Genomic DNA, 57,671 nt, shown 5'->3' on the forward strand with positions numbered 1-57,671 from the left:
TGAGCGCATTGCCGATCGATGCCTGCAGCCTGTCGGGAGATGCCGGTTTGACGACGAAATCGAAAGCACCATGACGCATGGCCGAAACGACGGTCTCGATGCCACCCTGGGCGGTTTGTACGATGACCGGAACTTGGATGCCGCGCTCACGCATCGCCTTCAGCACGCCGATGCCGTCGAGGCCCGGCATGACGAGGTCGAGGATGACCACCGACACGTCGCGCGCGTTGGGCCCGTCGAGCGCGTCGAGACCGGCCTCGCCGCCATCCGTGATAATCGCGCTGTGGCCGAATTTCGTCACGGCCGCCTCGAGCAGCCTGCGCTGCACGGGATCATCATCGACTATGAGTATGGAACCTGTCATGACTGGTTCAACGATGCTCGCCCAATATGCCCACCCAAGGGAATCCGCCCTATGGATCATCTTGGCACAGGGTTCTAAATAAGGTTTCAAAAAACCCGGTGAACGAATTCCTTAGGATTTGACCGGCTTTCTCATACCCATTTGAATCTTTGAGTCTGGCCGCTTGGGTCCTGCAATCTGGAAAGTATCGGCAATGCGCATGGTTTTTGGTCGGCAGCTTGCGGCGGCAGCGTCCGGTCAGGGCGCGGCGGAGCTTGGCGACCTGCCGGAATGGGATCTCGCCGATCTCTATTCGGGGATGGACGCCCCCGAGCTGAAGCGGGACATCGCCAAGGCGGCGGCCGATGCCATCAGCTTCGAGAGCCGCTGGAAAGGCACGCTCGCAGCCGAGGCGGAGCGTGCCGACAGCGGCAGGCTGGGCGAGGCACTTGCCGAATATGAGGCGCTGGAGGAACTGATCGGCCGGATCGTCTCCTATGCCGGACTGATCTATGCCGGCAACACCGCGGATCCGCAGCGCGCCAAGCTCTATGGCGACATTCAGGAGAAGATGACCGACGCCAGCGCGCATCTTCTGTTTTTCGCGCTCGAACTGAATCTCATCGACGACGCCGCGATCGAAACCGCGCTTGCTGCCGATCCCGCATTCGCTCACTACCGGCCGTGGGTGCTCGATCTGCGCATGGACAAACCCTACCAGCTGGAAGATCGCGTCGAGCAGCTTTTCCATGAGAAGTCGATTACCGGACGCGGCGCCTGGAACCGCTTGTTCGACGAAACGATGACCGATCTGCGCTTCGACATCGATGGCGAGGAGCTGACCCTGGAGCCGGCGCTGAACCGCCTCCAGCACGCCGATGGCGAGGTGCGCCGCCGGGCCTCTGAAGCGCTGGCCGCAACCTTCCGCAAGAATCTGCGCACGTTCACGCTGGTCACCAACACGCTGGCCAAGGACAAGGAGATTTCCGACCGCTGGCGCGGCTTCGAGGACATCGCCGATTCTCGCCATCTCGCCAACCGCGTCGAGCGCAGCGTGGTGGATGCGCTGGCCTCAGCCGTTCGCGACGCCTATCCGCGTCTGTCGCACCGCTACTACCAGATGAAGGCGCGCTGGCTCGGCATGGAAGTGATGAACCACTGGGACCGCAACGCGCCGTTGCCGGAGACCCCGCAAGCGATCATCGGCTGGGACGAGGCCAAGAACACGGTGCTTTCCGCCTATCAGCGCTTTTCACCTGACATGGCGGAGATCGCGCGGGTTTTCTTCGACCGCAACTGGATCGACGCGCCGGTAAGGCCTGGCAAGTCGCCGGGCGCCTTCGCGCATCCGACCGTGCCGTCGGCGCATCCCTATGTTCTGCTCAACTACATGGGCAAGCCGCGCGACGTGATGACGCTGGCGCATGAGCTTGGTCACGGCGTGCATCAGGTGCTGGCTGCAGGCCAGGGCGCGCTGATGGCCTCGACGCCGCTGACGCTGGCCGAGACCGCATCCGTCTTCGGCGAGATGCTGACCTTCCGTTCGCTGCTGGACCAGACCACGGACAAACGCGAGCGCAAGGCCATGCTTGCCCAGAAGGTCGAGGACATGATCAACACGGTCGTGCGCCAGATCGCTTTCTACGAATTCGAACGCAAGGTGCATGCCGAGCGCAAGAACGGCGAACTGACATCCGACAGGCTCGGCCAGTTCTGGCTGGAAGTGCAGGCGGAAAGCCTCGGGCCGGCGATCAAGCTGCGCGACGGTTACGAGGTCTTCTGGACCTATATTCCACACTTCATCCATTCGCCCTTCTACGTCTACGCCTATGCTTTCGGCGACTGCCTGGTGAATTCGCTCTATGCGGTCTATCAGAATGCCGAGCGTGGCTTTCAGGAGAAATATTTTGCCATGCTGCGCGCCGGCGGCACCAAGCATCATTCCGAGCTCCTGGCACCCTTCGGCCTTGACGCCACAGACCCTGCCTTTTGGCAGATCGGACTTGGCGTGATCGGCGGGCTGATCGACGAGCTCGAAGCTTTGGACAATTGACGCACAGCGCTGAACATCCGGGGCTGACAGAACAGTTTAGCCGCGATGCATATTGAGACCATTCTATTCTTGCCCCTAAATATCTGTTCTTAAATAACTCTCCGTGGAATTTTTCCGTTAGCTTTCCGGAAGCTGTATGATAGCGTCCCGCCTCAAGCTCAGTCGGGCGCGGGGCTCAGGCCAGGAAAAAATCTTCGGTCCGGTCACGGCGCTTCGGCAAATGCGACAGCGGCCGTTGGCCATGGCAGGAAAAGCCGGTCGCCGACAGCTCGATCTAAGCCGGCTGTTCCGCGAACAGCGGAGCCACCATTGAATGGTCCTTGTGCCAAGGTCACCACTCCAGGCCACGGCAGATGGATCGGACTGGAGAGAAAGACAATGGGCACTTTTTTCTACATGCTCCTGGCGTTCCTGGTAGGTGTGTTGGTTGGCTGGTTTATCTGGGGACGCCTGCGTGGCGAGCTCGACGGCCTGCGCGGTGACATGGACCGCGCGCGCAGCGAGCGCGACAGACTGCGCGCCGACGCCGACCGCCTGACCGGTGAGCTGGAAGTCTGCCGCGGCGCCCGCGCCGACCTGGAGCGCCAGTTGGGCGAGGCACAAGGCACCAAGACCGGTGCGACAAAGGCAGCAATCCCGGCACCGTCGGCATTGATGGCGACATCCGCGCCGGCCAAGACCGCGCCGGCCAAGACCGCGCCGGCCAAGTCGACGCCGGCAAAGACCGCGTCCAAGAACGGGCCAGCAAAGACCGCGCCAGCCACGACCACGTCCAAGAAACCGGCGGCCGCGAAGGCCGCAGCCGCGCCGAAGGCCAGTGCGTCGAAAGCGAGCGCGTCGCAGGCAAGTGCGCCAAAACTTCCCGCATCGAAAACGGGTGCTGCACCGAAGAGCGCTGCGCCAGCGGCAAAGAAAGCCGCGACAACAAAGGCGGCGGCTGGCAAAGCCAGCAATTTGCGCCGCCTGATCGGCATCGGCCCGGCCAACGAGCGACTGCTCAACGGGCTCGGAGTCACAACCTATGCGCAAATCGCCGCCTGGACGGCCGCCGACGTCAAGCGAATCGAGGAGACGTTGAACTTCGACGGCCGCATCGAGCGTGAGCGCTGGATCGAGCAGGCGAAACTGCTTGCCGCCGGCGATGAGGAGGAATTCGCGCGTCGCTTCCCGACCGGGGGAACCGCGAGCAACACCTGAATTGCCTGCCGGGATCGAGCACATAACAGACCGGCGGTGCCTTCGAGGTGCCGCCGGTTTGCTTTTGCACCAAGGCTGCCTTTGCGTCTTGAGACGCCGCTCTCTCGATTGCGCGCGTTCGAGCCCCCATATAGAGCGATAGCTGGCGTCATCGATCGCAGCATCCGAGTCCCATGCCCCTGCCCTCTGCAATTTTCAGAAATGACGAGCGCGCGCATCAGCTCGTTTTCGACCGTCCGGCCGACATCATCGTGGCGCATGAGGCGGAGGATTTCCTGCCGGCGCTGGAAATCGCGCAGGCCGCGCATGACGCCGGCAAATGGCTGGCCGGATATTTCTCCTACGAGGCCGGCTACCTGCTCGAACCGAAGCTCGTTCCGCTGCTGCCGGGCGGACGCCGCGCCCCGCTTGTCTGCCTGGGGATCTTCGACGCGCCTGTCGAACAGGCGGTCGTGCCCAGCAACGCGCCGGCGACCAACGGTCCGATCTTCGATGCAAGGGCTGCCTGGTCTTCAGAAGACTACGCAAAACGCTTTGCGCGGCTCCACAATCACATTCGCAAGGGCGATTGCTATCAGGGCAATCTGACCTTTCCAGTTCGTGCGCAGTGGTCGGGCGATCCGCTGGCCGCCTTCGACGCGCTGACGGAGCGCCAGCCGGTGAAATACGGCGCGCTGATCGCGCTCGGCGATCCGGTCGTCTTGTCGCGTTCGCCGGAACTGTTCTTCGAGGTCGACGCCGAAGGCATGATCGAGACGCATCCGATGAAGGGCACCGCCCCGCGCGGCGCGACCAAGGCGGAGGACAAGCGGCTGAAGGCGTTCTTGCGCAATGACGAGAAGAACCAGGCTGAGAACCGGATGATCGTCGATCTCCTGCGCAACGACATCTCGCTGATCAGCGAGGTCGGCACGCTGGAGGTGCCGGAGCTTTTCCGCATCGAGAGCTACCCGACCGTCCATCAGATGGTGAGCCGCGTGCGGGCCAGGCTCTTGCCCGACCTCACCATCCGCCAGATCTTCGCTGCGCTGTTTCCATGCGGATCGATCACCGGGGCTCCAAAAATCCGCGCCATGGAAATCCTGCACGACCTGGAAGCCACGCCGCGCGATGTCTATTGCGGCGCCATCGGCTGGATCGCGCCCGGCGGCAGGATGCGCTTTTCGGTGGCGATCCGCACCATATCGCTCTTTTCCAGTGGCGAAGCCGTCTACAATATCGGTGGTGGCGTCGTCTTCGATTCGACCGCCGAGGAGGAGTATCAGGAGTGCCTGCTGAAAGCGCGCTACGCGACGGGAACACCGCCGATTTCGAGCTGATCGAAACCATGCGCTGGCAGCCGGGCCAAGGCTTCCTCCGTTTCGACCGCCATTTGGCCCGCCTTTATGGCTCGGCAGCCGAACTGGGTTTTGCCTGCGATCCGCAGAAGGTCGGCGAGATGCTCAGGAACGCCGTCGACCGGCCGGACATGGCCTTGCGCACACGCCTCGTCCTGTCGCGCAGCGGCAAGGTGACGGTCTCGGCGCTGCCTTACGAGCCGCATGCAGCCGACAAGGTGTGGAGGCTGCAACTGGCGCGGGTGCGGCTCGATTCAAGCGACACGCTGCTGCGCCACAAGACGAGTCGCCGGGACACCTATCAGCGGGCGCGAGCCGAATATCTGATCAGCCGGGCCGACGAGGTGCTGCTGGCCAACGAGCGTGGCGAAATCTGTGAGGGCACGATCACCAGTCTCTTCGCCGATTTCGGCGACGGCGCGCTGGCAACGCCGCGGCTCGATTGCGGCCTGCTGCCTGGCGTACTGCGCGGCGAATTGCTGGACGAAGGCCGCGCCCGCGAAGCAATCTACACCTTGGATGATCTGAAATCGGCCAAAGCGCTGTTCGTCGGCAATTCCCTGCGCGGATTGATCCCGGCGCGGCTGGGCTGAAAACGCAGCGAAAAGGCACCAGACAACACGCCCATGACTTTGTCTCGAGCATGGTTTTCCTTTGGGAGTTGGGAAGATGCGTCCGGCCCGGCAAGAATGGGCCGGACGCGCGGCAGCCGCTTGGGAGGAGCGACTATTCGCCTTTGTGGGTCTGACCGGAGCCGCCGACGGAAACGATGTTGAAGGGTTTGCCTTCGACAGCCATGTCGCCGGTTTTCTCGAACGATGTCGCATCAACGAGACGCAGCACGCCTTTCAAAGGATCCGTAACCACGATCGTGTCGCCGGCGACCGCGACGCGCGGCCTCGGCTCGCTCCAGTGACCGTCCATAGAATAGGGATCGGTCAGCTTGAGCGAGTTTGCGATCTCCCCCTTCACCACGTCGAGTTGGTGAAGCTGGCCGTCCTCGGTGAAGACGTAGGCGAACTTCGCACGAACGGGATCGACCGCGAAATGCACGCGGCGCGTCGGAAGGCTGATCAGCCTGAATGCGTCGCTCTCGACCGTCGGATCGATCAGCACCACCTTGTCGGCGCCGTAGTTGCCGAGGAAATATTGCAGGCCTCTGCCGCCGATCAGCGTCGTCGTTTTGCCGTCCGGCAGGCTATCGGCATAGGGTAGGTGACGGATCGCCGGGTGCCGTCGCCGTCGGTGACAACAAGCAGACCGGTCGCGCAGGCGAAGGCCAGGATATTGCCGGAAGACGCCTCCCCGTGGAGGTCGGGGCAGGCGTGGATGCCGCCGATCGGCGCGCCGGCTTCGTCAGCGACCCTGATGCCGACCGGGAGTTCGTCCGGCTTTTCCCTGTTCGGCTCCGACAGGAGAACATGGGAGCCATAGGCGACTGCGACGCCGTGCTGCGGCGCGTCCGTCTTCACTTCCCTGAAATCCGATTTGCCTTCCAGAACGGCCTTCTCGGAGATGATGCGGGCGACACCTTCGCCGTCGAAAAAAGCGGCGAGGTCTCCGTCATGCTCGACGAAATGCGACGGCTTCTTGCCTGCGATCTCGATGCCGGCAAGCTTCGGCGCTTCGACGTCGATGTCGCCGTGTTCACCGTGGTCCTCGAAGGAAATGCCGCTCGCGATCCCGGTAACGACGCCGGCCGCGCCCTGCACGGCGAACACGGTCCGGCCGCTTTCGCTCCGATGGAGCGATGCCGGCCCTTTGAGATGGAACGTGTCGAGCTTTTCGCCATCGACTGCATCGATTACGGTCACCTTCGGGTCCGCGTGATCTGAGATGAAGAGGCGCCAGGCGGTCACCTCCTCGGCATGGGCAGCACTTGTTGATAGAGACAGAAACAGCGCGATGGCCGTGGCTGACGCCCAATTTGTCCTCACGGTATTCTCCTTGAATGTTATCACATGACTGATTGTGGTCGACGAAGGGGCGGATTCCTCCGTGGCGGTCAGCTTCCGAGGATCGCGCCTTTGATCGTCGAGATGTTGTGCCGCACCATCTCGAGATACGTCGCAGCCGGGCCGTTCTTATCCGACAGGGCGTCGGAGTAGAGTTCACCGCCGACTTTCAGGCCCGTCTCGCTGGCGATCTGTTCGATCAGGCGGGGATTGGTGACGTTTTCCACGAAGATTGCCGAAGCCTTGTCTTGCCTGATCTGTTTGATGAGGGCCGCGACGTCGGAGGCCGAAGCCTCAGATTCGGTGGAGACGCCCTCCGGTGCGAGGAATTTTATGCCATATTCGTGCTCAAAATACCCATAGGCGTCGTGGGAGCTGATGATCGTGCGCTTGTCCTCGGGGATCTCAGCTACAGCAGCTTTGATCTCCGCTTCCAGTCCCTCAAGCTGCCGGCCGTATGATTGGGCATTGGCCCGATAGGTGTCACAGCCGGCCGCATCGGCGGCACAGAAGGCATCGGCGATGTTCTTCACATAGAGTTCGGCATTGTGCACCGACTGCCATGCATGAGGATCGGACTCGCCGTGATGATGGTGCCCTTCCTCATGGCCCTCTTCCGCCTCCGCGGCGTGCCCTTCCTCACCCTTGGCGGCCTTATCCTGATCGTGGTGACCTCCTTCCAGGGTGTTGCGCAACACCTCGCTGCCTTTGGTCAACTCCACGACCGGCGCCTTCGTCGCGCTCGCCTCGACGAGACGCTGAAGGAAGCCCTCGAACTGAAGGCCGTTGACCAGCACCACGTCGGCAGAACCGACGGTGGCCGCGTCGGCCGGCTTCGGTTCGTAGACATGGGCGTCACCATTCGGGCCGACCAGCGTGATGATGTCGACACGGTCGCCGCCGACATTCTTGGCGAAATCGGCGATGATCGAGAAGCTGGCGACAACCTTGAGGTTCTCGGCCGCGGCCACTGACGGGATGATTGGCAATGATGTTATGACGCCCACCACGGCGGCAAGCTTCAGCGTCCAGGACATTCGATCAACTCCTTCTGTTCAAGTGGCTCTGTGGGGACATATGCCGGGCGCGTGCCGAGCACGCTGCGCGCCGGCAAAGATGGAAGAATGTACGCCCGCCGACCGGATGACCGCCGGGCCGGACCATTCCGTCGGGATGGCTGTTGTAGCCCAGCGTGAGGTCTTGAAAGGTCACACCGACCGCCATTTGCTCCATCTCCACGGAAAGCATCAAAGTCAGCCCCGCTCTTGACGATCCGTTATGTTATGTTATCACGTTCGTCAATCGAAAACGTTATGTTATAACTCACGGTAACCGTTGTGCTCGAAACTGTGTGGAACACTAAGGAACAACGGATGCCTAGACGTAATCAGCAGTTGGTTCTCGGTGCGCTCGCGCGCTCCGAGCGGCCGATGGGGGCCTACGAACTGCTTGAACTCCTTCGCCAGGAAGGGCTCCGCTCACCGCTACAGATCTATCGCGCGCTGGATCGGCTCATCGAGGAGGGCCTGGTTCACAGGATCGAGAGCCTGAGCGCGTTCGCGCTTTGCGTCCACAGCGAATGCACCCATGGGCGCGCCGCCTTTGCAATCTGCGCGAATTGCGGGCGGGCAAGTGAGGTTCACGACCCGGCATTGGAGCGGGTGCTACGCCGGATTGCCCGACGGCAGGGCTTCCGAACCAAATCGGCCACGGTGGAGCTCTCGGGTCTGTGCGAGGCTTGCGCGCATGGATGAGACACCGGCCTTCCGTCCGCGGGCGATCCAATTGGCTTGTGTATGACCCAGCTGAAATCCGCAATCGAACATTTGGAGACGACCATGCCTCTCGAAGCCTCCCAGCAAATGCCCGTCACGGTTCTTACCGGTTACCTCGGCGCCGGCAAGACGACGCTGCTCAACCGCATTCTGACCGAACAGCACGGCAAGCGATACGCCGTGATCGTCAACGAGTTCGGCGAGGTCGGCATCGACAACGACCTTATCGTCGATACTGACGAAGAAGTCTTCGAGATGAATAACGGCTGCATCTGCTGCACGGTGCGCGGCGACCTGATCCGTATCATCGAGAGCTTGATGCGGCGCAGGGATCGTTTCGACGCCATCCTGATCGAGACGACCGGCCTTGCCGATCCCGCGCCCGTCGCCCAGACGTTCTTTGTTGACGACGATGTGAGGCAGAAGACGAAACTCGACGCGATCGTCACGGTCGTCGATGCGAAGCATCTCCTCGGCGAGTTGGATCATGCGCACGAGGCGCAGGAGCAACTCGCTTTCGCCGATATCGTCATACTCAACAAGACCGACCTGGTAACGCCGACCGAACTCAAGGCAGTGGAGGCGCGCGTTCGCAGGATCAACCCGACGGCTGCAATCAAGCATTCCACACGTTGCAATGTTCCACTCGACGTGGTTCTGGATCGCGGCGCGTTCGATCTGAACCGTGTCCTCGAAGTCGAGCCGGACTTTCTCGACGCAGAACACGAGCATGAGCATGACGATCACGTCACCAGCTTTTCTCTCGTCACGGAAACTTCGATCGATCCGAGCAAGTTCTTGCCGTGGATCCAGATGATCACACAGAAATTCGGCATCGACATGCTACGCATGAAGGGCATCCTGGCATTCAAGGGCGATGACGACCGCTTTGTCGTCCAGGCCGTCCACATGCTGCTCGAAGGGGACCACCAGCGCCCCTGGAAAGAGGGGGAGAAGCGCGTGAGCCGGCTGGTGTTTATCGGCCGCAACCTGCCCAAGGGCGTGATTGAAGACGGCTTCGTCAAATGCTGTGTCGACGTGGACTCTGTAGAGGCTCTGAGTGCGTAGGTTCGGCAAGGCGCCTTTGGGACAGGATTGTCTATGAATCGCCTCGCGAACCCACTCGCCCCGCGCGGGCTTGCCCTGCCGGAGAGACCAGCCAGATCAAGGTCTGGGTTCGCGAGGCCCGCGGGCTCGATGGCGACGTCGTGGTGTCCGTCACGGAACTCGTATGCCGCAAAGATGGCTGTCCCGACATCGAAACGGTGATCGGCATAATGCGTCCCGGCGAGAAAATCGAGACGATCAGGATTCACAAGGCAATCGCCGATGTGACCTCGCGCGATCTGCCGCAAGGGTGAATAGATTGGCGTATCCGCAGAATATTTGGCCTGTAGGCCAAAGCTGTGAGCGCTTGCGGAAGAGTCGCCGAGGCATCGTGCTGCGACCCGGATCGGGAACCGTCGACGAGAGCTAATGCTCGCCGCATCTTTCGCCGCGCAATTTGCTGGCGCTCGACTTTGCCCAACGCGACTACAAGGTTCTGATGGCCACGAACGGCTGGTCGTCCTCCTTAACCACGTGGCGAATGCGGCGTAGCTCGCGGTTTTTCGCTGGTTTATGACAATGATCTGTGGTTGTAGCGCTTGGCCGTCCGGCAAAGAATGCCCCGGCTTTTCAGCCTGTCTGAGGGAGTAATCGATAAAATGGCGAATGAAAACTGGCCCGTTTACGGCGAGATCACCGGCCCTGTCGTGATGATCGGCTTCGGCTCGATCGGACGGGGAACGCTGCCGCTGATCGAGCGCCATTTCAAGTTCGACAAGTCGCGCATGACGGTCATCGACCCACGCGATACCGATCGCAAGCTGCTCGACGAGCGCGACATCACCTTCGTGCAGGATGCGGTGACCAAGAAGAACTACAAGAAGCTGCTGACGCCGCTGCTGACCAAAGGCGGTGGCCAGGGCTTTTGCGTCAACCTCTCGGTCGACACCGGCTCAGTGGACCTGATGCGGCTCTGTCGCAAGCTGGGCGTGCTTTACATCGACACCGTCGTAGAGCCGTGGCTCGGCTTCTATTTCGATACCAAGGCCGACAATGCCAGCCGCAGCAACTACGCGCTGCGTGAATCCATGATCGAAGAAAAGCACGCGCATCCCGGCGGGGCGACCGCAATCTCCACCTGCGGCGCCAATCCAGGCATGGTCTCGTGGTTCGTCAAGCAGGCTCTGGTCAACCTCGCCACCGATCTTGGCCTCGAGTTCTCGGAGCCCGCGCAGCACGATCGCGAAAGTTGGGCCAGGCTGATGAAGAAGGCCGGCGTCAAGGGTATCCACATCGCCGAGCGCGACACACAGCGGACCAAGAAGCCGAAGCCGATGAACGTGTTCTGGAACACCTGGTCGGTCGAAGGCTTCATCTCGGAAGGGCTTCAACCGGCCGAGCTCGGCTGGGGCACGCATGAGACGTGGATGCCGAAGAACGCCAAGAAGCACAAGCATGGCTCGAAGGCCGCGATCTATCTGGAGCAGCCGGGCGCCAACACGCGTGTGCGCAGCTGGTGCCCGACGCCCGGTCCGCAATACGGTTTCCTGGTGACGCACAACGAGTCGATTTCGATCGCCGACTTTTTCACCTTGCGCGGCAGGAAGGGCAAGGTTCAATATCGTCCGACCTGCCACTACGCCTACCACCCCTGCAACGACGCCGTGCTGTCGCTGCACGAGATGTTCGGTGCCGCCGGCAAGGCGCAATCCGTGCATCACGTGCTCGATGAAAACGAACTGGTCGACGGTGTCGACGAGCTCGGGGTGCTGCTCTATGGCCACGACAAGAACGCCTATTGGTACGGTTCGCAACTGTCGCTGGCGGAAGCGCGCAAGCTGGCGCCTTATCAGAACGCCACGGGCATGCAGGTCACGTCTGCAGTGCTGGCGGGCATGGTCTGGGCGCTGGAAAATCCCGAGGCCGGCATCGTTGAGGCCGACGAGATGGACTACAGGCGCTGCCTGGAATTGCAGTCCCCTTATCTGGGGCCGATCAAGGGCTACTACACCGATTGGACGCCGCTCGATAACCGCCCTGGTCTGTTCCCGGAAGACCTCGACAAAAACGATCCATGGCAATTCCGCAACATCCTCGTTCGATAGTGCAACATCCCCGTTCGATAGCAATGTTTCACTGCCTTGCAATCGCCTGGAAATCGGGCGATTGAAGGAAAGGTGGGGCCTAGAGCGACGTGCGTCCATTTGGACGCACAAAGTATAGCGCTTTGAATGTACGCATCGTGCTTTCCGAAAAATCGGATCGATTTTCCGGCCGATGCGAGAGGAGAGGATTTTGATGATGACGATTGCGCGCAAACAGCTTTCGGCCGGCATTGTCGCGGCCGCTGCCGTCGCCTTAGCGGCGTGCACCACCGCCGGCCCGGGCGGGCCGTCATTGGCCACGCGCAACGCGGTCGAAGGCTCATGGATCGACGCGCAAGGCACCGGCCTGTCGACCTTCGCCGCCGGCAGCTTCAATACCGTCGCGACCGACACCGGCCAGAAACTTGCCGACGGCAGCTACACCATGACCGGCGGTACTTCGGTCGCGATCAATGGCACTTCGCTGATCCGCCAGACGCCGATAAGCTTCAACTGCTTGTTGATCTCCACCTCGCAGCTTAATTGCACCAGCGCGAGCGGGCAGAACTTTGTGCTGACGCGACGCACCTGAGCCCATACTGAACTGCTTTGCAAAGGACGGCGGCTTGAGGACGCCGTCCTTTTTGCGCCGGCAAAGCTGGCCCCGATTCCGCTTGCATCACCTAAAACGCGATGTGAACATGGGCGAAAAGCTGGCTGTTATGTTCCAGTCGAGCAAGGGCGTTAAACAGGTCATCCGGGAGACGAAGATGAAGAAGATCGCCGCCATTGCCGCCCTGTCGGCGTCTACGCTTGGCCTGTCAGCCGGGGTGTCCTTTGCCGACTACACGCTGAACATCCTGCACATCAACGACTGGCATAGCCGCATCGAAAGCAACAACAAATATGAATCGACCTGCCCTGCCGAAGAGGAGGCCAAGGGCGAGTGCACCGGCGGCGCGGCGCGGCTGATCACGGCGATCGGCCAGGAGCGCAAGAAGCTGGAAGGTCAGAACGTGCTGCTGCTCAGCGCCGGCGACAATTTCCAGGGTTCGCTCTTCTACACCACCTACAAGGGCAAGACCGAAGGCGAATTCCTCAACCAGATGAAATTCGACGCCATGGCGGTCGGCAATCACGAGTTCGACGACGGCGAGGCGGCGCTGGCGCCGTTCCTGGATATGATCAAATTTCCGGTGCTCGGCGCCAATGTGAAGGCCAACGCGCAATCCAAGCTGGGTGACCGCGTGAAACCGTCGATCGTGATCGAGGTCGGCGGCCAGAAGATCGGCGTCGTCGGCGCGGTCACCAACGACACGCCGGAGCTTGCTTCGCCAGGCCCTAACGTCACGATCGAGGACGACGTCAAGTCGATCACGTCAGAGGTCGAGAAGCTGAAGGGAGAAGGCGTCAACAAGATCATCGCGGTCACCCATATCGGTTACAAGCGCGAGCGCGACGTCATCGCCAAGATCCCAGGTGTCGACGTGGTGGTCGGCGGCCACAGCCATTCGCTGCTGTCCAACACCGACCCCAAAGCTGAAGGCCCCTACCCGACGATGGTCGACAATCCGGACGGCTACAAAGTGCCGGTCGTCCAGGCGGCGTCCTATTCGAAATATCTCGGCGAGTTCAAGGTCGTGTTTGACGACAACGGCGTCGTCAAGCAAGCCAGCGGCGACCCGATCTACCTCGACAAGTCGATCACGCCAGATCCCGCGGTGCTTGCCCGCATCAAGGAGCTCGGCGCGCCAATCGAGGCATTGAAGAACCAGGAGGTCGCCGAAACTACCAAAGCGATCGACGGCAGCCGTGAGAACTGCCGCACCCGCGAGTGCGAGATGGGCAATCTCGTCTCCGATGCCGTCCTTGACCGCGTCAAGGACCAGGGTGTGGAGATCGTCATCACGAATGGCGGCGGTCTGCGCGCTTCGATCGACCAGGGCACCGTCACCATGGGCGAAGTGCTGAACGTGCTGCCGTTCCAGAACACATTGGCGACCTTCCAGATTTCCGGCAAGGATCTGATTGCCGGGCTCGAGAACGGTCTCAGCCAGATCGAGGACGGCGCCGGACGCTTCCCGCAGGTTGCCGGCCTGAAGTACTCATTCGACAAATCGGCTGCCCCGAATGCCGGGCGCGTCAAGTCGGTCGAAGTCATGCAAGGCGGCGCGTGGACCCCGATCAATCCGGACAAGGATTACCTGGTCGCCACCAACAACTATGTGCGCCAGGGCGGCGACGGCTACAAGGTGTTCGCCGACAAGGCCAAGAACGCCTATGATTACGGACCGGGCCTCGAACAGGTGGTCGCCGATTATCTCAGTGCACATCGGCCCTATACGCCGAAGCTCGATGGCCGCATCACCGAGACCACGGCCGCCGCCGCGGCGGAACCGGCCCAGGAACCGGCGAAGCCGGCCGAGGCTGCGCCCGCTCCGGCCGAGCCCGCAAAACCAGCAGAAACGGCTCCAGCAGCGACTGCGGAGCCGGCGATGCCCGAACCGCCGGCTGGTTCGGACGATATCGCCACGACGCCGCCAGCCGTGCCGGCGGAACCCGCCCCGGCAACGCCGGCACCTGCCGAGCCGGCAAAGCCAGCCGAGACGGCGCCCGCGGCACCGGCTCCTGCGGCGGAACCGGCCCAGGAACCAGCCAAGCCAGCCGAAGCTGCGCCTGCCGAGCCGGCAAAGCCGGCCGAAAGCAGCCATGTGATCGTTGCCGGCGACACCTATTGGGATCTGGCGGAAAAAGCCTATGGCGATGGCGCCAAGTGGAAAACGATCTCCGACGCCAACAAGGACTATGAGCCGCGCCGCCTTCCCGTCGGCGTGACCTTGACCATCCCGGCCGCAAACTAAATTCTTCCGTCATTGTTGGAAAACCCGTCCGGGTAACCGGGCGGGTTTTCTGCTTTCCGCCTGAGGTAAGATAAGGTGCGGCCAGACGCTGCATTGAAAACCGGCGCGGCATCGCTAGTTTCGCGCGGTGTCCGGAGATCCCTTATGATGCTTTCCAACCCTGTCGATCCCAAGGCTGCGAAGGTCCTCGGCCCGCCGCCGGCAGGACAGCCGCCGGTCGGGGCGGGCAGGATCGGCGTCATGCTGGTTAATCTCGGCACGCCCGACGGCACAGAATTCAAGCCGATGTGGCGCTATCTCAGGGAATTCCTGTCCGATCCGCGCGTCATCGAGCTCAACAAGGCGATCTGGTACCCGATCCTCTACGGGCTGGTTCTCACCACGCGGCCGAAGAAGTCGGGCGCCAACTATGCCAGGATCTGGAACCGGCAGCGTAACGAGTCGCCGCTGCGCACCTACACCCGCGCTCAGAGCGAAAAGCTGACCGAGGCGCTGCGCGACCTGCCCGGCGTCACCGTCGACTGGGCGATGCGTTACGGCAATCCTTCCACCGAGAGCGTCGCCAAAGGGCTGGTCGCGCAGGGCTGCGACCGCATTCTCTCTTTTCCGCTTTATCCGCAATATTCCGCCACCACCACCGCGACCGCCAACGACCAGCTGTTTCGCGCGCTGATGAAGATGCGCCGCGCCCCGGCGATCCGCAGCGTGCCGCCCTACTATGCCGAACCGGTTTATATCGAGGCGCTTGCCCGTTCGATCGAGCGTCATCTGGCGACCCTCGCTTTCGAGCCGGAGGTGGTCATCGCCTCCTATCACGGCATTCCGAAACCCTATTCCGACAAGGGAGACCCCTATCAGGCCCATTGCCTTGAGACGACCCGGCTGCTGCGGGAAAAGCTCGGCTGGGATGAGAAGAAGCTGATCACCACGTTCCAGTCGCGCTTCGGTGCGCAGGAGTGGCTGCAGCCTTACACCGACAAGACGGTCGAGAAATTGCCCGGAGAAGGCGTGAAATCGATCGCCATCGTCAATCCGGGCTTTTCCGTCGACTGCATCGAGACGCTGGACGAGATCGGCAGGGAGGCGGCCGAGACTTTCCATCATGCCGGCGGCGAGAAGTTCGCGCACATCCCTTGCCTCAATGACAGTGCCGAGGGCATGGCGGTGATCGAGGCGATGGTGCGGCGCGAACTGTCGGGCTGGATCTGAAGCGGATACAATCGCGCGCCGCTAACCCGCTTTCTATGCACCGTAATCCACTATCACCTGATTGTAACGTTCCTGAAACACACTTAAGTGTTTGGTGAAGTCGGCCGCGTGAAACACTTCCGTGGCCGGCATCTGAGGGAGGGCCAAATGGATTTCAGTGGTTTCGATATCGCGCTTCTTGTTCTTGTCGCTCTTGTCGTGCTCGTGCTTTTCAAAGGCATCCGGACAATCCCGCAAGGCTATAATTATACCGTCGAACGCTTTGGCCGCTATACCAAGACATTGAGCCCCGGCCTCAACCTCATCGTGCCGTTCGTCGACCGCATCGGCGCCAAGTTGAACATGATGGAGCAGGTGCTCGACGTCCCGACCCAGGAGATCATCACCCGCGACAACGCCACCGTCGCCGTCGACGGCGTGGCCTTCTACCAGGTGCTCAACGCCGCGCAGGCCGCCTACCAGGTCGCCGGGCTGGAGAACGCCATCCTCAACCTGACGATGACCAACATCCGTACCGTGATGGGCTCGATGGACCTTGACGAGCTTTTATCGAACCGCGACGCCATCAACGAACGCCTGCTGCGCGTCGTCGACGAGGCGGCGCATCCCTGGGGCATCAAGATCACCCGCGTCGAGATCAAGGACATCAACCCACCGGCCAATCTCGTCGAATCGATGGGTCGCCAGATGATGGCCGAACGCAACAAGCGCGCGCAGATCCTCGACGCCGAAGGGCTCAAGCAGTCGCAGATCCTGGAAGCCGAGGGCCGCAAGGAAGCCGCCTTCCGCGACGCCGAGGCGCGCGAACGCTCGGCCGAGGCCGAGGCCCGCGCCACGCAGGTGGTGTCGGAAGCGATCGCCAAGGGCGACGTGCAGGCGCTCAACTACTTCGTTGCGCTGAAATACACCGAAGCGCTGACCAGGATCGGCTCCGCCACAAACAGCAAGGTCGTGCTGATGCCGATGGAAGCTTCATCACTGATCGGCACGCTCGGCGGCATCGGCGCGATCGCCAAGGAAGTCTTCGGGAGCGAGGGCAATGCCGGCCCGCCGCGGCAAGCTTCACGTCCGCCGGTAGTTCGCCCGAGCGAAAGCTGAGGCCGATCCGATGTTCGACCGCATCATTTCGGAACTCGGTCCCTGGAATTGGATGGTTCTCGGCTTTGTTCTCCTCGTAATGGAGGTCATCGCACCGGGCATCTTCATGCTATGGATCGGCATCGCCGCGCTGCTGATCGGTGCAGTCTCCCTGCTCATCTGGGACGCAGGATTCTGGACCTGGCAGATCCAGGTTCTCGCCTTCCTCGCTTTGTCGCTGATCTCAGCCTATGTCGGCAAGAGACTGGCGGGCGGACACCATGACCCGACCGACCAGCCGCTGCTCAATCGCCGCGGCGAACAAATGATCGGCAGAATGGCGACACTTGCCGAGCCGATCAAGGACGGGCGCGGCCGCATAAAGCTGGGCGACACGCTATGGCGCGTCTCAGGCCCCGATCTGCCGGCCGGCACGCAGGTGCGCGTGACGGGCGCGGCCGACACCGATCTGGAGCTGACGGTCGAGGCGGTTTAGGACCGATCCTACCCATCTCGGCGGGCGACTTTTCAAACAGGCCTGAAGTCTGTCAGGCCGCGCCGATGCGCAGCAGGTCGTGCAGATGGACAAGTCCGACCGGCCGTCCGCCCTCGACAACCATCAGGCTGGAGATGGCCGAATTGTTGATCGTCTGCAGCGCCGTCGCCACCAACGTATCCGGCCCGGCGGTCTTCGGCTTCTTGGTCATGACCTGATCGACACTCATCGCCAGAAGATTGCTGCCAATGTGGCGCCTGATATCGCCATCGGTGACGATGCCGATCAGCGCACCATCCGCGGCGGTTATCGCCACGCAGCCGAACCCCTTGCGCGACAATTCGAGGATCGCTTCGCGCATTCCGGTGCCCGAAGGCACCAGCGGCAGCCTGTCGCCGACATGCATGATGTCGCGGATCTGCGTCAGATTGGCGCCAAGTTGCCCGCCGGGATGGAATGTGCGGAAATGATCCGGCGTGAAGCCGCGCGCTTCGAGCAACGCGATGGCCAGCGCATCGCCGATCACCAGTTGCAGCAGCGTCGATGTCGTCGGTGCCAGGCCGTGCGGGCAGGCTTCCGGCGCACGCGGCAGCAGGAGCACCACATCGGCCGCACGCGCCAGCGCCGATCGCTCTCCGGCGGTGACCGCGATCAGCGGAATCGAGAAGCGCCTGGAATACGCGATGATGCCCTTGAGCTCGCGACTCTCGCCCGACCACGACATGGCGATGATGGCATCGTCCTTGGCGATCATGCCGAGGTCGCCATGATTGGCTTCGGCAGGATGGACGAAGAAAGCCGGCGTGCCGGTCGAGGCGAGCGTTGCGGCGATCTTTGAGCCGATGTGGCCGCTCTTGCCGACGCCGGTGACGATGACGCGGCCCTCGATTTGCGACACCATGTCGACGGCGTGCGCGAACGGTTCGGTCAATCCGTTTTCGAGCGCGGCCGCCAGCGCCGCGACACCGGCCTGCTCAGTCGCTACCGTTCTAAGCGCCGAGGCGATCGAAGCTTGCCCATCGAGCCGCTTCTTGTCTGGGGATCTCGCATGCATGGCTGATGCGATTAGCGCTTTGCCGCGCGCCTGTCCAACGGAATTGCCATCCAGCGAGGCCTGATCCACCGCTGCCTCAACCCTCCGTTAACCATCCCCATTTACGGTTCGGTAAGTATGGCGCGCGTGCGCCGCGCAAGCAGTGGTGGCGATGTCCGGGGCCCAGCCTGAAAAGAAAAGAAGACGAAACGGCAAAGCGGTCTGCGCCTTGCTGCTGGCGACCAGCGTCTTCGCCTTGCTGCGGCCTGCGCAGCCCTATGCCCAGGTAACCGAGCTGCGCGGCGAGGTTTCAGAATCGGCAATTCTGGACGACCAGCAGCGCAAGACCAGGCAATTGAGCATGGCCAGCGCCGAGGATCAGGCCGACGCAACCACCCAGAGCACTGCGCCGGCGCCCACCTATCAGCCGGCCAGCCCGGGCGCCGTACAGGACGACGACACGGCACCCGCGACTGGCAGCATTTTTGATCCGCCGGAGGCCACCGACGATGCGTTTGCGGACACCCCCGCTCCCGTCCCGCCGCGCCGGCCATCGAGCGCAACGCAAGGGGCGGCCGATCAAGACGAAGCCGCCGAGACACAAGCCACCGCCGCGACTGCAGCCACGACGGATGACACGGACACCGGCGAAACTGACCAGGACGCCACCAATCGCCGTGCCATGACCATTGATTCCGCCGAGAGGCAGCAGCTCGATCCGGGCGCTGAGCGCGCCGAAGCCATCGAAGGCCGGGATAAGAGGGCCGAGGACGACCCGTTCGCCGCCACCGGCATCAAACTCGGCTCCTTCGTGATCAGGCCAACGCTCGAGCAAGGCCTGACGGCGACATCAAATGCCGATTCAAGCAGCGAAGGCAAGCCGGCCCTGCTGTCGGAAACGACGCTGCGCTTCAATGCCATCTCCGACTGGCGGGAGAATTCGGCTGTCATCGACGGCTACGGCACCTTTCTCAAGACTATATCGGGCGACGAGGTTCAGGAGGCACGGGGCCGTGTCGATGGCACGCTCAATGTCGACCTCGACAACGATCTGCGCGCTATCGCCAAGCTCGGTTACGAGTCGGCGCCGGAATCGGCTTCGTCGCCAGTCGTCATCGAAGGCACCGTCGAGCAGCCGGTGCGCCAGACCATTGACGGCAGCCTTGCGCTCGAGAAGGATGCCGGCAAGATGCGCTTCGCCCTGACCGGCGCTGTCGAACACGACATTTACGGCGACGCCAAGCTTTCGACGGGCGGAACGCTGTCGCAGAAAGACCGCGACTCGACGCTTTATACCGCCACCTTGCGCACCGGCTATGAGATTTCTCCCGCCATCACCCCTTTCGCCGAGGTCGAAATCGGCCGCCGGGTCTATGATTTGCGCGTCGACACCAATGGTTTCGAACGATCCTCGACGCGGCTCGGCGTTCGGGCCGGCGCCGAGGTCGATCTTGGCGAGAAGCTTGCCGGCGAATTCTCGGCCGGCTGGCTGCGGGAGGCGATCGACGACGACCGCCTGCCGGCAATTTCGGGTGCCACGGTGAACGCCGACCTCAGATGGTCGCCGGAACGCGGCACCACGATCGGCCTCACCGGGCAGACGATCGTCGAGGGCACGACGACCGCCAACGAAAGCGGCGACATCCTTTACTCCGGCCGCCTCACCGGCGAGCGGGAAATCCGTGCCAACCTGATCGGGAACGCAGCTCTCGGCGTGGACTGGCGCGACTACATCGGGTCGGACGGCCATGATCTGACGCTGAGCGCCGAGGCCGGACTGACATGGTGGCTGAACCGGTATGCCGGACTGACCACCCGCGCCAGAACTGAAAAACAGACCAGCAATCTGGAGGGCCGCGACTACACCGCCCACAGCATCTTCGTCGGGGTGACACTGCAGCCGTAAAGCAAACCGTTGAAGGTTTGGGGCATGTCGAGATTCAAGTCAGGCCGTGGCGGGAACGGTGGTTTCGAGAACCTTGTTCTTATGCTTGTCGTTGTCCCAAAACCGTTGCGCACCATCGGTTCAAGCCCCGAGGGCATGCTTTTGGGCGACATACCTAGAACGCCGCGCCCCGCTGCTCTGAGGGTTTCATCTCGTCGAGAAGCTGGCGGATAACGCCCGCCATGCGTCCGTTTATGTCGCTGCGCCACAGCGCGAAGGCGACATTGGCCTCGACAAAGCCTTCCGGCGATCCGCAATCGAAGGTGCGCCCCTGGTAGTGGCACCCATAAAAGGGCTGTTGCTTCTCCAGCTTCAGCATCGCATCGGTGAGTTGTATCTCGTTGCCGGCGCCCTTCTCCTGGCCCTCAAGAATCCCAAATATCTCCGGCTGCAGGATGTAGCGCCCGTTGATGTATAGATTGGAGGGTGCCGTGCCGGTCTTCGGCTTCTCCACCATACCGGTGATACGGAAACCGTGATGTGTATCCTCGCCGCGGCCGACGATGCCGTATTTATGGGCCTCGGCGGGGTCGCATTCCTGAACCGCGACGATGTTGTTGCCGGTCTCGGCATAAAGCTCGACCATCTCTTTCATGCAGCTTTTTTCCGACTGCATGATCATGTCAGGCAAAAGCAGCGCGAAGGGCTCGTCGCCGACCAGTTCGCGGGCACACCAGACGGCATGGCCAAGGCCGAGCGGCACCTGCTGGCGCGTGAAGCTGGTCTGCCCAGGCGAGGGTTGCAGCCGCTGCAGGCGGGCGAGCTCGTCGTCCTTGCCGCGCTGGGCGAGCGTGTCATAGAGTTCGAACTGGACGTCGAAATGGTCCTCGATGACCGCCTTGTTGCGGCCGGTCACGAAGATGAAATGCTCGATCCCGGCTTCGCGTGCCTCGTCGACCACATACTGGATGACTGGCCTGTCGACGACGGTCAGCATTTCCTTGGGTATGGCCTTGGTGGCCGGGAGAAAACGCGTGCCGAGACCAGCGACCGGGAAAACTGCCTTGCGAACTCTCTTCATGCTGTCAATTATCCGCTTCTAAGCCTGTTCGGCAATCCCGCTTCAAGACATTTTCGTGCCGGAATCGAGGATTATGGAACGGCTGGTCAGAAGAAATTCGTAGTCTGTAAAGCACCAACCCGCCTTTTCGTTCCCAACGGCACCTATGGTAAACTAAATGCTAACCGGGTTCGGCGATGAATAGTCTTCCTGTGATGAAGAAGGAGGAAAAGATGTCCGTTCGCAACGCCGCAAAGCGCTTCACAAGCATCGTTGCGGCCGCCAGCCTGTCGCTTGCCTTGCTGATGCCCACCGGATCGGCTTTTGCCGACGCCGGTTTCCGGCAATGGGTGGCCAGCTTCCGCGCCACCGCGGTGCGAAGCGGTGTTTCCGGCGCCGTTTACGACCGGGCATTCGAGGGCATCAGCGATGCCGACCCGGTCGTGCTGGAAAAAGCACGTTATCAACCCGAATTCACCGCGCCCGCCTGGGACTATTTCGACAACCGCGTCCATGACCAGTCGGTCGCTGTCGGCCAGCAGATGGCCAGGAAGTGGAAGCCGTGGCTGGACAGGATCGAGGCAAAATACGGCGTCGACCGTCATATCCTGCTGGCAATTTGGTCTATGGAATCGAATTACGGCGAAATCCTCAAGCGCGACGATGTCATGCGCAATGTCGTGCGTTCGCTGGCAACGCTTGGCTATGCCGACTCGAGACGATCGAAATTTGCCCGCACCCAGTTGATCGCGGCGCTGAAAATCCTGCAAAGGGGCGACATCGACAAAAGCCACCTCAGCGGCTCATGGGCCGGCGCCATGGGCCATACCCAGTTCATTCCCACCAGCTATCAGGCCTATGCGGTCGATATGGACGGCGATGGCAAGCGCGACATCTGGAATTCGATTCCCGATGCATTGGCAACGGCCGCCAATCTGCTCAAGAAGAACGGCTGGCAGGCCGGCAAGACCTGGGGCTATGAAGTCAGCCTTCCCGACGGAAAGAAGTTCCCGGCCGGATCGAAGTCACTGTCGCAATGGCAAGCGCTGGGTGTCAGGCGTGTCAACGGCAAGCCGTTCAAGAATAGCGCGGAGAAGGCCACGCTGAAGGTGCCAGGCGGCCGCGGCGGCCCGGCTTTCCTGATGATCAAGAATTTTTCGGTCATCAAGCGCTACAACAATGCCGACAAATACGCGGTTGCCGTTGGCCTTCTTGCCGACGAAATCGCCGGCCATGGTGGGCTGGTGCAGGACTGGAAGCGGCCTTTCACGAAGCTCTCCTTCGAGGAGAGGCAAGAGCTTCAGCAGCGGCTTTCCCAGTACGGCTACTATGACGGCAAGTTCGACGGCAAGATCGGCGAGGGATCGAAAGCCGCCATCATGGCCTTCCAGGCAAAGGCTGGCTTGACCCAGGACGGACATCCGAGCATGGAAGTGCTCAAATGGCTCAGGCAGAACTAGCCTCGCATAGGGAGACGACCTAGAGCCTCGGACCCAACCGGTTTTTGGGAAATCCGATGCTCAAACTAAGATAGAGCGGCGGCCGGGTTGGATTTGAGGGTCCGGCGCTCTTAAGGGATGGAGAGGGTAATTGGTTTCGGCTGGGCGTATCCGGGTGATCCTTCGTCGCGTGCCGATCCTGGTTCTGGCTATTGCCGTTCTGGCCGTCAGCACGGCCGCCGTCTTTCACACGCCGGCCGTGGCGCAGGAAGAACAAAGGCGTGGCTGGTCGCTGCGCGACTTGTTGTTTCTGCGCCGAAGCGAGCGGGTGGGCCGAACCGAGTGGATGGAACCACCGCGACAGATCCAGAGGGCCGGGCCACGGAAGCTAAAAGCAAGAAAGCCCCGCGCCGCGCCGCGCCGGCCGGCTGAGCCGGCAACCCCGATTGTCGAGAAGGCGTCGGATGCCCGCACCGTTCTGGTGGTCGGCGATTTCATGGCGAGCGGCCTCGGCGAAGGTCTCGATACCGCCTTTGCCGAAAACACCAACGTCAGGATCGTCGTCCGCAGCAACGGTTCGTCCGGTTTCGTGCGTGACGATTTCTACAACTGGCCCGAACAGATCAAGTCGCTGATCGAGACCGAAAAGCCCGCGGCCGTAATCGTCATGCTGGGCTCTAACGATCGGCAGCAAATGCGCGTGAACGGTGAACGCGAACAGCCGCGGTCCGAGGCCTGGACCAAGGAATACGAACGCCGGACCGAAGCGTTCGGTAAGGCCATTGCAGCGGCCAAGGTGCCGTATCTATGGGTCGGCATGCCGGCATTCAAGGCGCCGAAGATGACCTCAGACATGCTGGTTTTCAACGACATTTACCGCTCGACGGCCGAAAGCCATGGCGGCGAATTCGTCGACATCTGGGACGGTTTCGTCGACGAGGACGGCGCCTTTGTCACCAGCGGACCTGATATCAACGGCCAGCCGGTGCGCCTGCGCACCGACGACGGCATCTATGTGTCGAAAGCCGGCAAACGCAAGCTCGCCTTCTATGCCGAAAAACCCTTGATGAAGATCCTTGGAATGACCGCGCCCACGGGCACACCGGCAGCTTACGCGCCAGCGGGCGCTCCCGTCGGGGCGCCGGCACCGGCGCCCATGGCCGTCGATCGCACCGTGCCGATGCTGCTCAACGATCCGGCGCTCGATGGCGGTTCTGAACTTCTCGGCGCCGCATCGCCGGCGAAGGCGGACGGGCCCGGCGAAAAACTTGTCGTCGAGGGCAAGGCGCCCGCTGCTTCGCCCGGCCGCGCCGACGATTTTTCCTGGCCGCCCAGGGGACAGCCTGCGGCGGCCGCAACCGAAACGACCACGGCGACCACTCCGTAAACCTGCCCCGGGGCACCGGAAGAGCAGAAAACGTCTTCAGAGGGCGCGCAAGTAGGGTCTCGAGACAGCCTCAGCGCGGCAGCACGCTCGATCCCATCAGCGCCTCGTCGATCGAGCGGGCCGCCTGCCGGCCCTCGCGGATCGCCCAGACGACCAGCGACTGGCCGCGGCGCACGTCGCCCGCCGCATAGAGCTTTTCGACGCTGGTCTTGTAGTCGCGGTCATTGGCCTCGACGTTGTTCGAGCGGCGGCTGTCGGTGGCGATCTTCATCTGGCCAGCCAGTTCCGACACCGGTCCGACGGCGGCCGGCCCGGCAAAGCCGATGGCGATGAAGGCGAGATCCGCGCGGATGACGAATTCCGTGCCGGCGATCGGCTTGCGCTTTTCATCGACCTCGCAGCATTTGACGCCGGTCAACGCGCCCTCCTCACCGATGAATTCGAGCGTCGCCACCTGGAACTCGCGCTCGGCGCCTTCGGCCTGCGAGGACGAGGTGCGCATCTTCGTCGCCCAGTAGGGCCAGACCGAAAGCTTGTCCTCCTTTTCCGGCGGCTGCGGCCGGATGTCGAGCTGGGTGACACGAACGGCGCCTTGGCGGAAGGCGGTACCGACGCAGTCGGATGCGGTGTCGCCGCCACCGACGACGACAACATGCTGGCCGCCGGCGACGATCGGCCGCGAGGGCCACGCCACCGACTGGATCGGCTCGCCGCCGATGCGCTTGTTCTGCTGCACCAGATAGGGCATCGCATCATGCACGCCGTCGAGATCGTCGCCGGGAATGTTGGCCGGGCGCGGTGTTTCCGAACCGCCGCAATAGAGCACAGCATCGTATTCGGCGAGCAGCTCCGCCACCGGTTTGTCGACGCCGACATTGACGCCGCAATGGAAGCTCACGCCCTCGCCTTGCATCTGCTCGATGCGCCGGTCGATATAGTGTTTCTCGATCTTGAAGTCGGGGATGCCGTAGCGCATCAGCCCGCCCGGCCGGCTCTCGCGCTCATAGACGTGAACGTCGTGGCCGGCGCGGCCAAGCTGCTGGGCGGCCGCCATGCCGGCCGGCCCCGAGCCAATGACTGCGACGCGCTTGCCGGTCTTCTTTTCCGGCGGATAGGGCCGGATATGACCGGTTTCATAGGCCTTGTCGGCGATCGCCTGCTCGATCGTCTTGATGGCGACCGGAATGTCCTCGAGGTTGAGCGTGCAGGCTTCCTCGCAAGGCGCCGGACAGATGCGGCCGGTGAATTCCGGGAAATTGTTGGTCGAGTGCAGGTTGCGGATCGCATTGTCCCAGTCGCCATTGTAGACGAGATCGTTCCAGTCCGGGATCTGGTTGTGGACCGGGCAGCCGGTCGGCCCGTGGCAGTACGGGATGCCGCAATCCATACAGCGCGCGGCCTGTTTCTCGACCTCCTTGTCCGACATCGGCAGCGTGAACTCGCGAAAATGCCGGATGCGGTCGGAAGCCGGCTGGTACTTGTGCACCTGCCGGTCGATCTCGAGAAACCCTGTTACCTTGCCCATAGTCCAGTCCCTGCTGTCCAGATGGCGCGCTCGAAGACGCACCCGTTAACCTCATAAGGCAGCCATGGCAACCTTCAGTCCGAGGCTAGGATTGTTGATGAAGGCGTCGATAGGGAAGCCTGGCTTCCCGGGAACTCCCAAAGCCTATTCCGCCGCCACGCCCATGCGCATGCGCTCCATTTCGATCAGCGCGCGACGGTATTCGACCGGCATGATCTTCCGGAATTTCGGCCGGAAAGTCGCCCAGTTGTCGAGGATCTCGCGGCCGCGCACCGAACCCGTATAATGGACGTGGTTCGAGATCAGCTGATAGAGCCGCTCCTCGTCATGGCTGGTCATGTCGCCGGACACGTCGACGCGGCCTTTGTGGTCGAGGTCGCCGCCATGATGGAGCAGTTTCTCCATCAGGTCGTCTTCTTCGGGAACGGGTTCCAGTTCGACCATCGCCATGTTGCAGCGCTCGGCGAAATCACCTTCCTCGTCGAGCACATAGGCGACGCCGCCCGACATGCCGGCGGCAAAGTTGCGGCCGGTCTGGCCGATGACGACGACAATGCCGCCGGTCATGTACTCGCAGCCATGGTCGCCAACGCCTTCGACGACGGCGGCCACGCCCGAATTGCGAACCGCAAAACGCTCGCCGGCGACGCCGCTGAAATAGGCCTCGCCCTCGGTCGCGCCGTAGAGCACCGTGTTGCCGACGATGATCGACTCCGCTGCGACGATGTTGGTGTTCTCCGGCGGGCGGATGACGATGCGGCCGCCCGACAGGCCTTTGCCGACATAGTCATTGGCCGCACCGACCAGCTCGAACGAGACCCCACGCGCCAGGAAGGCGCCAAAGGACTGGCCGGCGGTGCCGGTGAGCTTCACCGAGATCGTGTCCTCGCGCAGGCCCTTGTGCTTGAAGCGCTTTGCCACTTCGCCGGACAGCATGGCGCCGGTCGAACGGTCGACATTTCGGATCGGCAGCTCGATGCTGACCGGCTGCCTGGCTTCCAGCGCCGGCTTGGCCAACTCGATCAGCTTGCGGTCGAGCACGTCATTGATCGGATGCTTCTGCCGCTCAGTCCAGTGCACCGCCTCATGCGGGGCATCCGGCTTGAAGAACATCTTGCTGAAATCGAGCCCGCGCGCCTTCCAGTGCTGGATCAGCGCCCGCTTTTCCAAGAGATCGGTGTCGCCGATGATCTGGTCGAGATGGGTGTAACCCATCTCGGCGAGCAACGCCCGGACCTCTTCAGCCACATAGAAGAAGAAGTTGATGACATGTTCCGGCGTACCCTTGAAGCGCTTGCGCAAGACCGGATCCTGCGTCGCGACGCCGACAGGGCAGGTGTTGAGATGGCACTTGCGCATCATGATGCAGCCGGCCGCGATCAGCGGCGCGGTCGAGAAGCCGAATTCGTCGGCGCCAAGCAGCGCGCCAATGACGACGTCGCGGCCGGTGCGCAGGCCGCCATCGACCTGCAGCGCGACGCGCGACCTGAGACCGTTGAGCACCAGCGTCTGGTGCGTCTCGGCAAGGCCCATTTCCCACGGGCTGCCGGCGTGCTTGAGCGAGGTCAGCGGCGATGCGCCGGTGCCGCCGTCGTAGCCGGAAATGGTGATGTGATCGGCGCGCGCCTTGGCGACGCCGGCCGCAACCGTGCCGACACCGACTTCGGACACCAGCTTGACCGAGACATCAGCCGCCGGATTGACGTTCTTGAGATCGTAGATCAGCTGCGCCAGATCCTCGATCGAGTAGATGTCGTGATGCGGCGGCGGCGAGATCAGGCCGACGCCGGGCGTCGAATGCCTGACCTTGGCAATGGTGGCATCGACCTTGTGGCCGGGCAGCTGACCGCCCTCGCCGGGCTTCGCGCCTTGCGCGACTTTGATCTGCATCACATCGGAATTCACCAGATATTCCGCCGTGACGCCGAAACGCCCGGAGGCAACCTGCTTGATGGCCGAACGCTCGGGGTTCTTGCCGCCGCCCGGCAGCGGCAGGTAGCGGTCGGCCTCTTCGCCGCCCTCGCCGGTGTTCGACTTGCCGCCGATGGTGTTCATGGCGCGCGCCAGCGTGGTGTGCGCTTCCCTGGAGATCGAGCCGAAGGACATCGCTCCGGTCGAGAACCGCTTGACGATATCGGCCGCCGACATGACCTCGTCGAGCGCGACCTTCTTGCGCCCGGTTTCTTCGGCGAGCCTGATCTTGAACAGGCCGCGAATGCTCTGCGCCCGCGCCGTCTCGCTGTCAATTTGAGCGGAATAGTCCTTGAACGTCTCCCACGACCCCTGGCGCACAGCGTGCTGCAGGGTGGCCACCGCATCGGGCGACCAGATATGTGCTTCGCCGCGCATGCGGAACATGTATTCGCCGCCGACCTCGAGGCTGTTGCGCAGCACCGGGTCGTTGCCGAAGCCGTCAGCGTGGCGGCTGACCGTCTCGGCCGCGATCTCTTCCAGCCCGACGCCTTCGATCAGCGTCGCGGTGCCGGTGAAATACTTCTGCACGAAATCGGTCTTCAGCCCGATGGCGTCGAAGATCTGCGCGCCGCAATAGGACTGGTAGGTCGAGATGCCCATCTTCGACATCACCTTGAGAATGCCCTTGCCGATCGACTTGATGTAGCGGGACACAACCTCATAGGCGTCGACCTCGGCCGGCAGCTCGCCGCGCTTATGCATGTCGAGCAGCGTGTCGAAGGCGAGATAGGGATTGATCGCCTCGGCGCCATAGCCGGCAAGGCAGCAGAAATGATGCACCTCGCGTGGTTCGCCGGACTCGACAACGAGCCCCACCGAGGTGCGCAAGCCCTTGCGGATCAGATGATGGTGGACCGCCGCCGTCGCCAGCAATGCCGGGATGGCGATGCGGTCCGGCCCGAGCTGACGGTCGGACAGGATGATGATGTTGTAGCCGCCGGCGACCGCCGCCTCGGCGCGCTCGCACAGCCGGTCGATGGCGCCCTGCATGCCGGCTGCGCCTTCGTTCGAAGCATAGGTGATGTCGATCGTCTTGGTGTCGAAACGGTCCTCGGTATGACCGATGGAGCGGATCTTTTCGAGATCGCCATTGGTCAAGATCGGCTGGCGCACTTCGAGCCGCTTGCGACGCGAATTGCCGACGAGGTCGAAGATGTTCGGCCTCGGCCCGATGAAGGACACCAGGCTCATCACCAGTTCCTCGCGGATCGGGTCGATCGGCGGGTTGGTGACCTGGGCGAAGTTCTGCTTGAAATAGGTGTAGAGCAGCTTCGATCTGTCCGACATCGCCGAAATCGGCGTGTCGGTGCCCATCGAGCCGACCGCTTCCTGGCCAGTGGTCGCCATCGGCGACATCAACAGCTTGGTGTCTTCCTGGGTGTAGCCGAACGCCTGCTGGCGATCGAGCAGGCTGACGTCCCTGCGCAATGCGCGTGGCTCGACCGGCTTCAGGTCTTCCAGGATAAGTTGGGTGTTGGCGAGCCAGTTCTTGTAGGGATGCCTGGTCGCGATCTCCGACTTGATCTCCTCGTCGGAAACGATGCGGCCCTTTTCCAGGTCGATCAACAGCATGCGGCCGGGCTGCAGCCGCCACTTCTTGACGATCCTCTCCTCCGGCACCGGCAGCACGCCGGCTTCCGAGGCCATGATGACGCGATCGTCGTCGGTGACGATGTAGCGCGCCGGGCGCAGCCCATTGCGGTCGAGCGTGGCGCCGATCTGGCGGCCATCGGTGAAGGCCACCGCCGCCGGCCCATCCCACGGCTCCATCAGGGCGGCGTGGTATTCGTAAAAGGCCTTGCGATCTTGATCCATCAACTTGTTGCCGGCCCAGGCTTCCGGGATCAGCATCATCATCGCGTGAGCGAGCGAGTAGCCGCCCTGCGTCAGGAATTCGAGCGCATTGTCGAAACATGCGGTGTCCGACTGCCCCTCATAGGAGATCGGCCACAGCTTGGAGATGTCGTTGCCGAACAGTTCGGAATCGACCGAAGCCTGCCGCGCCGCCATCCAGTTGACGTTGCCGCGCAGCGTGTTGATCTCGCCATTGTGGGCGACCATCCGATAGGGATGTGCTAGCTTCCAGGACGGGAAGGTGTTGGTCGAGAAACGCTGGTGGACCAGGATCAGCGCCGTCTCGAAACGCGGATCGGTCAGATCCTTGTAATAGGCGCCGACCTGATAAGCCAGGAACATGCCCTTGTAAACGATGGTCCGCGATGACATCGACACGACGTAGAAGCCATTGTCGACGCCCTTGGTCTCCTCGTGGATACGACCGGAAATGACCTTGCGCAGGATGTAGAGCCGCCGCTCGTAATCGTCGTCGCTCTCGATCTCGGCGCCACGGCCCAGGAACACCTGCCGCTGGACCGGTTCGGAAGCCGCGATATCAGGCGCCTTGGACAGCGATGAATTGTCGACGGGCACATCGCGAAAGCCGAGCAGCGGCTGGCCTTCGAGCTGCGCCACCTCGGCGATGATGCCTTCGATATGCGCCTGAAGCTCCGGATCGCGCGGCATGAACACATGGCCGACGGCATAGTGGCCGGGCTTGGGCAATTCGATGCCCTGGCTGGCCATTTCCTCGCGGAAGAAGCGGTCGGGAAGCTGCACCAGCACGCCGGCGCCGTCGCCCATCAGCGGATCAGCGCCGACGGCGCCGCGATGCGTCAGGTTTTCGAGCACCGCAAGGCCGTCCTTGACGATCTGATGCGACTTCACGCCCTTCATGTTGACGATGAAGCCGACGCCGCAGGCATCGTGCTCGTTGCGCGGATCGTACAGGCCGTGCGCGGCGAAGCCGGTGTCGGTTCGCTCAATTTTGGTTCGGGACCGATTTTTGACGGCTGGCGCTTTCGTCTGCGCGGCCGGGCCGTTCGTCGCAGATGGCGTCACTTCCGTCATCGTCCTGTCCTCCATCCCCAGCCCTTAGGGCGCTGGTTTCCGTTGGGAAGCGCATGAGCTTCCCTCTCATCCTTACGGCACGTCTTGCGAAATCCTTGCCGAACCAGGCGGCCTGGTTCGCATCCGGTAATCGTACAGGCCAGAGCCGGCCGTCTATCTGTCGCTCGCGGCAGCGGCCGGAGAGGCCTAATAATACGCCAATCCAGCCTGTTTTGTGCGACAAAATAAGACAGCACTACTGTCCTAAATTTTTATGACAGAAATCACGTATGGGCACAAGACCGATTCACAACAATCTTGGGCTGTCCGCGACAGAAAATTACGCGCGGCCACGCCAAAACGCAACCTTCGCCCGTATGTCCTGTTTTCCGCTCTCGCTGGCGTTACCGCCTATCCGGTGCTTGGCACTTGCGAGCGGCATGCGAAAGCGGCCAAGGTTGCATCGATTTTTCTAGCACAGGCAAACGTATGAATTTCGCTTCCGACAATTGGGCAGGCGCCCATCCCAGCATCGCCGCGGGCCTGTCCGCCCACGCCGGCGGCTTCTCCACCGCCTATGGCGACGGCGCCCTCGACCAGGCTGTCTACCAGAGCTTCAACGAAATTTTCGAGCGCGAGGTCGCGGTGTTTTTCGTGGCGACCGGCACCGCCGCCAATTCGCTGTCGCTGACCGCCTATAACAAATCAGGCGGCATTTCCTTCTGCCATCGAGAGTCGCATGTCATTGAGGATGAATGCGGCGCGCCGGAATACTTTACCGGCGGCTCACGGCTCTATCCCGTCGACGGTGCGCTGGGCAAGATCGATCCGAACAACCTGGACAGGGCGGTGGGCAGATTCGCGCCTGAAATAGTCCATTCCGGGCGCCCGATGGCGGTGTCGATCACCCAGTCGACCGAAGTCGGCACCATCTACACACTGAACGAAATTGCCCGGATTTCGGCGATCGCCAAGCATCACAAACTGCCGCTGCACATGGATGGCGCCCGCTTCGCCAATGCGCTGGTCGCGCTAGAGACGACGCCGGCGGAGATGACCTGGAAGCGCGGCGTCGACATCCTCTCTTTCGGCGGTACCAAGAACGGCTGCTGGTGCGCCGAGGCTATCGTGCTATTCGATCTCGACCGCGCCAGGGAACTGGCCTTCCTGCGCAAGCGCGCGGCGCAATTGTTGTCGAAATCGCGCTTCGTCGCCGCGCAGTTCGAAGCCTATTTCAAGGACGACCTGTGGCTTGACACGGCCCGGCACGCCAACGGTACGGCAGCACGCCTTGCTGCACTGATCGAGGATTCCCCGTCGGCTCGCCTGGCCTGGCTGCCGCAAGCGAACGAAGTGTTCGCGGTGATGAAAAAGGCCGAGGCTGAACGGGTGCAATTGGCCGGTGCCGCCTTCTACGACTGGCACAAGCCGCATGGCTTCGACGGCCATATCGGCGAGGACGAGGCGCTCTACCGTTTCGTCACCAGCTTTGCGACCACGGCCGAAGAGGTCGACCGCTTTGGCCAGCTAGTTGCTGGATAGCGGCACCTTATCCACCAAAAAAGGGCGGCGCCAGGCGCCGCCCTTCGTCCCTGAGGTCGTCTTGTGACGCGGCTTACGCGGCGGTGTTAGCCTCGATCTGCTTGGCCTTCGCCGAAGACGCGGTGATGGCGATCTTGCGGGGCTTCAGCTCCTCGGGAATATTGCGCTTGAGGTCGACGAAGAGCAGGCCGTTCTTCAGCGAAGCGCCGACGACGTCAACGTGGTCGGCAAGCTGGAAGCGGCGCTCAAAGGCCCTGCCGGCGATACCGCGATAGAGCAGTTCGGAGCCTTCGCCATTGCCCTCTTCCTTGCGCTCACCCGTGACAGTCAGGACGTTGCGGTGAGCCTCGATCGAGAGCTCGTCGTCCGAGAAGCCGGCGACCGCCATCGAGATGCGATAGGAATCCTCGCCGGTGCGCTCGATGTTGTAGGGCGGATAGGTCTGCGCACTTTCAGGCTGCGCAAGCGAATCGAGCATGGTGAACAGCCGGTCGAAACCGACGGTCGAACGATAGAGCGGGGAAAAATCAACGTGACGCATAGTGTGTTCTCCTGTTGAGCAACAAGGTTTGCGTATGGCCGGTGCGAAACCCGTGACGGCGTTCCGGATAGGCCAGCGGCCCCGACATTGGCGGCCGCAACAGACATTTGGGGAACACGTGAAAGCATTTCAAGATTTCTCGATGAACGGCAGATGAACCGCGGCTTCGGCGGGCGTTCAGCTAAGTCGCGCTAGACTGGTTCCAGGATCAAGGAACAGGCGGCGGTTACGGCGTCGCGCGTCTTCTCGGACACGCAAAGGACGCTGTAACACTTTGATTGCGCATGATTCACAGCGAAAATCGGGTGCGATTTTCGGGGTTATGCGCGAGATACCGCAACGGGGCCGACCGGGTGTAACGTCCCTTCCTCCCGGATCGACGGGGGCCGGAAGCATGCCGCAAGCTGCTTTCGGCCTCACTTGCTGGCTGCCTCGTTCAGCCTCTCAAACGCGTCCGGAATTCCTTTGCTTTTGCTGCATGGACGTCTATGCCTACCACAGCTTGCGCCATGCAGGCAGCGACACACAAACGCAGCGCCGAATGACGGACCTTCTTAACGAAATTCCCCTCTTCCGCGAAGTTCCGGGAAATCCGCTACCGGAAAATGCGGCCGGTGGTTTCTTCACCACGCGCGACAGCAAGAAGATCCGTTATGGCCTCTTTCCCGCCGTTGCCCGCCCGATGAAGGGCACCGTGGTCGTGCTGACCGGCCGCAACGAGTGCATCGAAAAGTATTTCGAGACCATCCGCAACCTTGCCGATCGCGGCTTTGGCGTTGCCACCCTCGACTGGCGCGGCCAGGGCGGTTCCGATCGGCTGATCAGCGACCGCGAGCGCGGCTATGTCCGGAGCTTCTTCGACTACACCGGCGACCTGGAACAGTTCTTCGAGGAGATCGTGCTGCCCGACTGCCGGGGGCCATATTACATATTGGCCCATTCGGCTGGTGCGGTGATTACGCTGCTTGCTGCGCCGTCGATGGTGAACCGCGTACGGCGCATGGTGCTGATCGCGCCATTCCTTGCCGTGCCCGACCTGCCGGTCTCGACAACCACCGTTCGCCGCCTCTGCTCGCTGTTCTGTCTGCTGGGCCTTGGCAAGCTTTATGCCGCCTGGGGTCCGCGGCCCAGAAGAACCATTCCGTTTGCCGCCAACATGGTGACATCGGATCCGGAGCGGTATCGGCGCAACACGCTGATCTACGAAACCTACCCGCAACTGGCACTCGGCGGCCCGACGATACGCTGGCTGAAAGCGGCGGCGGAGGCGTCCGACGCCATCAGCGACCCCGACTTCATGGCCAGGATCCAGGTACCCTTGCTGGTGATCGCCGCCGGCGCCGACCAGGTCGTCTCGACCAAGGCGGTGGAAACCTACACCAGGCGTCTGCGCCTCGGTTCGCTGCTGGTGATCGATGGTGCACGCCATGAAATATTGCAGGAAGCCGACTTCTATCGCGAGCAGTTCTTTGCCGCCTTCGATGCCTTCATCCCGGGAAGCGACGACACGGGCTGATTGAGTACCGCACTCCCTCCGGACGCGCAAAGAGCGCTTCAACTCATTGAAATCCATGTCTCGGCTTGAAAAAATGCCTTCCAAGTCGATCGGCCCGCCTACACTTGCCGGGCGAAATGCATGATCCAATTGGTCTCCCAGGTCTTGCCGACATCCGGTGAAAAAGCCTGCTCCCAGCGCGCCGATTTTTCAGTGATCCGCGACCACAGGAAGCGAACGTAGATATTGCGTCCGTCGAAGACGTCTTTCGCACAGGAACGTGCCGACGCCTGCTTCGAAGGTGCCGCGCATCGGAATATCGACGGTCGCCGGGTTGCGGCCGTCGATCCACCAGATCGACCATTGGCTCGTCGCCGGATCGAACGTCCGCAACGTGGCGGCGCGATAGGCCTCAACGGGCAATTCAATCACATTGTCATCGACATTGCCGAGGCCGCCAAGGATCGGGCGCACTTCGCATGTCCCGCCAAACACGTCCCAGTTCGTGTCGTCTTGCAGGCGCTTCTGCAACCTCCGATGGCTGACGTTCCAGCGGCCAAAGAAGAAATCGAAATCGGCCCGCCCGTCTGCTGGAGCGTTTTCTGCCGACGCATCTTCGGAATGGTTGGTTGTTGACTGCGTCGGCATGTGAATCCCTCCGGGACATCACTTCCATAGCAGAGAGTTGCTGACATCCTCCTGTCAGGAGGGTCGGGGAATCACCGCCCGAACGCTTTCCACGCTCAGCCACGCAGCGCCGCCATCGCGGCGGCATGAAGCTCCGGCGTTGCCGCAGCCAGGATGTCGCCACCCGTTTCCGCCGGTCCGCCTTCGAAGGTGGTGACGACGCCACCGGCGTTCTCGATGATCGGGATCAGCGCGACGATATCGTAGGGTTTCAAACCGGGGTCGGCAACGATGTCGACGCTTCCCGCCGCGACCATGGCGAAGGCATAGCAGTCGGTGCCGTAGCGGGCGAGCTGGACCTGCCGCTCGAACAGGTCGTAGCGCAGACGCGCGTCTCCCTTGAACAGTGCCGGCGTGGTGGTGAACAGCGTCGCGTCGGTAAGGTTTGTCGTCTTGCGCGTCGTCAGCCTTCGTGGCCCGCCCGGGCCTTCATAATGGGCACCGGAAGCGTTGGCGTAGAAAAGCTCGCCGGTGAAGGGCTGCGACATCATGCCGGCGACGGCATCGCCGTCGACCGTCAGCCCGACCAATGTTCCCCACACCGGCAGCCCGGAAATGAAGGCGCGCGTGCCGTCGATCGGATCGATCACCCAGACATGCCTGCTGGATATGTTCTCGCTGCCATGCTCCTCGCCGAGGATGCCGTGATCGGGATATTCCGCTGATATAAGCGCCCGGATGACCCGCTCGGCCTCGCGGTCGGCCTCGGTGACCGGGTCGAAGCTGCCTTGCTCCTTGTTGGCGACCGCGCCTTGGCTGCGGAAGCGCGGCAAGGTTTCGGCTGCGGCGGCATGCGCAATGCGCCGCATGAAATCGATGCTGATGTCCAACTGATTCTCCCGCGTTGTAGCGTGCTGGAACCGTCGTTTGCCTGTGGTTTTCCGCCAAAACAAGGGCGTGCAGAACTTTTGCGCATCGTCAACTGTTGCTCGAATGCAACGCTAGCGCCCCTCGAATCCAGTTTCAACATAACGGTGAATTAAAACGCCGGTCGACGGCTTGACATTTGTGCATCGCACAATAGATTTGTTCTCGGACAGGCGTTCCTGTCCATGCCCTCCTTGGGCGTTTCCTCCCTAGACTTCGACCGTGTCGTGCAAACGATGCGGTCTTTTTTTCGGCGCGGCATCCAGCGCATCGCGCGCCTTTCCGACCCGCACACCGATGCCTTTATCTGGCGCAAGACCTGTTATTTGGCCCAGAATTCCCATGTAAAAATCGATTCCGATTTTTGGCATCATTCGGCGGCAAGCGGCAGATCGATAAAATCGTGATCGGGCATCGCCATCAGGTCGGCCGAGAATTGTGCCAGATCGTCGGCGAGTGCATCGAAGCCGGCGGATTTCTGGAACGTCCGCTCGTTCATGTAAAGCCCGCGATTGACCTCGATCTGCAGTGCATGGAGATGGCGGACGGGGCGGCCATAGTGCTCGGTGATGAAGCCTCCGGCGTAAGGCTTGTTATGGGCGACGGTGTAGCCCATGCCGATCAGCAGGCCGATCGCCGTCTCGGTCAACGCTGCCGAGGCGGACATGCCGAAACGGTCGCCGACGATGAAGTCGGGCCTGACACCGCTGTCGCCGACCCTGATGCTCGCCGGCATCGAGTGGCAATCGATCAGCACGGCAAAGCCGAACCGCGCATGGGTCCTGGTCAAAAGCCGCTTCAGCGTCTCATGATAAGGCTTGTAGACGGCCTCGATACGCGCAACGGCTTCCGCCAGCGGCAAGCGGCCGGCATAGATGTCGAGCCCTTCTCCCACCAGCTTGGGCACAGTGCCAAGCCCGCCGGCCACGCGCGCCGAGCGGATGTTGCAGAAGGACGGCACGGGTTCGGCGAACATGCGCGGATCGAGTTCCCAGGGTTCCCGGTTGACGTCAAGATAAGCGCGCGGGAAGTTTGCCGCCAGCATCGGCGCGCCGAGCGCGACGGCGCCACCGAACAATTCGTCGACATAGCAATCTTCGGAGCGGCGGATGGCGTTTCGGTCCAGCCTTGCCATGGCCAGGAACCGGTCCGGATAGTGACGGCCGCTATGCGGCGAGTTGAAGAGGAAGGGGACGCGCTGTTCGGCGCCCGACCGGATTTCGAAGGGAGGAACGACCGAAAAATCCTCGGCTGCCGTTTTCAATTTGAACGAATCCGGAAACACCAATGCATCATGGTTGGAAAGGTGCCACCTCGCCGGCCGCATGTCCAGCGTTTCGGCGTCCGGACCGCTTTGTTAAAGGCCGATCGGGCCTTTATCTTCACTTGATGTTTACCGTCACCTCCTCATATACAGGATGGTTAACGGGCTGCCCCACGGCAGTCTCGGACGGGTGATTCGAGCGGGAAAAGATGGCACGCATTCTACTGGCGGAAGACGACGATGACATGCGCCGGTTCCTCGTCAAGGCGCTGGAGCGTGCCGGCTATCAGGTCAGCGATTTCGACAATGGCGCCAGCGCCTATGAGCGGTTGCGCGAAGAGCCTTTTTCGCTGCTCTTGACCGATATCGTCATGCCGGAGATGGACGGCATAGAACTCGCCCGCCGCGCCACCGAGATCGATCCCGACCTCAAGGTCATGTTTATCACCGGCTTCGCCGCCGTTGCGCTCAATCCGGATTCCAAGGCGCCGAAAGACGCCAAGGTGCTGTCGAAGCCGTTCCATCTGCGCGACCTCGTCAACGAGGTCGAAAAGATGCTGCAGGCGGCCTGACGCGCTTTCCGCTGCCGGCTTTCGGCGCGGCAAGGCGAACCGTTCTTTCCCTTTTCCTCCTATTGACGCGCCGTGGCAAAAATGGTGTATGCGCGGCTTCGGATGGGCGTGTAGCTCAGCGGGAGAGCACTGCATTGACATTGCAGGGGTCACAGGTTCAATCCCTGTCACGCCCACCATCCAGACAATCCACCGTCTCTCGTGCCCGTAGATTTCCTTGTCTTGCGGGCGTTTCTAGGCTGGGCGGCGTGTGCCGCATTTTCGAGAATGCCAAAATCGGACGCCTTGATTTTTTAGCCCAGCCAATGCTTCGGCGAGCGATTTTGCATTGGCCATGGCCAAGGGACGGCCGCCCAACCGTCCTGTCTGGTAGCAGCAACCAGCGTCGATTGAGATCAGGCCGCGCCGAGGCGGAGATCGCCCGTCTCAATATGCCGGAGAAACCAGGCATAGGTCTGCTCCAATCCGCTCTGAAGCGAGTATCGCGGGCGCCAGCCCGTGGCAAACAGGCGTGACACGTCCATCAGCTTGCGCGGTGTGCCGTCCGGCTTCGTCGCATCGAATGTGAGCACCGCCTCGGCGCCGACGACGGACAGCATGGTGCGGGCCAGCTCGGCGATGGTGATGTCTTCGCCCGAGCCGACATTGACGTGGCTGTCGCCGGAATAGTTTTTCAGCAGCCAGACCAGAGCGTCGGCGGCGTCGTCGACATGCAGGAACTCGCGCATCGGCGTGCCCGATCCCCAGACCTCCAGGGTTTTGTCGCCGGCGCGCTTGGCCTTGTGCGCCTTGCGCATCAGGGCTGGTACGACATGGCTGGTGGACAGCTCGAAATTGTCGCCGGGGCCATAGAGGTTGGTTGGCATCGCCGAGATGTACTCGACACCGTATTGGCGCCGATAGGCCTGGCACAGTTTCAGCCCAGCAATCTTGGCGATCGCGTACCATTCGTTGGTCGGTTCGAGCGGACCGGTCAGCAAGGCGTCCTCGGAGATCGGCTGCGCCGCAAATTTCGGATAGATGCAGGACGAACCGAGGAACAGTAATTTCTGCACCTCGTTGCGAAAGGCGCTCTCGATGACATTGGTCTGCATGATCAGATTGTCCTGCAGAAAATCGACCGGCAAGCTGTTGTTTGCCAGGATACCGCCGACCTTGGCCGCTGCCATCACCACCGCATCCGGCCTGTGGCCAGCCATCCAGTGCCGAACGCCGGCCTGATCCATGAGATCGAGTTCATCGCGGGATGCGGTCAGGACCTCGCAGTCCTCGTCCCCCAGCCTGCGCAGGATGGCCGAGCCGACCATGCCGCGATGCCCGGCCACGAAAACGCGCTTGCCGTGAAGGTCGAAATCCATTGGCGTATCCCTATGCAGAACGGCTGCTGTGACCATCTGGCGTCGGCGCGCCGGATGGCCTGCCTCGGACGCATACCGCATACAGATTTGCCCGGACAAGGCAAATCGGAGACTTGGACGAACTCTTCTTGTGGTATGGCGGTCAGACACCCGCCACGGCGCACAGGCTCTTCATTCTTGCGACGGCAAGCTCCGGGTCGGCCAGCAACCCGGCCTGGTCGGCAAGGCGGAACACATCGGCGTAGTGGCAAATGCCGCGCGCCGATTGCATGCCGCCGACCATCGAAAAATGATCCTGGTGGCCGTTCAGCCACGCCATAAAGACGATACCGGCCTTGTAGTACTCGGTCGGCGCCTCGAAGATTTTCCGCGACAGAGGGACCGTCGGCGCCATCAGCGCGTCATAGCCGGCGCGGTCGCCGTCGGCCAGTTTCGCCAGCGCGGCATTGGCGACCGGCGCGATGGCGTCGAAAATCCCGAGCAGCGCGTGCGAATGTCTTTCGCCATCGCCGGCGATCAGCTCGGGGTAGTTGAAATCGTCGCCGGTGAACATGACGACCCCTTCAGGCAGCCGGTTGCGCAGGGCAACCTCTTTGCCGGCATCGAGCAGCGATATCTTGATCCCCTCGACCCTGCCGGCGTGGCTTTCGATGACGGCGATCACCGTGTCGAGCGCGGTGTCGAAATCAGGGCTGCCCCAATAACCCTTCAGCGCCGGATCGAACATGTCGCCCAGCCAGTGCAGGATGACCTTGCCGGACGATTGAGACAGGATGCGGTCATAGACGCTGATATAATCGTCGGGACCCTTGGCGACAGCCGCTAGCGCGCGGCTGGCCATCATGATCGCCTTGCCGCCCAGGCCTTCGATGAAACCGAACTGCTCTTCATAGGCCGCGATGACATCGTCGAGCGACCTGACGGTCCCTGGCGCCAGATGGTCTGTTCCGGCACCCGAGGCGAGATCGGCGCCGTCGACGGTTCGCGCCTCGGCGGTCGAGCGGCGGATCAATTCCCTGGCGTTTGTCCAGTCGAAACCCATGCCACGCTGTGCGGTATCCATCGCCTCGGCGATACGAAAGCCGAGCCGCCACAGATGATGGCGGAACGCCATCGTGCGCTCCCAGTCGACCGCTGGATGAGACCACGGATCGGTCATCGCGAGGGGGTCGGCAACGACATGGGCGGCGGCATAGGCGATGCGGGAAAACCGCGCGCCGATCACCGGCTGTGCCGGCTGGCCGACAAGGCGGTAGCGAGTGCCGCGACCGCCGTCCTCGGGCAAGGCAATGTCCATCGATCTCTCCCTTGATCGCGCACCCGTATAAATGGAACGTTCCAAAAAATCAACCTTCTACGATTTCTCAGTCCACGGCGCCAAAATGCTGCACGCAGAGAGAAATACCCTTAAAGTGGAGCCATTAACTGCTGAGAACTCGTTTTTCTGAATTCGGGAAAATCCTGATTGACTCAAATCCAGCCCGGAATTAGAACGTTCCAATAATCTGACCAGAAAATACCGGGAGGACGGATCTGGATGGCCAGCAGGCCCAAGGCGACGATACTCGACATTGCCCGCGAGGCGGGCGTGTCCAAGTCGACGGTGTCGCTCGTGTTGCAGGGCAGCGATCTGATCCGGCCTGAGACCGCGCTGAAGGTCCGCAAGGCGATCGAGGATGTCGGCTATGTCTACAACCGCGGTGCCGCCAATCTGCGCAAGGCCCATTCCAACGTCATCGGCATGGTCATCAACGATCTCACCAACCCGTTTTTCGCCGAAATGGCGGTCGGCATGGAGCGTGTCTTCCAGTCGGCGGGCGTCGTGCCGTTCATCGCCAACACGGCGGAGAACCCGGTGCGCCAGGAAGAAGTGCTGAAATCGCTGATGGAGCAAGGTGTCGCCGGCCTGATCGTCTCGCCGGCGCGCGGCACGACTCCCGGTGCGTTCCGCCGCATCGAAATGGCGGGCCTTCCGATCGTCTTCACCATGCGCCGCCTTCCTGAAAGCCGCATTCCGGTGATCGCGCCCGACAATCATCGCGGCGCCTGGCTCGCCACCGCCCATCTGATCCGCAAAGGGCATCGCCGGCTGGCGTTCTTCGGCGGCTCATCGGACCTGGTGGTTTATCATGAGCGGCTGGGCGGATTTCGTGAGGCCCGCGAGGCGCTCGGCATCGCCAAGCGCGATACACTGGTCGTCGAAGGCGAAACCAGCCGCAAGGGCGGCATTGCCTGCCTGGAAACAGCTCTCGCGATGGCCGAGCCGCCGACCGCGGCGCTGTGCTTCAACGATGCGGTCGCCTTCGGCGTCATGCTGGCGCTGCGCAAGCGCGGCCTCGAGCCCGGTGCGGATTTCGCCGTCGTCGGCTTCGACGACGTGATCGAAGCCCAGCATTACATGCCGGCGCTGACCAGCGTCGCGGTGGATTCGGCAGGCCTGGGCGAGCGCGCCGCCCATGTCATGCTGAAGATGATCCAGTCGCGCACCACGCGCGCCGAGGACCATATCGGCGCCGTCAACCTTGTCATCAGGGACAGTTGCGGTCCTGATCGCCGTGCTGGAATGGGAGACGCGGCATGACCGTCAAATGGGGACTGATCGGCGCAAGCACGATCGCCAGGCAATTCATGATCAACGCCATCCGCGCGCAACCGAACAACGAGATCGCGGCGGTGATGAGTTCCAGCCCGGAGCGCGCCACTTCCTATGCCAAGGAGAACGGCATTCCGCTTGCCGTCTCGACGCTCGATGAATTGCTCGGCTCCGACATCGACGCCGTCTACATCTCGACCACCAACGAACTGCATCTCGAACAGGCACTAGCCGCCATCAGGGCGGGAAAACATGTGCTGTGCGAAAAGCCGTTGGCGCTGACCAGCGCCGATGCGCGCGCAATGGTCGCCGCCGCCAAAGCTGCCGGCATCGTGCTCGGCACCAACCACCATCTGCGTAATGCCGGCTCGCACCGGGCGATGCGCGAAGCCATCGCCGCCGGCCGCATCGGCAGACCGATTGCCGCGCGCGTCTTCCACTCCGTCTATCTGCCTGAGAATCTGCAGGGCTGGCGTATCACCAGGCCGGAAGCCGGCGGCGGCGTGGTGCTCGACATTACGGTGCACGACGCCGATACGCTGCGCTTCGTGCTCGGCGACGATCCGCTCGAGGTTTCGGCGTTCACCCAGGCCGCAGGCATGGCCGCCGGCGGCCTCGAGGACGGCGCCATGTGCATCTGGCGCTTCAAATCGCGCGTCATCGCCCAATCGCATGAGGGTTTCACTACCAAATTCGCCGGCACCGGCTTCGAGGTGCATGGCAGCGAAGGCTCCCTGATCGCGCAGGATGTGATGACGCAGAAGCCGATCGGCTCTGTGCTGCTGCGCACGGCAAAGGGCGAGGAGGAATTGAGCTTCGACCGCGAAGATCTCTATGTCCGTTCCCTGCGCCAGTTCCATGCGGCGATCCGTGGCGAAGGCCAGCCGTCGGCCACCGGCGAGGACGGCGTCTGGTCGCTGACATCAGCCGAAGCGGCGTTGCAATCCGCCAAGTCCGGCAAATCAGCCGCGATCGATCCGAAACTCGGGGGCGCAGGGTGAGCAAGCTCGTCTCCGCAGCGCAAGCCGCCAGCCTGATCAGGGACGGCATGGTCGTTTCCGTGTCGTCGTCGAGCGGTCTCGGCTGCCCGGATGCGGTCCTTGCCGCCATCGGCGAGCGTTTCGAGGCAGAAGGCCATCCGAAGAACATCACGACGCTGCACCCGATTGCCGCCGGCGACATGTACGGCATCAAGGGCATCGACCATCTGGCCAAGCCCGGCCTGTTGAGGCGGACGCTGTGCGGCTCCTATCCCTCCGGCCCGTCATCTTCGGAGCCGCCGCAGATCTGGAAGATGATCGGCGACAATTCGGTCGCCGCCTACAACGTGCCCTCAGGCATATTGTTCGACATGCATCGCGAGGCCGCCGCCAAGCGCCCCGGCGTGCTGACCAAGGTCGGCCTCGACACGTTCGCCGATCCGCGTCACCAGGGCTGCGCCATGAATGCGGCCGCGAGCGAGCCGATCGTTTCGGTGCAGCAGTTCGACGGCGAAGAATGGCTCTATTTCCGCTCGATCGTGCCTGATGTGTCGATCATCCGGGCGACGACGGCCGATGAGCGCGGCAACCTCACCTATGAGCATGAGGGCGCCTATCTCGGCGGGCTGGAACAGGCGCTCGCCGCCCGTAACAACGGCGGCATTGTCATCGCGCAGGTCAAGCGCGTCGTCGAGAACGGCACGCTGAAACCGCACGACGTGCGCGTGCCCGGTGTGCTGGTCGACCACATCGTGGTCGCGGCCGATCAGTTGCAGACGACACTGACACCCTACGACCCGGCCATCTCGGGCGAGATCTTCCGGCCGCTGTCAAGCTTCCGCAACGCCGAAATGAATGTCCAGAAGGTCATTGCCCGCCGCGTCGCCATGGAGCTTGCCGCCGGCATGGCGGTCAACATCGGCTTCGGCATCTCGGCCAATGTGCCGCGCATCCTTCTCGAGGAAGGCCAGCACGGCAAGGTCACCTGGGTGATCGAACAGGGCGCGGTCGGTGGCGTGCCGCTGCTCGACTTCAAGTTCGGCTGCTCGTCGAACGCCGACGCCTTCATGCCTTCGCCACACCAGTTCATCTACTTCCAGGCCGGCGGTTTCGACGCGTCGCTGTTGTCCTTCCTGCAGATCGACCGCTACGGCTCGGTCAACGTGTCGAAGCTTTCAGCGAGGCCGCACGTCACCGCCGGCGCCGGCGGCTTCGTCGATATCACCGCGCGGGCGAAGAAGATCGTGTTTTCCGGTTTCTTCAATGCCGGCGCCAAGCTGTCGCTGGCCGATGGCGGCATCCGCATCGACGGGGAAGGCAAGGTCAAGAAGGTGGTCGGCGAGGTTGAGCATATCTCCTTCTCGGGCAAGCGCGCCGTCGCGCAAGGGCAGGACATCACCTATGTCACCGAACGCTGCGTCATGAAGCTGACGCCGGATGGGCTGATGGTGACTGAGCTGGCACCCGGCATCGACCTTCAGCGCGACGTGCTGGCGCAGGCCGAGATCCCGCTCGATGTCGCCAACGACCTGAAAGTGACACCGGACGCGCTCTATCGTGACCGGCCGATCGGACTGTCGCTCAATGGCGGCGCCCCGCTTGGAGGCGCGCATGGCTGAGCGTCTCGTCACCTTTGAAACCGACGGCGACCTCGGCATCGTCACGCTGCGCCGGCCGGAGAAATTCAACGCGATCGACATCCCGATGCTGCGCGCGCTGGAAGCCGCGCTCGATACGGCCGAGGCCGCGGACGGCGTCCGCGTCGTGCTGCTGTGTGGCGAAGGCAAGGGCTTTTGCGCCGGCGGCGACGTCGAAGCGTGGTCGCGAATGAGTGCCGCCGATTTTCAGGTGCAATGGGTGCGCTATGGCCACCGCGTCTTCGACCGGCTGGCGCGGCTACGGCAGCCGACCATCGCCGTGCTGTCCGGCCATGCGCTGGGCGGCGGGCTTGAACTGGCGGTCGCCTGCGACTTCCGCGTCGCCGAGGCGCAGGTGAAATTAGGCTTCCCGGAAACCTCGATCGGCGTGGTGCCCGGCTGGTCCGGCACGCAGCGCGCGGTGCGCCGCTTCGGCGCGCAGACGGTGCGGCGCATGGCAATCGGCGGCGAGACGTTCGTGGCGGCCGATGCACTCGCTCTGGGCATCGTCGACCGGGTGGTCGACACGGGCAAGGCGTTCATCGAGGCCAAGGCCTGGGCCGGCAAGATCGCCGAGCGCGGCCCGCTGGCAACGGAGGCCGCCAAGCTGATGATCGCGGTCGCCGAGGGCGAGGAAAGTGCTGCCGCGACAGAGGCGCTGGCCAGCGGCTTCATCGCGCTGACCGGCGACCTCAAGGCCGGCATCGACGCTTTCAAGACTAAGCAGAAACCAGCGTTTTCAAGATCCTAAAAAGCATGCGGAACCTGGAAATCACATGAACTTGCCCCTCACCATCGCCATGCCCGCCGAGGCATCCGCAGCACCGAAGACCTACCGGCTGCTGATCGATGGCAAGTTCGTCGATGCCCGCGACGGCCGCACACTGGAGCGCAACAGCCCCGGCCACGGCTTCACCGTTTCGCGCTATGCACAAGCCGGCGCGGCCGAAGTCGAGGCGGCGGTGACCGCCGCGCACAAGGCTTTTGAGACCGGCCCGTGGCCGCGCATGAAGGCAGCAGAGCGCGCCGCGATCCTGCTCAAGGCGGCGGACCTGATCGAGGCGCGGCTCGAGGAGATTGCCCGGCTCGACGCGCTGGAATCCGGCAAGCCGATCGCCCAGGCGCGCGGCGAGATCGGCGGCGCCGTCGACATCTGGTGCTATGCCGCGGCGCTTGCCCGCACGCTCCATGGCGAAAGCTATGCCAATCTCGGCGACGCCATGCTGGGCGTCGTGCTGCGCGAACCGATCGGCGTCGTCTCGATCATCACGCCGTGGAATTTTCCGTTCCTCATCGTCAGCCAGAAATTGCCGTTCGCGCTCGCCGCCGGCTGCACGGGGGTGGTGAAGCCGAGCGAGATGACCTCGGCCTCGACCTTCGTGCTCGGCGACATCCTGATGCAGGCCGGCTTGCCGGATGGCGTCGTCAACATCCTCGCTGGCCTGGGCGCGGATGTCGGCGCGCCGATGGTCAGCCATCCGTTGGTCGAGATGGTGTCGTTCACCGGCTCCACCCGGGTCGGCAAGATGACCATGGCGTCGGCTGCGAACTCTCTGAAGAAAGTCTCGATGGAGCTCGGCGGCAAGAACGGGCAGATCGTCTTTCCAGACGCCGACCTCGAAGCGGCGGCCGACGCGGCGGTGTTCGGCGGCTTTTTCAACGCCGGCGAATGCTGCAACGCCGGCAGCCGGCTGATCGTCCACGAGGCGATCGCCGACGACTTCCTCGGCGCAGTGAAGGCGCTCACCGCAAGGGTCACCGTCGGCGATCCGCTCGATATCAGCACCAAGGTCGGCGCGATGATCTCTTCCGAGCACCTGGCCAAGGTGACCGGCTATGTGGCGGCGGCGGCAAACGACGGCAGCAGCGTCTATAGCGGCGGCAAGCAGATCGCCTCCAGTGCCGGTCAGTATCTCGACCCGACCATCCTTCGCGGCGTCACCGAAGACATGGCCATTGCACGTGAAGAAGTGTTCGGCCCGGTGCTCTCGGTACTGACGTTTGAATCGATTGAAGACGCGTTGCGCATCGCCAACAACACGCCCTATGGTTTATCGGCGGGTGTGTGGAGCGCCAGCATCGACACCTGCATGTCGGTGGCGCGGAATGTGCGTTCGGGAACCGTTTGGGTGAACACGTTCATGGAAGGTTATCCCGAGCTGCCTTTCGGAGGCTACAAGCAGTCCGGTCTCGGACGCGAACTCGGCAAGCGCGCCGTCGAGGACTATACCGAGGAAAAGACGATCCAGTTTCATCGCGGCCAGCGCACCGGATGGTGGGTCGGCTGAGTTGGGAAGAACCCGGCGGACAACCGCCGGTCGTGTCGCTGCAACAAGGGAGGAAGTACATGTTGCGCAAATTGCTTATCGGAACGGCTCTCGGCTCGGGTCTTGCGTTCGCGGCTCACGCTCAGGACGTCAAGGAAGTCGAGATGCTGCATTGGTGGACGTCTGGCGGCGAAGCGGCTGCTTTGAACGTGCTCAAGGAGGATCTGGCCAAGCAAGGTTTTGCCTGGAAGGACGTGCCCGTGGCCGGCGGCGGCGGCGACGCCGCCATGACCGCGCTGAAGGCGATGGTCGCGGCTGGCAACTACCCGACCGCCTCCCAGATGCTCGGCTATACCGTACTCGATTATGCCGCGGCCGGCGTGATGGGCGACCTGACCGAGACGGCGGTAAAGGAAGGCTGGGACAAATCCGTTCCGGCCGCCCTGCAGAAATTCTCGGTCTATGACGGCAAGTGGGTCGCGGCTCCGGTCAACGTCCACTCCGTCAACTGGCTGTGGATCAACAAGGCGGTGATGGATAAGATCGGCGGCACCGAGCCCAAGACCTTCGACGAATTCATCGCGCTGCTCGACAAGGCCAAGGCGGCGGGCGTCATCCCGCTCGCGCTCGGCGGCCAGAACTGGCAGGAAGCCACCATGTTCGATTCGGTCGTGCTGTCGACCGGCGGACCTGAGTTCTACAAGAAGGCCTTCAACGACCTCGACGAGGAGCAGCTCAAGTCCGACACGATGAAGAAGTCGTTCGACAACCTTGCCAAGCTCGTCACCTATGTCGACCCGAACTTCTCCGGCCGCGACTGGAACCTTGCCACCGCCATGGTCATCAAGGGCGATGCGCTGGTGCAGGTCATGGGCGACTGGGCCAAGGGCGAATTCAACGCCGCCAAGAAGACCCCGGGCACCGACTTCCTGTGTTACCGCTTCCCGGGCACCGACGGCAGCGTGGTCTACAACTCCGACATGTTCGGCATGTTCGACGTTCCGGAGGACCGCAAGGCCGCCCAGGTTGCGTTAGCCACCGCCACTTTGTCGAAGAGCTTCCAGTCGGCTTTCAACGTCGTCAAGGGCTCCGTCCCGGCCCGCACCGACGTGCCCGACACTGACTTCGACGCTTGCGGCAAGAAGGGCATGGCCGACCTGAAGGCCGCCAACGAAGGCGGCACGCTGTTCGGTTCGCTGGCGCAAGGCTATGGCGCGCCGCCGGCCGTCGCCAATGCCTATAAGGACGTCGTCTCGAAATTCGTCCACGGCCAGATCAAGACCTCGGACGAGGCCGTGACCCAGCTGGTTAACGCAATCGAAGACGCCAAATAAGAACCGGCATGAAAGGACCTTCCCCGCTCCGGTGGGGAAGGTTCCACCAAGCCAGGATGGTCGGCCTCTGGTCGGAATGGCGCCGGCGATCAACCAACACGCCCCGTCTCGACGGGGCTATCCTTCCCCGCCTGGCGGTGAAGGGACCCCGAGAGGGAGGAGCCCATGACAACGGTCGCGACCCAGATCAAGCTGACGCCTGAGCATAATGCGCGCCCGCGCGCCTCGGTGCGTTCGCGCCTGCAGGACGCGCTGCCGAAGATCGTACTGGCGCCAAGCTTTGCGATCACCATCGTCTTCGTCTACGGCTTCATCCTGTGGACGGTCTATCTGTCCTTCACCAACTCCAAGACCTTCCCGTCCTATGCCATATCAGGGCCGCGCGCCTATCAGCGGCTGTGGCGCTGGACTTTCGAGAGCGACCCGCCTTCGAGCTGGTACACGTCGATCACCAATATGGGCATTTTCGGCTTTCTCTACATCTTCATCTGCCTGGCGATCGGCCTTTTCCTAGCCATCCTGCTCGACCAGAAGATCCGCGGCGAAGGCATGTTGCGGCCGATCTACCTCTACCCGATGGCGCTATCCTTCATCGTCACCGGCGTCGCCTGGAAATGGTTCCTCGATCCCGGCCTCGGCCTCGAGCAGACGCTGCACCAGTGGGGCTGGACGAGCTTCCATTTCGACTGGATCAAGAACAAGGATTTCGTCATCTACACCGTGGTGATCGCCGGCGTCTGGCAGGCGTCCGGCTTCATCATGGCAATGTTCCTCGCCGGCCTGCGCGGCATCGACGGCGAGATCATGAAGGCGGCGCAGATCGACGGCGCCACCACTTTCCAGCTCTATCGCCGGATCGTCATCCCGCTGCTGCGGCCGGTGTTCCTCTCGGCCTTCATCGTGCTCGCCCACCTCGCCATCAAGTCCTACGATCTGGTCGTAGCGCTGACCAGCGGCGGGCCGGGCGGTTCGGCCTGGCTGCCTTCGAACTTCATGTATGAGTACACCTTCAAGCGAAACGAAATGGCCGTCGGCTCGGCCAGCGCCGTAATCATGCTGATGACCATCACCGCGATCATCGTGCCCTACCTCTATTCCGAGCTCAGGGAGCGGCCGCGATGAGCGTCATTTGCACGCCCGCTCGCCAGAGCACTGGCATCAGCGCCAGGACCGTCAACCGCATCGTCATCTACGGCCTGCTGGCGCTGTTCGCACTGTTCTACCTGATGCCGCTGTTCGTCATGCTGGTGACTTCGTTCAAGACGATGGACGAGATCCAGAACGGCAACATGCTGGCACTGCCGCAGGCGCCGACCTTCGAGCCGTGGCTAAAGGCGTGGGGCGAGACCTGCGTCGGCCTGACCTGCACCGGCATCAAGGGCTATTTCTGGAACTCCATCAAGATGGTGGTTCCGGCGGTGCTGATCTCGACATTGCTCGGCGCGCTCAACGGCTATGTCCTGACCAAATGGCGCTTCCGCGGCCACACGCTGGTCTTCGGACTGATGCTGTTTGCCTGCTTCATCCCGTTCCAGTCGGTGCTATTGCCGATGGCGACGATCCTCGGCAGCCTCGGCCGCTTCGGCGTGACGCTGCGAAACGCCACGGGATTTTCATTCGGCTTGGGCAATCCGACGGTCAACCTGGTCTTTGTCCACGTCGTCTATGGGCTCGGCTTCACCACCTTGTTCTTCCGCAACTATTACGAGGCCTTCCCGACCGAACTGGTCAAGGCGGCACAGGTCGACGGCGCCAGCTTCTTCCAGATTTTCCGGCGCATCATGCTGCCGAATTCGATGCCGATCTTCGTCGTCACCGTCATCTACCAGTTCACCAACATCTGGAACGACTTCCTGTTCGCCTCGGCCTATGCCGGCACCGGCGACGCGATGCCGATGACTGTGGCGCTGAACAACGTCGTCAACACCTCGACCGGCGTCGTCGAATACAACGTCAACATGGCGGCGGCGATGATCGCCGCACTGCCGACCCTGCTCGTCTACGTGGTCGCTGGCCGCTATTTTGTGCGCGGCCTGATGGCCGGCGCCGTCAAAGGATAATCGCATGGCTTTTCTCGAAATTGATGGGCTGAGGAAGCGGTTCGGATCGGTCGAGATCCTGAAGGGCATCGACCTCGATCTCGAAAAGGGCGGCTTCCTCGTGCTGGTCGGCCCGTCCGGCTGCGGCAAGTCGACCTTGCTCAACACCATCGCCGGCCTGGAAACCATCACCGAAGGCGAAATCCGTGTCGACGGACGGACGATCAACGATCTCCACCCCTCGAAGCGCGACATCGCCATGGTGTTCCAGAGCTACGCGCTCTATCCAAACATGACGGTCGCGGGAAACATTGCCTTCGGCATGGAAATGCGCGGCGTTCCGGCTCAGGAGCGCCAGAAGGCGATCGACAAGGTGGCGAAAGTGCTGCAGATCGGCCACCTCTTGCAGCGCAAGCCGAGCCAGCTTTCCGGCGGCCAGCGCCAGCGCGTAGCCATGGGCCGGGCGCTGGTTCGCGACCCCAAGCTCTTTCTCTTCGACGAGCCGCTCTCCAATCTCGACGCCAAGCTGCGCGTCGATATGCGCATCGAAATCAAGCGCCTGCATGCAACCACCGGCACGACAATCGTCTACGTCACTCACGACCAGATCGAGGCGATGACGCTGGCCACCAAGATCGCGGTGATGCGCGACGGCGAGGTGCAGCAGTTCGGCACGCCTGCCGAAATCTACAACAATCCGACCAATCTGTTCGTTGCCGACTTCATGGGCTCGCCGGCCATGAACCTGATTCCGGCGACGATCGGCGGCAACGGCAATGCATTGTCCGTGGTGCTGCAGCGCGAGGCGCGCGAGCCGATCTCGCTGCCGCTGGCCGATGCGCCGACGGGTCTGTCGGCATTCCACGACAGGCCGATCATCTTCGGCGTTCGCCCAGAGGCGCTGACCGATCCCGAAGGGGCCGAACGCAACGCATCGAACATCGCCACCGCCGACTGTCACATCGAGGTCGTGGAACCGGCCGGCTCCGACACTTTCGCCGTCACCAACCTGGGAGGCAAGGCTGTGGTGGCGCGTCTGCGCGCCGACGCCAACATCCAGCCGGGCACCAGCACGCCGCTCGCCTTCAACCTGACCAAGGCGGTGTTCTTCGATCCGGCGACCGAGAACCGTATCCTCTGACAGCCATGACAAACCCGGACATCGTCATCATCGGCTCCGGCATCGGCGGCGCCACGATCGCTTCCGGCCTTGCCGGCAGCGGCGCCTCGATCCTGATGCTGGAGCGCGGCGAGAAGCTGCCGACAACGCCGCACACGCGCGACACGCGCGCCATCTTCGTCGACGGCCACTACCGGCCGAAGGAAATGTGGCGCGAGGCCGGGGGTGCTGCGTTCAATCCCGGCAACTACTATTATGTCGGCGGCAATTCGAAATTCTATGGCGCAGTGCTGATCCGCTACCGCAGGCAAGACTTTTCCGCCATGGAGCACTATGGCGGCATCTCGCCGGCCTGGCCGTTCTCCTATGAGGAGTTCGAGCCATGGTACTCCAAAGCCGAGCAGCTTTTTCGCGTGCGCGGCGCACTCGGCGAAGACCCGACCGAGCCGTTCCACTCCATTCCCTATGCCTTCGGGCCGGTGCCGGACGAGCCGCCCATCGCCCGCGCCCGAGCCGAACTCAAGGGCCTCGGCCTGCACCCGGCATCGCTGCCGCTCGGTGTCGACATCGATGCCTGGCTAAAGGACGGCAAGACAGGCTGGGACGCATTTCCCAACACCGGAGCCGGCAAAGTCGACGCCCAAACGGGGCCGCTGGCGGCGGCACTTGCCGACCGGAACGTCGAGCTCGAGACCAGTGCCCATGTCGAATATCTCGAAGCGTCATCGGATGTCAGAACGATCGCCGCCGTTCACTATCGCCAGAATGGCACGCTGAAGAAAGTGACGCCGAAATTGGTCATTCTCTCGGCCGGCGCGGTCAATTCGGCGGTCATCCTGCTGCGCTCGCCCTCTCCTGACGGCAAGGGCCTCGCCAACCGTTCCGACCAGGTCGGCCGCAACTTCATGAACCACAATTCGAGCGCTATGCTGGCGATCGATCCGCGCCGCAGGAACACATCCGTCTACCAGAAGACGCTGATGCTCAACGACTACTATCTGTCCGACGGCAAAGGCGGCAAGCCGCTCGGCAACGTCCAGCTTCTCGGCAAGATCGACGGCCATATCCTGAGGGCCAACGTCAGGCTTGCACCCAAATTCGCGCTGGACTTCATGGCCGGCCACGCCGTCGACTGGTACCTGATGTGCGAGGACCTGCCCGATCCCGAAAGCCGCATCATGGTCGACGGCAAGGATATCGTCATGCAGTGGCGGCGCTCCAACATGCAGTCGCTCGACGGGCTGACCAAGGTGATGCGCGAGAATTTCCGTGCCTGCGGCTATCCGATCGTCCTTTCGCGGCCTTTCGACAAGCGCACGCCGTCGCATCAGTGCGGAACGGTCAAGATGGGCGACGATCCGGCGACCTCGCCGCTCGACCCGTTCTGCCGCTCGTTCGACCACCGGAACCTGTTTGTCGTCGACGCTAGCTTCCTGCCGAACTCGGCGGCGGTCAATCCGGCGCTGTCGATCGCAGCACAAGCACTGCGCGTCGCCGACCACATCCGCAAGACGGAGCTTGTCGCATGACCCGCCCGGCAGCCATCGTCACCGGCGGCGCACGCGGCATCGGCCTCGCTTGCGCCGCAGCGCTGGCCGATGCGGGCTTCGACCTCTTTGTCGTGGACCTTGCCGAAAAAGCCGCCGACCGACTTGCCGCTGACATCACCGCCCACGGCGCGAAATTCGCCTATCATTGCGGCGACATCGCCGATCTCGACAGCCATGCAGCGCTGGTCGATGCCGCGACAAGTGCCTTCGGTCGCATCGATTGCCTGATCAACAATGCCGGCATCAGTGCGGTCGTGCGCGGCGACCTGCTGGAACTGAGACCGGACAATTTCGACCGGATCCTCAGCATTAATCTGCGCGGCACCGTCTTCCTCAGCCAGGCCGTTGCCAGGGCGATGCTTGCAACGCCGGGTGATTACCCCCGATCGATCATCACCATCACCTCGGTCAGCGCCGAAATGGCCTCGCCCGAACGTGCCGACTATTGCATCTCCAAAGCTGGGCTTTCGATGTGGGTAAAGACCCTCGCGCTGCGGCTCGCCGCCGAAAATATCGGTGTGTTCGAGGTGCGGCCGGGCATCATCCGCACCGACATGACATCAGGCGTAACCGCCAAATACAACGCGTTGATCGACGGCGGGCTGGTGCCGGCGAAGCGCTGGGGCGAAGCCGCCGATGTCGGCGCCGCGGTGGCGGCACTCGTCGGCGGCAAGCTCGGCTTTTCGACCGGCTCGATCATCAATGTTGACGGCGCACTGTCGGTGCCGAGGCTGTGAACAGGTGACGCCATGACCGACTACATCATCGTCGGCGCCGGCCCGGCCGGTTGCGTCCTCGCCAACCGGCTGAGCGAAGATCCCTCGCATCAGGTGCTGCTGCTCGAGGCCGGCGGCAAGGACTGGCATCCGCTGATCCATATGCCGGCCGGCTTCGCCAAGATGACCAAGGGCATTGCCGCCTGGGGCTGGTCGACCGTGCCGCAGAGGCACATGAAGAACCGCGTCTTTCGATACACGCAGGCCAAGGTGATCGGCGGCGGCTCCTCTATCAACGCTCAGATCTACACGCGCGGCAATGCCCGCGATTACGACGCCTGGGAGAAGGAAGAAGGCCTTGTCGGCTGGGGCTATCGCGACGTGCTGCCCTATTTCAAGCGGGCCGAGAACAACCAGCGCTACGCCAACGATTTTCACGGCGATCAGGGCCCGCTCGGCGTCTCGAACCCGATTGCGCCGCTGCCGATCTGTGAAGCCTATTTCCGCGCCGGACAGGAGATAGGCATTCCGTTCAATCCGGACTTCAACGGGGTAGCCCAGGAAGGCGTCGGCTACTATCAATTGACGCAGAAGGACGCGAGGCGCTCCTCCGCCTCGGTTGCCTATCTCAGGCCGATCCGCGAGCGCAAGAACCTGACCGTCAGGACCAATGTGCTGGTGACGCGCATCGTCATCGACAAAGGCCGCGCCGTCGGGGTCGAGATCATCGACAGGCCGGGCGGTCAGCCGACGATCCTGCGCGCCGAGCGCGAAGTGATCGTCTCGTCCGGCGCCATCGGCTCGCCGAAGCTGCTGATGCAGTCGGGCATCGGCCCGGCCGACCAACTGAAGTCGGTCGGCGTGACGCCGGTCCACGACCTGCCCGGTGTCGGTTCCAACCTGCAGGACCATCTCGACCTGTTCGTCATTGCCGAATGCACCGGCGACCACACCTACGACAACTACGCCAAGCTGCACCGGACGGTGTGGGCCGGCCTGCAGTATCTGCTGCTCAAGAAGGGACCGGTTGCCTCCAGCCTGTTCGAGACCGGCGGCTTCTGGTACGCCGATCCGACCGCCGCCTCGCCCGATATCCAGCTCCATCTCGGCCTCGGCTCCGGCATCGAGGCGGGCGTCGAGAAACTGAAAAATCCGGGCGTGACGCTGAACTCGGCCTTCCTGCGCCCGCGTTCACGCGGCACAGTACGGCTGAACAGTGCCGACCCGGCCGACAGCCCGCTGATCGATCCGAATTACTGGGCTGATCCCCACGATCGCGACATGTCGATCAAGGGGCTCAGGCTGGCGCGCGAGATCATGCGGCAGAAGGCGCTTGCCCCTTACGTGCTGCGCGAGGTGCTGCCGGGACGGACACTCACCAGCGACGAGGAGCTGTTCGACTATGCCTGCCGCAGTTCCAAGACCGACCACCACCCTGTCGGCACCTGCCGCATGGGCTATGGCGCGATGAGCGTGGTAACGCCCGACCTCAGGCTGCGCGGCATCGAGGGTCTGCGCGTCTGCGACGCCTCGGTGATGCCGCGCATCCCCTCCTCCAACACCAATGCACCGATGATCATGGTCGGCGAAAAAGGCGCCGATCTGATCCTTGGCCGCGAACCGCTGCCGCCGGCCGTGTTTTCCACCAACCAAGCGGCATGAGATCCCAAGAATGACAGGCACTGTGTCTTCGCTCGATTCCGCAATGACGTCACCGACGACGAGCGAGCGGCAATCCATGCCGCTCTCGAAGCATTGCGACGGCTGATCGACGGCATGGGCACGGTCGAATTCAGCGCCAACACCAGCCCAGAACCGTTCGCGCGCGGCTTCACGCACGGCTTCACCATCGACTTCCGCGATGCCGCAGCACGCGACGCCTATCTGATGCATGAGGCTCACAGCCGAGCCGGCGCCCGGCTGGTCGCGGCGCTTGAAGGCGGCACGGATGGACTGACGGTGTTCGATCTGGATATAAGCGCTTAGCTTACCCGAGCCTCAGCGCGACCACCCCGGCAACAATGCTGAGCACGGCGGCACCGCGCCATCCCGTCATCTTCTCGCCGAGCGCAAACACCGAAATCATCATGGCGAACAGGATGGAGGTTTCGCGCAGCGCCGCGACCGAGGCGATCGGCGCCTTGGTCATCGCCCACATCACGATCCAGTAGGCGGCGCCGCTGAGCACGCCGGTGTACACGCCCGCCTTCCAGTCGCGCGCCAGCACCGGCAGCGCCTTTGGTCCGCGAAAGATCAGGCACAGCACCAGCGCCCATGCCGCATCACAGACGAACAGCCATGCCGCATAGCTCGATGCAGTTGCGGCCAGCCGCGCGCCGCTGCCGTCTGAAAGCGTATAGCTGGCGATGAAGATCGATGTACCCAGCGCAAAGCTGACGGCACGCGGGTTCAGCCTTTCCAGATGCGCGCCGCCGCGAAACGACAGCACCAGCGTCCCGGCCGACAAAAGAACGATCCCGATGATGGCCAGCGGTGTCGGAACTTCAGCGACAACCACCATGCCGCCAAGTGCTGCAAGCAGCGGTGCGGTGCCGCGCGCCAGCGGATAGGTCTGCGCGAAATCACCGGCCTTATAGGCGCCGATCAGAAACGTTCTGTAACCCATGTGGAAGACCACCGAGGCGATGATATAGGGCCACACTTCCGACTTCGGCACCTCGACAAATGGCAGAGCCAGAAGCGCAACGGCGCCCATGCCGAGCGTCATCAGCGTGATCGACAGGAAGCGGTCGAGATGGACCTTGACCAGCGCGTTCCAGATCGCGTGCATGGCGGCGGCGGCAAGCACCGCGAAGAAGACGAACAAGCTCATCGGCGGGTCATCCCGCCTCCGGCCCCCGTTGTGAACGGCGTTTCCAGGTCGATGTCGACCCGCAGCGGAAAATGGTCCGAGGCGATTTCGTCGATATCGGCACTGACCGACCGCACGCGGCCCGCCAACATCCCGCCGACGAAGCAATGGTCGAGCCGGCGCTTTGCCAGCCTGCCGTCGATGGTCTTCACATGGGTATGGAAATCCGCCGTCGGTTCGCTGGCGACAGCGGCGGCATCGACAAAACCGTCGAGATAGGCAGCACCGCGATGGTACGGCGTGCTGCCGACTATGCGCCGGCACTCGGCGCTGCCCGGCTCCATGTTGAAATCGCCCATCCAGATCGCCGCCAGCGGGTTTTCCGGCTCCGGCTCGCCATTGCTCCAATTGCGCTCGGGTTCGTCATCGGCGCCGCTCCACGGGCCGCCGTCGGACGGTGCACGGCGATGCTCGGCGAGCAGGTAATCGATCTGCTCCAGCCGCTCTTCGACGGCGATATGCGCGAGATGCAGCGACAGCACCCGCACCGGACCGGCAGGGGTGCGGATCATGCATTCAAGCGCCGCGTTGCGGGTGTTGAGGGGACACACCGTGCGGCGCAGCGGCAACGTGTGCAGGCGCGACCAGACGATCGGCAGCTTGGACAGGATCATGGTGCCGAATTGCCGCCGCCGGTTGACGATGCGACCGTCATGTCGCTCGCTGGCGTCCATATCGAAGGCCGGCCCATAAACCCAATGGTATTCCGGCAGTAGCCGGGAAAGGATTTCCGGCTGGTCATCTTCGTTGCTGCGCAGCCAGTGCCGTTCCACTTCCTGCAACGCGATGATGTCTGCGCCAGCGACAACCTCGGCGGAGCGCGCGAGATCGTAACGGCCGTCGCTCCCGAAACCGTACTGGATGTTGTAGCTGACCAGCTTCATTGCTTAACCGGCTCAATTTCGTGATGGCAGTAGCGGTTTGGCGAATTGGTTGCAATGTGCAGCCGGATGGAGAGAGCTTGGGCCAGACAGCGCGCAGCTAAGTCGTCAGCGGCTGGAATCGTCCCGGCGGAGAGGCGGCCAATTCCGACCAGTCGATTTCCTCCTCCAGGCGATGATACGCTTCATCGCCGATCGTGCCGTCGATACGCAGCTGTTCCAGCGCGTCACGCTGGCTCTTTATCGCATAGAGACGCAATCTGTCGTACTCGGTCGCTGCCTGGGCGTCCTCCGGGTTTTCAGCGATCGTACGCTGCGCGGTAAATTGCTCGCGGACCACGGCCGCGGCATTCGATGTCTTGCCGCTCAACACGTCCAGCGCTGCCTGCATGATGGCGACGCGTGCCTGCGCGACCTCGCGGTCGACAGTTTCGTCCGGATCGAGACGCAGCAAGCGCAGCAGCGGCTTCAGGCTCATGCCTTGCAGCACCAATGTGCCGAGAACGACCGAGAAGGCGGCGAGCACGATCGGGTCGCGCCCCGGAAAGTCGGTCGGCAAGGCAAACGCTGCCGCAAGGGTGACCAGACCACGCATGCCACACCAGCCGATCAGCACGCCGCCGCGGAACGACGGGGCTTCAGCCTGCCGTTCCGCGTCACCGAAGGCGGCAAGCCACCTGATGATCGCGCCGCATCCCAGAACCCAGACAAGGCGCGAGACGATGACGACAGC

Annotated in this window: 47 protein-coding genes, 1 tRNA gene and 2 pseudogenes (2 of these 50 cut by a window edge); 33 read left to right on the forward strand and 17 right to left on the reverse strand. The window is 62.7% G+C overall.

Annotation, left to right across the window (positions count from 1 at the left end):
* Positions 1-364 carry the start of a sigma-54-dependent transcriptional regulator gene (locus ACWUKX_RS20210; RefSeq protein ID WP_456008614.1) on the reverse strand. Its footprint begins 1,172 nt before the window's first position, so only the first 364 of its 1,536 coding nucleotides appear in the window; the start codon lies at positions 362-364; its stop codon lies beyond the left edge, outside the window.
* A 193-nt stretch (positions 365-557) separates the two neighbouring features.
* Between ACWUKX_RS20210 and ACWUKX_RS20215 the strand changes: the two genes are divergently transcribed.
* The 4 genes from ACWUKX_RS20215 (at position 558) to ACWUKX_RS20230 (ending at position 5,523) form a co-directional block, all read left to right on the forward strand.
* Complete coding sequence (locus tag ACWUKX_RS20215; protein ID WP_456008616.1) at positions 558-2,396, forward strand: M3 family oligoendopeptidase; 1,839 nt, start codon at positions 558-560, stop codon at positions 2,394-2,396.
* Positions 2,397-2,774: 378 nt separating this feature from the next.
* Positions 2,775-3,593, forward strand: coding sequence for a proton-conducting membrane transporter (locus ACWUKX_RS20220; protein WP_456008618.1), 819 nt, complete (start codon positions 2,775-2,777; stop codon positions 3,591-3,593).
* Between the two features lie 173 nt (positions 3,594-3,766).
* Positions 3,767-4,912: an aminodeoxychorismate synthase component I gene (locus ACWUKX_RS20225; protein ID WP_456008621.1), complete on the forward strand. Its 1,146-nt coding sequence runs from the start codon at positions 3,767-3,769 to the stop codon at positions 4,910-4,912.
* Positions 4,861-5,523, forward strand: coding sequence for an aminotransferase class IV family protein (locus ACWUKX_RS20230; protein ID WP_456008623.1), 663 nt, complete (start codon positions 4,861-4,863; stop codon positions 5,521-5,523). Before ACWUKX_RS20225 ends, ACWUKX_RS20230 begins: the two co-directional genes overlap by 52 nt.
* A 133-nt stretch (positions 5,524-5,656) precedes the next feature.
* Here ACWUKX_RS20230 and aztD read toward each other — a convergent pair.
* Together aztD and aztC are read right to left on the reverse strand one after the other, a co-directional pair.
* Positions 5,657-6,867, reverse strand: a pseudogene (gene aztD, locus ACWUKX_RS20235) (zinc metallochaperone AztD).
* 68 nt (positions 6,868-6,935) lie between these two features.
* The gene (gene aztC / locus ACWUKX_RS20240; RefSeq protein ID WP_456008625.1) at positions 6,936-7,922 is read right to left on the reverse strand and encodes a zinc ABC transporter substrate-binding protein AztC; all 987 of its coding nucleotides are present in this window, start codon (positions 7,920-7,922) and stop codon (positions 6,936-6,938) included.
* A 336-nt stretch (positions 7,923-8,258) separates the two neighbouring features.
* Between aztC and ACWUKX_RS20245 the strand changes: the two genes are divergently transcribed.
* From ACWUKX_RS20245 to ACWUKX_RS20285, 9 genes are all read left to right on the forward strand, one after another.
* Complete coding sequence (locus ACWUKX_RS20245) at positions 8,259-8,639, forward strand: Fur family transcriptional regulator (protein ID WP_456008627.1); 381 nt, start codon at positions 8,259-8,261, stop codon at positions 8,637-8,639.
* 84 nt (positions 8,640-8,723) lie between these two features.
* Positions 8,724-9,728: a CobW family GTP-binding protein gene (locus ACWUKX_RS20250; RefSeq protein ID WP_456008629.1), complete on the forward strand. Its 1,005-nt coding sequence runs from the start codon at positions 8,724-8,726 to the stop codon at positions 9,726-9,728.
* Between the two features lie 143 nt (positions 9,729-9,871).
* Positions 9,872-10,021 carry a hypothetical protein gene (locus tag ACWUKX_RS20255; RefSeq protein ID WP_456008631.1) on the forward strand — a complete coding sequence of 50 codons (150 nt, stop codon included), beginning with the start codon at positions 9,872-9,874 and terminating at the stop codon, positions 10,019-10,021.
* Positions 10,022-10,366: 345 nt separating this feature from the next.
* Positions 10,367-11,812: a homospermidine synthase gene (locus ACWUKX_RS20260; protein WP_455846604.1), complete on the forward strand. Its 1,446-nt coding sequence runs from the start codon at positions 10,367-10,369 to the stop codon at positions 11,810-11,812.
* 196 nt (positions 11,813-12,008) lie between these two features.
* On the forward strand, positions 12,009-12,383 hold the full coding sequence (locus tag ACWUKX_RS20265; protein ID WP_065007649.1) for a hypothetical protein: 375 nt from the start codon (positions 12,009-12,011) through the stop codon (positions 12,381-12,383).
* A 178-nt stretch (positions 12,384-12,561) separates the two neighbouring features.
* The gene (locus tag ACWUKX_RS20270) at positions 12,562-14,652 is read left to right on the forward strand and encodes a 5'-nucleotidase C-terminal domain-containing protein (protein ID WP_456008632.1); all 2,091 of its coding nucleotides are present in this window, start codon (positions 12,562-12,564) and stop codon (positions 14,650-14,652) included.
* 144 nt (positions 14,653-14,796) lie between these two features.
* Positions 14,797-15,861 (forward strand): ferrochelatase, encoded by a 1,065-nt coding sequence (gene hemH, locus ACWUKX_RS20275; RefSeq protein WP_456008633.1) that lies wholly within the window; start codon positions 14,797-14,799, stop codon positions 15,859-15,861.
* Positions 15,862-16,008: 147 nt separating this feature from the next.
* Entirely contained in the window at positions 16,009-16,959 is a 951-nt protein-coding gene (locus ACWUKX_RS20280; protein WP_029349653.1) for an SPFH domain-containing protein, read from the forward strand.
* Positions 16,960-16,969: 10 nt separating this feature from the next.
* Complete coding sequence (locus ACWUKX_RS20285) at positions 16,970-17,434, forward strand: NfeD family protein (protein ID WP_029349652.1); 465 nt, start codon at positions 16,970-16,972, stop codon at positions 17,432-17,434.
* A 52-nt stretch (positions 17,435-17,486) separates the two neighbouring features.
* Here ACWUKX_RS20285 and ACWUKX_RS20290 read toward each other — a convergent pair whose 3' ends face one another.
* Positions 17,487-18,488 (reverse strand): KpsF/GutQ family sugar-phosphate isomerase, encoded by a 1,002-nt coding sequence (locus ACWUKX_RS20290; protein ID WP_029349650.1) that lies wholly within the window; start codon positions 18,486-18,488, stop codon positions 17,487-17,489.
* A 151-nt stretch (positions 18,489-18,639) separates the two neighbouring features.
* Between ACWUKX_RS20290 and ACWUKX_RS20295 the strand changes: the two genes are divergently transcribed.
* Complete coding sequence (locus tag ACWUKX_RS20295) at positions 18,640-20,373, forward strand: outer membrane beta-barrel protein (RefSeq protein ID WP_456008634.1); 1,734 nt, start codon at positions 18,640-18,642, stop codon at positions 20,371-20,373.
* Positions 20,374-20,527: 154 nt separating this feature from the next.
* On the opposite strand, the gene galU is transcribed toward ACWUKX_RS20295, so the two are convergent.
* Entirely contained in the window at positions 20,528-21,433 is a 906-nt protein-coding gene (galU, locus tag ACWUKX_RS20300) for a UTP--glucose-1-phosphate uridylyltransferase GalU (protein WP_036267133.1), read from the reverse strand.
* Positions 21,434-21,645: 212 nt separating this feature from the next.
* Here galU and ACWUKX_RS20305 point away from each other — a divergent pair, with 212 nt between their 5' ends.
* Positions 21,646-22,872 carry a lytic murein transglycosylase gene (locus ACWUKX_RS20305; RefSeq protein ID WP_029349644.1) on the forward strand — a complete coding sequence of 409 codons (1,227 nt, stop codon included), beginning with the start codon at positions 21,646-21,648 and terminating at the stop codon, positions 22,870-22,872.
* 130 nt (positions 22,873-23,002) lie between these two features.
* Positions 23,003-24,238, forward strand: a complete 1,236-nt coding sequence (locus ACWUKX_RS20310; protein ID WP_456008635.1) for an SGNH/GDSL hydrolase family protein — start codon at positions 23,003-23,005, stop codon at positions 24,236-24,238.
* Between the two features lie 70 nt (positions 24,239-24,308).
* Here ACWUKX_RS20310 and ACWUKX_RS20315 read toward each other — a convergent pair whose 3' ends face one another.
* Positions 24,309-25,763, reverse strand: a complete 1,455-nt coding sequence (locus tag ACWUKX_RS20315; protein WP_456008636.1) for a glutamate synthase subunit beta — start codon at positions 25,761-25,763, stop codon at positions 24,309-24,311.
* 144 nt (positions 25,764-25,907) lie between these two features.
* Positions 25,908-30,644 carry a glutamate synthase large subunit gene (gene gltB, locus ACWUKX_RS20320; RefSeq protein ID WP_456008637.1) on the reverse strand — a complete coding sequence of 1,579 codons (4,737 nt, stop codon included), beginning with the start codon at positions 30,642-30,644 and terminating at the stop codon, positions 25,908-25,910.
* A gap of 468 nt (positions 30,645-31,112) precedes the next feature.
* On the opposite strand from gltB, the gene ACWUKX_RS20325 reads away from it, so the two are divergent.
* Positions 31,113-32,165, forward strand: a complete 1,053-nt coding sequence (locus tag ACWUKX_RS20325) for a threonine aldolase family protein (RefSeq protein ID WP_456008638.1) — start codon at positions 31,113-31,115, stop codon at positions 32,163-32,165.
* 73 nt (positions 32,166-32,238) lie between these two features.
* Here the strand turns inward: ACWUKX_RS20325 and ACWUKX_RS20330 are convergent, their stop codons facing one another.
* Positions 32,239-32,706, reverse strand: a complete 468-nt coding sequence (locus ACWUKX_RS20330; RefSeq protein ID WP_029349636.1) for an Hsp20 family protein — start codon at positions 32,704-32,706, stop codon at positions 32,239-32,241.
* A 541-nt stretch (positions 32,707-33,247) separates the two neighbouring features.
* Between ACWUKX_RS20330 and ACWUKX_RS20335 the strand changes: the two genes are divergently transcribed.
* Positions 33,248-34,222, forward strand: coding sequence for an alpha/beta fold hydrolase (locus ACWUKX_RS20335; RefSeq protein ID WP_456008639.1), 975 nt, complete (start codon positions 33,248-33,250; stop codon positions 34,220-34,222).
* Positions 34,223-34,411: 189 nt separating this feature from the next.
* On the opposite strand, the gene ACWUKX_RS20340 is transcribed toward ACWUKX_RS20335, so the two are convergent.
* The 4 genes from ACWUKX_RS20340 to ACWUKX_RS20355 all read right to left on the reverse strand — a co-directional run bounded on the left by ACWUKX_RS20340 (position 34,412) and on the right by ACWUKX_RS20355 (position 37,082).
* On the reverse strand, positions 34,412-34,849 hold the full coding sequence (locus ACWUKX_RS20340) for a DUF1579 domain-containing protein (protein WP_456008640.1): 438 nt from the start codon (positions 34,847-34,849) through the stop codon (positions 34,412-34,414).
* 95 nt (positions 34,850-34,944) lie between these two features.
* Positions 34,945-35,718 (reverse strand): histidinol-phosphatase, encoded by a 774-nt coding sequence (gene hisN / locus ACWUKX_RS20345; protein ID WP_456008641.1) that lies wholly within the window; start codon positions 35,716-35,718, stop codon positions 34,945-34,947.
* Positions 35,719-35,964: 246 nt separating this feature from the next.
* Complete coding sequence (locus ACWUKX_RS20350) at positions 35,965-36,099, reverse strand: hypothetical protein (protein WP_280950297.1); 135 nt, start codon at positions 36,097-36,099, stop codon at positions 35,965-35,967.
* A gap of 26 nt (positions 36,100-36,125) precedes the next feature.
* On the reverse strand, positions 36,126-37,082 hold the full coding sequence (locus ACWUKX_RS20355; RefSeq protein WP_455840261.1) for an N-formylglutamate amidohydrolase: 957 nt from the start codon (positions 37,080-37,082) through the stop codon (positions 36,126-36,128).
* A gap of 146 nt (positions 37,083-37,228) precedes the next feature.
* Here ACWUKX_RS20355 and cpdR point away from each other — a divergent pair, with 146 nt between their 5' ends.
* On the forward strand, positions 37,229-37,591 hold the full coding sequence (gene cpdR / locus ACWUKX_RS20360) for a cell cycle two-component system response regulator CpdR (protein ID WP_006199474.1): 363 nt from the start codon (positions 37,229-37,231) through the stop codon (positions 37,589-37,591).
* Positions 37,592-37,695: 104 nt separating this feature from the next.
* A tRNA-Val gene (locus ACWUKX_RS20365) sits at positions 37,696-37,770 on the forward strand.
* Between the two features lie 216 nt (positions 37,771-37,986).
* Here ACWUKX_RS20365 and fcl read toward each other — a convergent pair.
* The gene (gene fcl / locus ACWUKX_RS20370) at positions 37,987-38,949 is read right to left on the reverse strand and encodes a GDP-L-fucose synthase (protein ID WP_456008642.1); all 963 of its coding nucleotides are present in this window, start codon (positions 38,947-38,949) and stop codon (positions 37,987-37,989) included.
* Between the two features lie 142 nt (positions 38,950-39,091).
* A complete protein-coding gene (locus ACWUKX_RS20375; RefSeq protein WP_456008644.1) occupies positions 39,092-40,246 on the reverse strand; it encodes a dihydrodipicolinate synthase family protein in 1,155 nt (384 codons plus the stop codon).
* 240 nt (positions 40,247-40,486) lie between these two features.
* Between ACWUKX_RS20375 and ACWUKX_RS20380 the strand changes: the two genes are divergently transcribed.
* From ACWUKX_RS20380 to ACWUKX_RS20440, 13 genes and pseudogenes are all read left to right on the forward strand, one after another.
* On the forward strand, positions 40,487-41,530 hold the full coding sequence (locus tag ACWUKX_RS20380; RefSeq protein ID WP_456008645.1) for a LacI family DNA-binding transcriptional regulator: 1,044 nt from the start codon (positions 40,487-40,489) through the stop codon (positions 41,528-41,530).
* Positions 41,527-42,543, forward strand: a complete 1,017-nt coding sequence (locus ACWUKX_RS20385) for a Gfo/Idh/MocA family protein (protein WP_456008646.1) — start codon at positions 41,527-41,529, stop codon at positions 42,541-42,543. The genes ACWUKX_RS20380 and ACWUKX_RS20385 overlap by 4 nt, the downstream gene beginning before the upstream one ends.
* Positions 42,540-44,141 carry an acyl CoA:acetate/3-ketoacid CoA transferase gene (locus tag ACWUKX_RS20390; protein ID WP_456008647.1) on the forward strand — a complete coding sequence of 534 codons (1,602 nt, stop codon included), beginning with the start codon at positions 42,540-42,542 and terminating at the stop codon, positions 44,139-44,141. The genes ACWUKX_RS20385 and ACWUKX_RS20390 overlap by 4 nt, the downstream gene beginning before the upstream one ends.
* Complete coding sequence (locus tag ACWUKX_RS20395; RefSeq protein WP_456008648.1) at positions 44,134-44,910, forward strand: enoyl-CoA hydratase/isomerase family protein; 777 nt, start codon at positions 44,134-44,136, stop codon at positions 44,908-44,910. The genes ACWUKX_RS20390 and ACWUKX_RS20395 overlap by 8 nt, the downstream gene beginning before the upstream one ends.
* A gap of 25 nt (positions 44,911-44,935) precedes the next feature.
* On the forward strand, positions 44,936-46,447 hold the full coding sequence (locus tag ACWUKX_RS20400; protein WP_456008650.1) for an aldehyde dehydrogenase family protein: 1,512 nt from the start codon (positions 44,936-44,938) through the stop codon (positions 46,445-46,447).
* Between the two features lie 59 nt (positions 46,448-46,506).
* Complete coding sequence (locus tag ACWUKX_RS20405; RefSeq protein ID WP_036262246.1) at positions 46,507-47,760, forward strand: ABC transporter substrate-binding protein; 1,254 nt, start codon at positions 46,507-46,509, stop codon at positions 47,758-47,760.
* A gap of 165 nt (positions 47,761-47,925) precedes the next feature.
* On the forward strand, positions 47,926-48,882 hold the full coding sequence (locus tag ACWUKX_RS20410; protein ID WP_456008651.1) for a carbohydrate ABC transporter permease: 957 nt from the start codon (positions 47,926-47,928) through the stop codon (positions 48,880-48,882).
* On the forward strand, positions 48,879-49,820 hold the full coding sequence (locus tag ACWUKX_RS20415; RefSeq protein WP_456008652.1) for a carbohydrate ABC transporter permease: 942 nt from the start codon (positions 48,879-48,881) through the stop codon (positions 49,818-49,820). Before ACWUKX_RS20410 ends, ACWUKX_RS20415 begins: the two co-directional genes overlap by 4 nt.
* 4 nt (positions 49,821-49,824) lie before the next feature.
* Entirely contained in the window at positions 49,825-50,940 is a 1,116-nt protein-coding gene (locus ACWUKX_RS20420; RefSeq protein ID WP_202366049.1) for an ABC transporter ATP-binding protein, read from the forward strand.
* A gap of 5 nt (positions 50,941-50,945) precedes the next feature.
* The gene (locus tag ACWUKX_RS20425) at positions 50,946-52,448 is read left to right on the forward strand and encodes a GMC oxidoreductase (protein WP_456008653.1); all 1,503 of its coding nucleotides are present in this window, start codon (positions 50,946-50,948) and stop codon (positions 52,446-52,448) included.
* Positions 52,445-53,206, forward strand: coding sequence for a 3-ketoacyl-ACP reductase (locus tag ACWUKX_RS20430; protein ID WP_456008654.1), 762 nt, complete (start codon positions 52,445-52,447; stop codon positions 53,204-53,206). Before ACWUKX_RS20425 ends, ACWUKX_RS20430 begins: the two co-directional genes overlap by 4 nt.
* 12 nt (positions 53,207-53,218) lie before the next feature.
* Positions 53,219-54,847, forward strand: a complete 1,629-nt coding sequence (locus tag ACWUKX_RS20435) for a GMC family oxidoreductase (protein ID WP_456008656.1) — start codon at positions 53,219-53,221, stop codon at positions 54,845-54,847.
* A gap of 27 nt (positions 54,848-54,874) precedes the next feature.
* Positions 54,875-55,171, forward strand: a pseudogene (locus ACWUKX_RS20440) (Dabb family protein); the annotation flags it as partial.
* A 1-nt stretch (position 55,172) separates the two neighbouring features.
* On the opposite strand, the gene ACWUKX_RS20445 reads toward ACWUKX_RS20440, so the two are convergent.
* From ACWUKX_RS20445 to ACWUKX_RS20455, 3 genes are all read right to left on the reverse strand, one after another.
* Positions 55,173-56,018 (reverse strand): EamA family transporter, encoded by an 846-nt coding sequence (locus tag ACWUKX_RS20445; RefSeq protein ID WP_456008658.1) that lies wholly within the window; start codon positions 56,016-56,018, stop codon positions 55,173-55,175.
* The gene (locus tag ACWUKX_RS20450) at positions 56,015-56,941 is read right to left on the reverse strand and encodes an endonuclease/exonuclease/phosphatase family protein (protein ID WP_456008659.1); all 927 of its coding nucleotides are present in this window, start codon (positions 56,939-56,941) and stop codon (positions 56,015-56,017) included. Before ACWUKX_RS20450 ends, ACWUKX_RS20445 begins: the two co-directional genes overlap by 4 nt.
* A gap of 97 nt (positions 56,942-57,038) precedes the next feature.
* On the reverse strand, positions 57,039-57,671 hold the 3' end of the coding sequence (locus ACWUKX_RS20455) for a cation:proton antiporter (RefSeq protein WP_456008660.1). It continues 918 nt past the right edge of the window; the window shows 633 of its 1,551 coding nt (coding positions 919-1,551); its start codon lies beyond the right edge, outside the window; the stop codon is at positions 57,039-57,041.

Source organism: Mesorhizobium sp. f-mel, from assembly GCF_053850215.1.

What these genes read in the sequence shown, in the direction of transcription:
- ACWUKX_RS20215 (WP_456008616.1), top strand. Translation starts at nt 558, where the DNA reads ATGCGCATGGTTTTTGGTCGGCAGCTTGCGGCGGCAGCGTCCGGTCAG.
- ACWUKX_RS20220 (WP_456008618.1), top strand. Translation starts at nt 2,775, where the DNA reads ATGGGCACTTTTTTCTACATGCTCCTGGCGTTCCTGGTAGGTGTGTTG.
- ACWUKX_RS20225 (WP_456008621.1), top strand. Translation starts at nt 3,767, where the DNA reads ATGCCCCTGCCCTCTGCAATTTTCAGAAATGACGAGCGCGCGCATCAG.
- aztC (WP_456008625.1), bottom strand. Translation starts at nt 7,922, where the DNA reads ATGTCCTGGACGCTGAAGCTTGCCGCCGTGGTGGGCGTCATAACATCA.
- ACWUKX_RS20245 (WP_456008627.1), top strand. Translation starts at nt 8,259, where the DNA reads ATGCCTAGACGTAATCAGCAGTTGGTTCTCGGTGCGCTCGCGCGCTCC.
- ACWUKX_RS20250 (WP_456008629.1), top strand. Translation starts at nt 8,724, where the DNA reads ATGCCTCTCGAAGCCTCCCAGCAAATGCCCGTCACGGTTCTTACCGGT.
- ACWUKX_RS20260 (WP_455846604.1), top strand. Translation starts at nt 10,367, where the DNA reads ATGGCGAATGAAAACTGGCCCGTTTACGGCGAGATCACCGGCCCTGTC.
- ACWUKX_RS20265 (WP_065007649.1), top strand. Translation starts at nt 12,009, where the DNA reads ATGACGATTGCGCGCAAACAGCTTTCGGCCGGCATTGTCGCGGCCGCT.
- ACWUKX_RS20270 (WP_456008632.1), top strand. Translation starts at nt 12,562, where the DNA reads ATGAAGAAGATCGCCGCCATTGCCGCCCTGTCGGCGTCTACGCTTGGC.
- hemH (WP_456008633.1), top strand. Translation starts at nt 14,797, where the DNA reads ATGATGCTTTCCAACCCTGTCGATCCCAAGGCTGCGAAGGTCCTCGGC.
- ACWUKX_RS20280 (WP_029349653.1), top strand. Translation starts at nt 16,009, where the DNA reads ATGGATTTCAGTGGTTTCGATATCGCGCTTCTTGTTCTTGTCGCTCTT.
- ACWUKX_RS20285 (WP_029349652.1), top strand. Translation starts at nt 16,970, where the DNA reads ATGTTCGACCGCATCATTTCGGAACTCGGTCCCTGGAATTGGATGGTT.
- ACWUKX_RS20290 (WP_029349650.1), bottom strand. Translation starts at nt 18,488, where the DNA reads ATGCATGCGAGATCCCCAGACAAGAAGCGGCTCGATGGGCAAGCTTCG.
- ACWUKX_RS20295 (WP_456008634.1), top strand. Translation starts at nt 18,640, where the DNA reads ATGTCCGGGGCCCAGCCTGAAAAGAAAAGAAGACGAAACGGCAAAGCG.
- galU (WP_036267133.1), bottom strand. Translation starts at nt 21,433, where the DNA reads ATGAAGAGAGTTCGCAAGGCAGTTTTCCCGGTCGCTGGTCTCGGCACG.
- ACWUKX_RS20305 (WP_029349644.1), top strand. Translation starts at nt 21,646, where the DNA reads ATGTCCGTTCGCAACGCCGCAAAGCGCTTCACAAGCATCGTTGCGGCC.
- ACWUKX_RS20315 (WP_456008636.1), bottom strand. Translation starts at nt 25,763, where the DNA reads ATGGGCAAGGTAACAGGGTTTCTCGAGATCGACCGGCAGGTGCACAAG.
- gltB (WP_456008637.1), bottom strand. Translation starts at nt 30,644, where the DNA reads ATGACGGAAGTGACGCCATCTGCGACGAACGGCCCGGCCGCGCAGACG.
- ACWUKX_RS20325 (WP_456008638.1), top strand. Translation starts at nt 31,113, where the DNA reads ATGAATTTCGCTTCCGACAATTGGGCAGGCGCCCATCCCAGCATCGCC.
- ACWUKX_RS20330 (WP_029349636.1), bottom strand. Translation starts at nt 32,706, where the DNA reads ATGCGTCACGTTGATTTTTCCCCGCTCTATCGTTCGACCGTCGGTTTC.
- ACWUKX_RS20335 (WP_456008639.1), top strand. Translation starts at nt 33,248, where the DNA reads ATGACGGACCTTCTTAACGAAATTCCCCTCTTCCGCGAAGTTCCGGGA.
- ACWUKX_RS20340 (WP_456008640.1), bottom strand. Translation starts at nt 34,849, where the DNA reads ATGCCGACGCAGTCAACAACCAACCATTCCGAAGATGCGTCGGCAGAA.
- ACWUKX_RS20350 (WP_280950297.1), bottom strand. Translation starts at nt 36,099, where the DNA reads ATGGGAATTCTGGGCCAAATAACAGGTCTTGCGCCAGATAAAGGCATC.
- ACWUKX_RS20355 (WP_455840261.1), bottom strand. Translation starts at nt 37,082, where the DNA reads ATGCGGCCGGCGAGGTGGCACCTTTCCAACCATGATGCATTGGTGTTT.
- cpdR (WP_006199474.1), top strand. Translation starts at nt 37,229, where the DNA reads ATGGCACGCATTCTACTGGCGGAAGACGACGATGACATGCGCCGGTTC.
- fcl (WP_456008642.1), bottom strand. Translation starts at nt 38,949, where the DNA reads ATGGATTTCGACCTTCACGGCAAGCGCGTTTTCGTGGCCGGGCATCGC.
- ACWUKX_RS20375 (WP_456008644.1), bottom strand. Translation starts at nt 40,246, where the DNA reads ATGGACATTGCCTTGCCCGAGGACGGCGGTCGCGGCACTCGCTACCGC.
- ACWUKX_RS20380 (WP_456008645.1), top strand. Translation starts at nt 40,487, where the DNA reads ATGGCCAGCAGGCCCAAGGCGACGATACTCGACATTGCCCGCGAGGCG.
- ACWUKX_RS20385 (WP_456008646.1), top strand. Translation starts at nt 41,527, where the DNA reads ATGACCGTCAAATGGGGACTGATCGGCGCAAGCACGATCGCCAGGCAA.
- ACWUKX_RS20395 (WP_456008648.1), top strand. Translation starts at nt 44,134, where the DNA reads ATGGCTGAGCGTCTCGTCACCTTTGAAACCGACGGCGACCTCGGCATC.
- ACWUKX_RS20400 (WP_456008650.1), top strand. Translation starts at nt 44,936, where the DNA reads ATGAACTTGCCCCTCACCATCGCCATGCCCGCCGAGGCATCCGCAGCA.
- ACWUKX_RS20405 (WP_036262246.1), top strand. Translation starts at nt 46,507, where the DNA reads ATGTTGCGCAAATTGCTTATCGGAACGGCTCTCGGCTCGGGTCTTGCG.
- ACWUKX_RS20410 (WP_456008651.1), top strand. Translation starts at nt 47,926, where the DNA reads ATGACAACGGTCGCGACCCAGATCAAGCTGACGCCTGAGCATAATGCG.
- ACWUKX_RS20415 (WP_456008652.1), top strand. Translation starts at nt 48,879, where the DNA reads ATGAGCGTCATTTGCACGCCCGCTCGCCAGAGCACTGGCATCAGCGCC.
- ACWUKX_RS20420 (WP_202366049.1), top strand. Translation starts at nt 49,825, where the DNA reads ATGGCTTTTCTCGAAATTGATGGGCTGAGGAAGCGGTTCGGATCGGTC.
- ACWUKX_RS20425 (WP_456008653.1), top strand. Translation starts at nt 50,946, where the DNA reads ATGACAAACCCGGACATCGTCATCATCGGCTCCGGCATCGGCGGCGCC.
- ACWUKX_RS20430 (WP_456008654.1), top strand. Translation starts at nt 52,445, where the DNA reads ATGACCCGCCCGGCAGCCATCGTCACCGGCGGCGCACGCGGCATCGGC.
- ACWUKX_RS20435 (WP_456008656.1), top strand. Translation starts at nt 53,219, where the DNA reads ATGACCGACTACATCATCGTCGGCGCCGGCCCGGCCGGTTGCGTCCTC.
- ACWUKX_RS20445 (WP_456008658.1), bottom strand. Translation starts at nt 56,018, where the DNA reads ATGAGCTTGTTCGTCTTCTTCGCGGTGCTTGCCGCCGCCGCCATGCAC.
- ACWUKX_RS20450 (WP_456008659.1), bottom strand. Translation starts at nt 56,941, where the DNA reads ATGAAGCTGGTCAGCTACAACATCCAGTACGGTTTCGGGAGCGACGGC.